This window comes from Anaerolineae bacterium (assembly GCA_011176535.1).
Classification (GTDB): Bacteria; Chloroflexota; Anaerolineae; order Anaerolineales; family DRMV01; genus DUEP01.
This window is the reverse complement of record DUEP01000009.1, coordinates 1-56,926: the sequence shown is the minus strand read 5'-3', so window position 1 is coordinate 56,926 and position 56,926 is coordinate 1. Positions and strand designations below refer to the sequence as shown.

Annotated in this window: 46 protein-coding genes and 2 pseudogenes; 27 read left to right on the top strand and 21 right to left on the bottom strand. The window is 63.0% G+C overall.

Annotated features, from left to right (window positions below; translation table 11 throughout):
- Positions 1-61: 61 nt before the first annotated feature.
- The 5 genes from G4O04_02020 (at position 62) to G4O04_02000 (ending at position 4,890) form a co-directional block, all read left to right on the top strand.
- Positions 62-331 carry a co-chaperone GroES gene (locus G4O04_02020; GenBank protein HEY57314.1) on the top strand — a complete coding sequence of 90 codons (270 nt, stop codon included), beginning with the start codon at positions 62-64 and terminating at the stop codon, positions 329-331.
- Between the two features lie 126 nt (positions 332-457).
- The gene (gene trxB / locus G4O04_02015; GenBank protein HEY57313.1) at positions 458-1,450 is read left to right on the top strand and encodes a thioredoxin-disulfide reductase; all 993 of its coding nucleotides are present in this window, start codon (positions 458-460) and stop codon (positions 1,448-1,450) included.
- A gap of 80 nt (positions 1,451-1,530) precedes the next feature.
- A complete protein-coding gene (gene trxB, locus G4O04_02010) occupies positions 1,531-2,460 on the top strand; it encodes a thioredoxin-disulfide reductase (protein HEY57312.1) in 930 nt (309 codons plus the stop codon).
- 110 nt (positions 2,461-2,570) lie between these two features.
- Positions 2,571-3,521 carry a malate dehydrogenase gene (gene mdh, locus G4O04_02005; GenBank protein ID HEY57311.1) on the top strand — a complete coding sequence of 317 codons (951 nt, stop codon included), beginning with the start codon at positions 2,571-2,573 and terminating at the stop codon, positions 3,519-3,521.
- A 61-nt stretch (positions 3,522-3,582) separates the two neighbouring features.
- Positions 3,583-4,890, top strand: a complete 1,308-nt coding sequence (locus G4O04_02000; protein HEY57310.1) for a citrate (Si)-synthase — start codon at positions 3,583-3,585, stop codon at positions 4,888-4,890.
- Between the two features lie 147 nt (positions 4,891-5,037).
- Here G4O04_02000 and G4O04_01995 read toward each other — a convergent pair whose 3' ends face one another.
- Entirely contained in the window at positions 5,038-6,168 is a 1,131-nt protein-coding gene (locus tag G4O04_01995; protein HEY57309.1) for a LysM peptidoglycan-binding domain-containing protein, read from the bottom strand.
- Positions 6,169-6,255: 87 nt separating this feature from the next.
- On the opposite strand from G4O04_01995, the gene G4O04_01990 reads away from it, so the two are divergent.
- The 5 genes from G4O04_01990 (at position 6,256) to hisS (ending at position 10,478) form a co-directional block, all read left to right on the top strand.
- Positions 6,256-7,029 carry a ParA family protein gene (locus G4O04_01990; protein ID HEY57308.1) on the top strand — a complete coding sequence of 258 codons (774 nt, stop codon included), beginning with the start codon at positions 6,256-6,258 and terminating at the stop codon, positions 7,027-7,029.
- Positions 7,022-8,206 carry a hypothetical protein gene (locus tag G4O04_01985; GenBank protein ID HEY57307.1) on the top strand — a complete coding sequence of 395 codons (1,185 nt, stop codon included), beginning with the start codon at positions 7,022-7,024 and terminating at the stop codon, positions 8,204-8,206. Before G4O04_01990 ends, G4O04_01985 begins: the two co-directional genes overlap by 8 nt.
- Positions 8,207-8,313: 107 nt before the next feature.
- The gene (locus tag G4O04_01980) at positions 8,314-8,892 is read left to right on the top strand and encodes a TIGR00730 family Rossman fold protein (GenBank protein ID HEY57306.1); all 579 of its coding nucleotides are present in this window, start codon (positions 8,314-8,316) and stop codon (positions 8,890-8,892) included.
- A gap of 2 nt (positions 8,893-8,894) precedes the next feature.
- Positions 8,895-9,176: a hypothetical protein gene (locus G4O04_01975; GenBank protein ID HEY57305.1), complete on the top strand. Its 282-nt coding sequence runs from the start codon at positions 8,895-8,897 to the stop codon at positions 9,174-9,176.
- A 27-nt stretch (positions 9,177-9,203) separates the two neighbouring features.
- The gene (gene hisS, locus G4O04_01970) at positions 9,204-10,478 is read left to right on the top strand and encodes a histidine--tRNA ligase (protein ID HEY57304.1); all 1,275 of its coding nucleotides are present in this window, start codon (positions 9,204-9,206) and stop codon (positions 10,476-10,478) included.
- Between the two features lie 74 nt (positions 10,479-10,552).
- Here hisS and G4O04_01965 read toward each other — a convergent pair whose 3' ends face one another.
- On the bottom strand, positions 10,553-11,614 hold the full coding sequence (locus G4O04_01965) for a CehA/McbA family metallohydrolase (GenBank protein HEY57303.1): 1,062 nt from the start codon (positions 11,612-11,614) through the stop codon (positions 10,553-10,555).
- A gap of 115 nt (positions 11,615-11,729) precedes the next feature.
- On the opposite strand from G4O04_01965, the gene secG reads away from it, so the two are divergent.
- Entirely contained in the window at positions 11,730-11,954 is a 225-nt protein-coding gene (gene secG, locus G4O04_01960; GenBank protein HEY57302.1) for a preprotein translocase subunit SecG, read from the top strand.
- 15 nt (positions 11,955-11,969) lie between these two features.
- Positions 11,970-13,709, top strand: coding sequence for a peptide ABC transporter substrate-binding protein (locus G4O04_01955; GenBank protein ID HEY57301.1), 1,740 nt, complete (start codon positions 11,970-11,972; stop codon positions 13,707-13,709).
- A 77-nt stretch (positions 13,710-13,786) separates the two neighbouring features.
- On the opposite strand, the gene G4O04_01950 is transcribed toward G4O04_01955, so the two are convergent.
- The 5 genes from G4O04_01950 to G4O04_01930 form a co-directional block, all read right to left on the bottom strand.
- Positions 13,787-16,222: a tetratricopeptide repeat protein gene (locus G4O04_01950; GenBank protein ID HEY57300.1), complete on the bottom strand. Its 2,436-nt coding sequence runs from the start codon at positions 16,220-16,222 to the stop codon at positions 13,787-13,789.
- A 37-nt stretch (positions 16,223-16,259) separates the two neighbouring features.
- Positions 16,260-17,309, bottom strand: coding sequence for a bis-aminopropyl spermidine synthase family protein (locus G4O04_01945; GenBank protein ID HEY57299.1), 1,050 nt, complete (start codon positions 17,307-17,309; stop codon positions 16,260-16,262).
- A 170-nt stretch (positions 17,310-17,479) separates the two neighbouring features.
- Positions 17,480-18,937, bottom strand: a complete 1,458-nt coding sequence (locus G4O04_01940) for an extracellular solute-binding protein (GenBank protein ID HEY57298.1) — start codon at positions 18,935-18,937, stop codon at positions 17,480-17,482.
- 84 nt (positions 18,938-19,021) lie between these two features.
- Positions 19,022-19,885, bottom strand: a complete 864-nt coding sequence (locus G4O04_01935; protein ID HEY57297.1) for a carbohydrate ABC transporter permease — start codon at positions 19,883-19,885, stop codon at positions 19,022-19,024.
- Positions 19,886-19,898: 13 nt separating this feature from the next.
- Positions 19,899-21,563, bottom strand: coding sequence for a sugar ABC transporter permease (locus G4O04_01930; GenBank protein HEY57296.1), 1,665 nt, complete (start codon positions 21,561-21,563; stop codon positions 19,899-19,901).
- Positions 21,564-21,714: 151 nt separating this feature from the next.
- Between G4O04_01930 and G4O04_01925 the strand changes: the two genes are divergently transcribed.
- Together G4O04_01925 and G4O04_01920 are read left to right on the top strand one after the other, a co-directional pair.
- Positions 21,715-23,007 carry an alkaline phosphatase family protein gene (locus G4O04_01925; GenBank protein HEY57295.1) on the top strand — a complete coding sequence of 431 codons (1,293 nt, stop codon included), beginning with the start codon at positions 21,715-21,717 and terminating at the stop codon, positions 23,005-23,007.
- 103 nt (positions 23,008-23,110) lie between these two features.
- A complete protein-coding gene (locus G4O04_01920) occupies positions 23,111-24,247 on the top strand; it encodes a thiolase family protein (GenBank protein HEY57294.1) in 1,137 nt (378 codons plus the stop codon).
- 41 nt (positions 24,248-24,288) lie between these two features.
- Here the strand turns inward: G4O04_01920 and G4O04_01915 are convergent, their stop codons facing one another.
- The 6 genes from G4O04_01915 to G4O04_01890 form a co-directional block, all read right to left on the bottom strand.
- On the bottom strand, positions 24,289-25,506 hold the full coding sequence (locus G4O04_01915) for an aminotransferase class I/II-fold pyridoxal phosphate-dependent enzyme (GenBank protein HEY57293.1): 1,218 nt from the start codon (positions 25,504-25,506) through the stop codon (positions 24,289-24,291).
- A gap of 72 nt (positions 25,507-25,578) precedes the next feature.
- On the bottom strand, positions 25,579-26,835 hold the full coding sequence (locus G4O04_01910; protein ID HEY57292.1) for an FAD-dependent oxidoreductase: 1,257 nt from the start codon (positions 26,833-26,835) through the stop codon (positions 25,579-25,581).
- A gap of 8 nt (positions 26,836-26,843) precedes the next feature.
- Positions 26,844-27,695, bottom strand: a complete 852-nt coding sequence (locus G4O04_01905) for a hypothetical protein (protein ID HEY57291.1) — start codon at positions 27,693-27,695, stop codon at positions 26,844-26,846.
- Between the two features lie 21 nt (positions 27,696-27,716).
- Positions 27,717-28,868 (bottom strand): deoxyguanosinetriphosphate triphosphohydrolase, encoded by a 1,152-nt coding sequence (locus G4O04_01900; GenBank protein HEY57290.1) that lies wholly within the window; start codon positions 28,866-28,868, stop codon positions 27,717-27,719.
- A gap of 103 nt (positions 28,869-28,971) precedes the next feature.
- A complete protein-coding gene (locus G4O04_01895; protein ID HEY57289.1) occupies positions 28,972-29,886 on the bottom strand; it encodes a hypothetical protein in 915 nt (304 codons plus the stop codon).
- On the bottom strand, positions 29,883-31,103 hold the full coding sequence (locus tag G4O04_01890) for a site-2 protease family protein (protein ID HEY57288.1): 1,221 nt from the start codon (positions 31,101-31,103) through the stop codon (positions 29,883-29,885). Before G4O04_01890 ends, G4O04_01895 begins: the two co-directional genes overlap by 4 nt.
- A gap of 220 nt (positions 31,104-31,323) precedes the next feature.
- On the opposite strand from G4O04_01890, the gene G4O04_01885 reads away from it, so the two are divergent.
- From G4O04_01885 to G4O04_01870, 4 genes are all read left to right on the top strand, one after another.
- Positions 31,324-33,348, top strand: coding sequence for a 4Fe-4S dicluster domain-containing protein (locus G4O04_01885; GenBank protein HEY57287.1), 2,025 nt, complete (start codon positions 31,324-31,326; stop codon positions 33,346-33,348).
- A gap of 116 nt (positions 33,349-33,464) precedes the next feature.
- Entirely contained in the window at positions 33,465-34,856 is a 1,392-nt protein-coding gene (gene sucB, locus G4O04_01880; protein ID HEY57286.1) for a 2-oxoglutarate dehydrogenase, E2 component, dihydrolipoamide succinyltransferase, read from the top strand.
- Between the two features lie 42 nt (positions 34,857-34,898).
- Positions 34,899-36,293, top strand: coding sequence for a dihydrolipoyl dehydrogenase (lpdA, locus tag G4O04_01875; GenBank protein HEY57285.1), 1,395 nt, complete (start codon positions 34,899-34,901; stop codon positions 36,291-36,293).
- Between the two features lie 244 nt (positions 36,294-36,537).
- The gene (locus G4O04_01870; GenBank protein ID HEY57284.1) at positions 36,538-38,970 is read left to right on the top strand and encodes a transketolase; all 2,433 of its coding nucleotides are present in this window, start codon (positions 36,538-36,540) and stop codon (positions 38,968-38,970) included.
- 91 nt (positions 38,971-39,061) lie between these two features.
- On the opposite strand, the gene G4O04_01865 is transcribed toward G4O04_01870, so the two are convergent.
- Both G4O04_01865 and speD read right to left on the bottom strand, forming a co-directional pair.
- Positions 39,062-40,024 (bottom strand): methyltransferase domain-containing protein, encoded by a 963-nt coding sequence (locus tag G4O04_01865; protein HEY57283.1) that lies wholly within the window; start codon positions 40,022-40,024, stop codon positions 39,062-39,064.
- Positions 40,021-40,476, bottom strand: a complete 456-nt coding sequence (gene speD, locus G4O04_01860) for an adenosylmethionine decarboxylase (GenBank protein ID HEY57282.1) — start codon at positions 40,474-40,476, stop codon at positions 40,021-40,023. Before speD ends, G4O04_01865 begins: the two co-directional genes overlap by 4 nt.
- A gap of 370 nt (positions 40,477-40,846) precedes the next feature.
- Between speD and G4O04_01855 the strand changes: the two genes are divergently transcribed.
- The 7 genes from G4O04_01855 to G4O04_01825 all read left to right on the top strand — a co-directional run bounded on the left by G4O04_01855 (position 40,847) and on the right by G4O04_01825 (position 49,883).
- Positions 40,847-41,200: an STAS domain-containing protein gene (locus G4O04_01855; protein ID HEY57281.1), complete on the top strand. Its 354-nt coding sequence runs from the start codon at positions 40,847-40,849 to the stop codon at positions 41,198-41,200.
- Positions 41,201-41,265: 65 nt separating this feature from the next.
- Entirely contained in the window at positions 41,266-43,476 is a 2,211-nt protein-coding gene (locus tag G4O04_01850; protein HEY57280.1) for a cellulose biosynthesis cyclic di-GMP-binding regulatory protein BcsB, read from the top strand.
- 18 nt (positions 43,477-43,494) lie between these two features.
- A complete protein-coding gene (locus tag G4O04_01845; protein ID HEY57279.1) occupies positions 43,495-44,226 on the top strand; it encodes a phosphatase PAP2 family protein in 732 nt (243 codons plus the stop codon).
- A gap of 25 nt (positions 44,227-44,251) precedes the next feature.
- A complete protein-coding gene (locus G4O04_01840; GenBank protein ID HEY57278.1) occupies positions 44,252-44,986 on the top strand; it encodes a phosphatase PAP2 family protein in 735 nt (244 codons plus the stop codon).
- Entirely contained in the window at positions 44,970-47,342 is a 2,373-nt protein-coding gene (locus tag G4O04_01835; protein ID HEY57277.1) for a glycosyltransferase, read from the top strand. Before G4O04_01840 ends, G4O04_01835 begins: the two co-directional genes overlap by 17 nt.
- A 239-nt stretch (positions 47,343-47,581) precedes the next feature.
- Positions 47,582-48,967 carry a UDP-glucose/GDP-mannose dehydrogenase family protein gene (locus G4O04_01830; GenBank protein HEY57276.1) on the top strand — a complete coding sequence of 462 codons (1,386 nt, stop codon included), beginning with the start codon at positions 47,582-47,584 and terminating at the stop codon, positions 48,965-48,967.
- The gene (locus G4O04_01825; protein HEY57275.1) at positions 48,957-49,883 is read left to right on the top strand and encodes a methyltransferase domain-containing protein; all 927 of its coding nucleotides are present in this window, start codon (positions 48,957-48,959) and stop codon (positions 49,881-49,883) included. Before G4O04_01830 ends, G4O04_01825 begins: the two co-directional genes overlap by 11 nt.
- Before the next feature lie 88 nt (positions 49,884-49,971).
- Here the strand turns inward: G4O04_01825 and G4O04_01820 are convergent, their stop codons facing one another.
- From G4O04_01820 to G4O04_01800, 5 genes and pseudogenes are all read right to left on the bottom strand, one after another.
- A complete protein-coding gene (locus G4O04_01820) occupies positions 49,972-50,709 on the bottom strand; it encodes a DsbA family protein (GenBank protein ID HEY57274.1) in 738 nt (245 codons plus the stop codon).
- A 15-nt stretch (positions 50,710-50,724) separates the two neighbouring features.
- Positions 50,725-52,044 carry a hypothetical protein gene (locus G4O04_01815; protein ID HEY57273.1) on the bottom strand — a complete coding sequence of 440 codons (1,320 nt, stop codon included), beginning with the start codon at positions 52,042-52,044 and terminating at the stop codon, positions 50,725-50,727.
- Between the two features lie 213 nt (positions 52,045-52,257).
- A pseudogene (locus tag G4O04_01810) lies at positions 52,258-52,881 on the bottom strand (preprotein translocase subunit SecA).
- A 666-nt stretch (positions 52,882-53,547) separates the two neighbouring features.
- Positions 53,548-54,927: pseudogene (locus tag G4O04_01805) on the bottom strand (preprotein translocase subunit SecA).
- 132 nt (positions 54,928-55,059) lie between these two features.
- A complete protein-coding gene (locus G4O04_01800; protein ID HEY57272.1) occupies positions 55,060-55,413 on the bottom strand; it encodes a hypothetical protein in 354 nt (117 codons plus the stop codon).
- A gap of 649 nt (positions 55,414-56,062) precedes the next feature.
- Between G4O04_01800 and G4O04_01795 the strand changes: the two genes are divergently transcribed.
- Both G4O04_01795 and G4O04_01790 read left to right on the top strand, forming a co-directional pair.
- On the top strand, positions 56,063-56,296 hold the full coding sequence (locus G4O04_01795; protein HEY57271.1) for a hypothetical protein: 234 nt from the start codon (positions 56,063-56,065) through the stop codon (positions 56,294-56,296).
- A gap of 48 nt (positions 56,297-56,344) precedes the next feature.
- On the top strand, positions 56,345-56,719 hold the full coding sequence (locus tag G4O04_01790; GenBank protein ID HEY57270.1) for a hypothetical protein: 375 nt from the start codon (positions 56,345-56,347) through the stop codon (positions 56,717-56,719).
- Positions 56,720-56,753: 34 nt separating this feature from the next.
- Here G4O04_01790 and G4O04_01785 read toward each other — a convergent pair.
- A partial coding sequence (locus G4O04_01785; protein HEY57269.1) for a hypothetical protein occupies positions 56,754-56,926 on the bottom strand: 173 nt, incomplete at its 5' end.

The following is a 56,926-nucleotide window of genomic DNA, read 5'->3' as shown; positions in this document are numbered from 1 at the left end:
TGATCTGCATCTCAATAAAAGGAAACTCTACATCGAGGAGGTACACATGGCTGAGAAGACTTTGAAGGTCAAACCCTTGGGTACTCGCGTATTGGTCCGCCCTGAAGAGGAAGAACTGCGCACCAAGAGCGGTATTCTGCTGCCGGAGACGGCCAAAGAGAAGCCCCAGATGGGCGTGGTCGTCGCCATCGGTGACGAGGAAGAAGATATCAAGGTGAAGGTGGGGCAGAAGGTGCTCTTCCCCAAATACACGGGCACCGAGATCAAGATCGACGGTGAAGAACATTTGATCATGGATTCCGACGATATCCTGGCGATTGTGGAAGAGTAAGGCACAGGATCAGCGGCTCAAGGCGTTTTTGGAACGGGTTGGGGTAAGTCGAGGGGTGGCTGCAGGTAGCCACCCCTCGACCGGCCCGAGGTTCGGGTAAGGCAAGCAGATCACCAGGAGGTGGCTATGTTTCAATTGAATGTCGGTGGAAACACGCAGGCAGATGCCAGCAAGGTGTACGACCTGTTGGTGGTGGGGGCCGGGGCGGCCGGATTGACGGCGGCCATTTATGCCAGCCGTGATGGGTGGCAGACGCTGGTGCTGGAGCGGGAAACCACGGGAGGCCTGGCCGCCACCACGCATTTGATCGAAAACTACCCGGGCTTCCCTGAGGGGATCGACGGCTCGGAGTTGATGGAAAAGTTTGTGGCTCAGGCCAAGCGCTTTGGCGCCGAAATCGTGGAATTCGAAGAGGTGACCGGCCTGCGCAAGCGGGAAGACGGCATCTTCGAGGTCACCACCAGCGACGGGCAGGTGTTCAAAGGTCGCACCGTCGTCCTGGCCACGGGTAGCCGGCCAAAGAAACTGGGCATCCCTGGCGAGGCGGAGTTCACCAACAAAGGCGTTTCCTATTGCGCCACCTGCGACGGCCCGCTGTACAAGGACCAGGATGTGGTGGTCATCGGCTGCGGGAATTCGGGCTTGCAGGAAGCCCAGATTTTGCTGGAATACGCCAAGTCGGTGACCTTTGTGGAATTCCTCGACCACTCCATCGCTGAGAAGGTGCTCCGCGACCGGGTGATGAACCATCCCAAGGTCAAGTGCTACTTCTCCCACATGGCCGTGGAGATCAAGGGAAGCGACTTCGTCGAGGCGGTCGTGATCAAGGACCGCGAGACGGGTGAACTGAAGGAGCTCCCCACCAAGGCGGTGTTCATCTATGTGGGTTACCAGCCCTATACTGACTTCGTCAAGGGCGTGGTGGAACTGGATGAGCGCGGGTACATCGTCACCGACCGGCACATGCGCACCAATGTGGAAGGAGTCTTCGCGGCCGGGGATGTGCGCTCGGGTAACCTAGCCCAGGTGGCGGTGGCCGTGGGCGATGGGGCCAAGGCGGCCATTGCGGTGCGGGAGTACCTGCAGGCCCATCCTGAGTTGATGGCCATCGAGGCCTGACCATGGAGAAAGCACAAAGCGGCGCTTCGGTCAATGAGGCGCCGCTTTATCTTCTTCCGCAGAAGGATTAGGCACTTGTTATGGAAAGGCGACAGGTGGTGATTTTGGGCTCGGGTCCGGCTGGGCTGACGGCGGCGCTCTACGCGGCGCGGGCCGAACTGGCCCCTCTGGTCATCGCCGGGCCGGACTTGGGCGGTCAGGTTTCCCTGACCCACATCGTGGAGAACTACCCGGGCTTTCCCGAGGGGGTGGGGGGGCAAGAGTTGGTGCAGCGGCTGAAGGACCAGGCTGAGCGCTTTGGGGCAGAGATTCGCCTGGATATGGCCACGGCGGTGGGTTTGCGGCGGCGACCGTTTCGTATAGTCGTCCGGGGGGGCGAGGTGGAGGCCCGGGCGTTGATCATCGCCACGGGGGCCGCCCCCCGGCGCCTGGGTGTCCCCGGCGAGGAGGACCTGGTGGGCATGGGCGTGTCCTACTGCGCCACCTGTGACGGTCACTTCTTCAAAGGGATGGAGGTGGTGGTCATCGGCGGGGGCGACAGCGCCCTGGAAGAGGGGCTTTTCCTGACCCGGTACGCCACCCAGGTCACCATCATTCATCGGCGGAAGCAGTTGCGCGCCGGGCCGTTGCTGCAAAAGCGGGCCCGGAACCACCCCAAAATCCGGTTCTTGTTCAACAAGGTGGTCACCGAGATCCTGGGTGAAGATGTGGTCGAAGGGGTGCGACTGCGCGATGTGGTGTCGGGCGAGGAGCAGGTGTACCCTACCGCCGGGGTCTTCATCTTCATCGGTCACGAGCCGAACACCGCGCTTTTCCACGAGCAGTTGGCCCTGGACGAGCGGGGATATGTGAAGGTGGATGCCTACACCCGCACCAGCGTGCCTGGCGTGTTCGCCGCGGGCGAAGTGGCCGATCCGCGCTATCGACAGGTCATCACCTCGGCCGGCATGGGGGCGCAGGCGGCCATGGAGGTGGTGCATTTTCTGAGCGCAGAGGCCGGGGAATCCTGAATCGTCCAGAATTTGTGACAATTGGCACTTGTCAAGAAGCCAAATAGGTATATAATTAGAAATGGGTATTTGCTCTGAGCAGCCTCAGGCGCTCTCAGCGCTATCTTGCGATGGAGGAGGTTTTTATGGCCAAGGTTTCTATTATCGGTGCTGGCATGACGGGCTCGACCACGGCCCATTGGTTGGCCGAGCGCGAGATTGCCGATATCGTCTTGGTGGATATCGTGGAGGGCATGCCTCAGGGGAAGGCGTTGGATTTGCAGGAGGCCATGCCGGTCGTCGGCAAAGATGTCACCATTGTGGGGAGTAATGATTACGCGGCCACCAAAGGTTCGGACATCGTGATCATCACCGCCGGTTTGCCGCGCAAGCCGGGGATGAGCCGCGACGACTTGCTGACCACCAATGCCAAGATCGTGGCCGATGTGGCCCGCAAGACCCTGGAGCAGTCGCCGGACGCCATCTACATCGTGCTCACCAATCCGCTGGATGTGATGACCTACCTCACCTGGAAGGTCACCGGGCTGCCTGCTTACCGGGTCATGGGGCAGGCGGGCATTCTGGACTCGGCCCGTATGCGCGCTTTCGTCGCCATGGAAACCGGCGTCAGCGTGGAGAATATCCACTGCTATGTGCTGGGTGGCCATGGTGATAGCATGGTGCCGCTCACCCGTCACTCCAACATCGCCGGTGTGCCCTTAGAAAAGTATCTCCCCAAGGACAAACTGGACGCTATCGTGGAGCGCACCCGCAAGGGCGGTGGCGAGATCGTCAGCCTGCTCAAGAAAGGGAGCGCCTTCTACGCGCCGGCCGCGGCGCTGGCTCAGATGACCGAGGCCATCTTGAAGGACAAGCACCTCATTGTCCCGGCCACGGTCTATCTGAACGGCGAGTATGGCGAAAAGGACATCTTCATCGGCGTGCCGGCCATGTTGGGCCGCAAGGGCGTGGAGAAGGTGATCGAGTACGACCTCAACGAGGAGGAAACGGCGGCTTTCAAGAAGTCGGTGGCCCATGTGCGCACCAATGTCGCCAAGTTGACCGAGTTTGGCCTGATTTAGCCCTTTGGGGGAAGGAAAAATCCTTCCCCCATCATTTTGCCTCGGATGGAAGGAGGAGTCTATGTTGCTGAAGGAACGGCTTGCTGCCGAGATCCCCGCATGGCGTGAGCGCCAACGGAAGTTGGCCAAGGAGTACGGTGATGTGGTCGTGGACCAGGTGCATGTCCGCCAGATTTTGGGCGGGATGCGCGGCCTGAAGGTGTTGGTCACCGATATTTCCTATGTGGACCCGTATGAGGGCATCCGCTTCCGTGGGCACACTATCCCCGAAGTGTTGGAGAAGTTGCCCAAGCCCTCCGACGGTGATATGCCCTATGTGGGCGGCCTGTACTGGCTGCTGTTGACGGGCGATTTCCCTACCAAGGAAGAGGCCCTGTCGGTGGAGGCAGAGTGGAAGAAGCGGATGGCCCTGCCGCAGCATGTGTTTGATGTGTTGCGGGCCTTCCCCAAAGAGTCCCATCCCATGACCATGTTCTCCGCCGCGGTGCTGGCGCTGCAGCCGGAATCGGTTTTCGCCAAGCGTTACAAAGAGGGCTTGAAGAAGACCGATTTCTGGGACCCCATGCTGGAAGACGCCTTGAGCCTGACGGCCAAGTTGCCCGCCATCGCGGCCTTCATCTACCGGCTGAAGTACAAGGATGGCAAGTTCATCGAGCCGGATCCTGACCTGGATTGGGGGGCCAACTTTGCCCACATGATGGGCGTGGAGGACCCCAAGTACAAGAACCTTAGCCGCCTGTACTTCATCCTGCACTCGGACCACGAGAGCGGCAATGTGAGCGCTCACACCACCTACTTGGTGGCTTCGGCCCTCTCCGACATTTACTACGCCTTCTCCGCGGCGATGGATGGCCTGGCGGGCCCGTTGCACGGCCTGGCCAACCAGAACTGCCTCTACTGGCTGAAGGGCGTGATGGACAAGTTCGGCGGCGTGCCCACCCACGAGCAGATGCGCCAGTACGCCTGGGACACCCTGAACAGCGGTCAGGTGATCCCCGGATACGGCCATGCCGTGTTGCGCCGCACCGACCCCCGCTACAAGGCGCAGTTCGAATTTGCCCTGGAGCACATGCCCGAAGACCCCTTGTTCCAGACGGCCAAGGTGGCCTACGAGGTCATCCCCGAGGTGCTCAAGGAGCACGGCAAGGCCAAGAATCCGTGGCCCAATGTGGACGCCCTCAGCGGTACCCTGCAGCAGCACTACGGGGTCACCGAGTCGGACTTCTACACGGTGATGTTCGGCGTGGGCCGCGCGCTGGGCGTGACGGCCAATGTGGTTTGGGCCCGTGCTCTGGGCCATCCCATCGAGCGCCCCAAGTCGGTCACCACGGCCATGCTGGAAGAGGCCGTCAAGGAGGCCCAGGGCTAATCCGGACCCTGGGAAAAAGGCAGCAGACCACCGGGACGGTGCCGTCCCGGTGGTTTTCTTTTTGGGCCCAACAAGGGACGAAAAAGCGGGCGCAGGATGGTTTGTTTCCTGCGCCCGCCGGGTCTTGATGTCGAATCGAGGGGGGTACTAAGGGGACGGCGTGGGGGTCGCCGCCGGGGCCACGCCGACCCAGGCAAAGGTGCGGGATTCGCTGCGTGCACCGGCCGGCGTCCAGATGGGGTTGCCGTTCTCGTCGGTGCCCGTCTGGCGCACGGTGACCACCCACCAGCGGAAGACATGCGGCTTGCTTTCCGTGGGGCGGAAGTCGTTGGGCACGATATACTTCGTATCGGTGACATAGGCCACCAGCTTGCGCCCCCGGTCGGCGGTCACATCCTCGACGGTGACGGCATACGCTTCGTTGTCCCGCAGTTCGCCCACCGAGGCCCACTGCAGTACCACGGCTTCGTCGGCCAGGGTGAACACCGCGCCGTCCACAGGCAACAGCAGGCTGGGCGCCGGATACGGCGGCGGCGGCGTGGGCGTGGGCGTGGGCCCTGGAGTGGGGTTGCGCTCACATAGTGGAATGATCAACTTTTGTCCGAAGAACACCTGGTCGCCCACCAGACCGTTGTAGCGGCGGATGGCGTCCATGGGCACACCGTAATTCAAAGCGATGCTGCTCAGCGTGTCGTTTTCCTTGACCTCGTAGATGACCCGGTCGCAGGCCTGCTTGGTGGCCTCGGCAGGGCTGAGCGTGCCGGTAGGCTGAGGCGAAGGGGTGGGGGTGGGTTGCGGGATGAGCAACTTCTGCCCAACGAAGAGGGTGTCGCAGGCTGCGGGCAGATTGTTCAGCAACACCAGGCTGCGCACCGAGATGCCGAAAGCCAGCGCGATGCTGGAACAGGTGTCGCCGGCTTTGACTTCATAGATGAACGGCGTTGGCGAGGGCAGGGGCGTGAAAGTGGGAGTGGGGGTCACCGGCGTGGGCGTCAGCGTGGGGCTGGGGGATGGCGTCGCCGAAGGGATGGGGGTGGGTTCGGCGATGCGGTTCATCTGGCTCAGGGCGAAGTACACCATCCCGGCGCCCAGGGCAACGAAGAAAGCCAGCATCGCCAGGGCCAGGGGCAGGCTCAGCGTCACTTCGGGGAAACGCCCCGGCTTGAGTTGCGGCGTGCCTTCACCCGCAGTGAAGGCCGTGCCGCAAACCGGACAACGGGTGGCCGTTGCCGGAATACGCGTACCACAAGTTGGGCAAATTTTTGTGTTTTCACTCATAGGCAAGTTCTCCAGTTTGGCGCGCCGATTATACCATGGGCTTCCCGCTCAGTTGACTTGGGCTCCAATCTCCTCTATACTCAAAGCGTGACGCATGTATGGGTGATCGCCAATCAGAAAGGCGGAGTCGGGAAATCCACCCTGGCGGCCAACCTGGGCGCCGCCCTGGCCGAACGGGGAATCGTGACCCTGTTGGTGGACCTGGACCCTCAGGGCGCGTTGACCAGCACCTTTGGGCTGGACCCTTACCATGGGGACGGTTCTGTGGCCCAGGTTTTGGCGCAGCCCGGGCCGCAAGGGCGCGAAGCGGTGAAAAGGGTGCGACCGGGGTTGTTCCTCCTCCCCGCCCATCGGGATTTGTTGCTGTTGGAGTATCGGTTGCTTTCCCAACCGGATCGGGTGACGCGCCTGAAGCGGCATCTGCCCGGGGTGATGCCGGAGGGCGTGGAAGTGGTGCTTTTGGACACCCCGCCCAATTTGGGGGTGCTGACGGCCAACGCCCTGGTGGCGGGGACCCATCTGCTCATCCCGGTGGCCGCCGAGTATCTGGCCATGCGGGGCGTGCGCCTGCTGTTGGAGGCCGTGCGGCGGGTCCAGGCGCGCCTGAATCCCCATCTGCGCCTGCTGGCTCTGGTGCCCACCAGGGTGCAGCGGGGGTCCGTGTACGCCGAGACCGCGGTGGCCGAGATGCGGCGCGTGTTTGGCGCGCGGGTGACCCGCACCACCATTCCGCTGGATGAGAGCGTGGCCGTGGCCCCGGCGGCCCGCAAAACGGTGTTGGGGTATCGTCCGGAGTCGCCGGCGGCCCGTGCCTTTCGCATGTTGGCCGACGAGTTATGGCAGGAGGTGAGCCGTGTCTGAAGAGAACCCCCTGGAAGGCGCTGGGCGCGAGATGGTGCCTGAGGAGATGCTGGAGGAGGTGCCGGCCGCCAAAGAGCCGACGCCAGCGGCGGAAAAGGAGGCCTTGCCTTCCGCTTTGACCCCCGAAGAAGTGGTGGCCCATGTCGGCGGCGTGGAAGGTGAAGCGTTTCCGGAAGGCCCGCCCCCGGCCGAGGAGGACAAGGGAATGGGGGCCATGGAACCGCTGTTGCCCCCTGAGGTCCTGGGCGAGACGGCCGGCCCACAAGCCGAGGTGCCTTTGCCGCCGCCCGAGGCCATGCGGGGCGCCCCTGTGTTCACCTCGGCGGCCCTGGAGGCGCCGGGACCGGTGGGGCCTTCGCAACCGCCGCCCCTCGGCGAACCGGTGCCCCCTTCTCCGGAAATGGTCAAGCAGTTGGTGCCCTTGCAAAGGGTACAGGAACTCTGGGACCGGGTGGACAACTTGCATCAGAGCGTCAAGAAGGAGATCAGCAGCCTCCCCCTGGCGCGGCGGTTGCTGGACGATTTGCAGGCGGCGCGCAACTATCTGATGGCCGGCCTGGAGTATTACGAGGAGGCCGAGCGCCTGCTCAACGAGGTGGATTATCGGGTCGCCTTAGCTCGCCGTGTCCGGGAATGGTCGTACACCATAGGCGTACGCCTGCTGTTTTACGAGTTGGCGTGGGTGGTGGTGTTGGCTGTGGGGATGTTCTTCCTCCCCTGGGTGATCTATCGAGTGGGACCTTCGTTGGGATATTCCCCGAATGCGATGGCCGGCCCGCAAAGCGTCCTGTGGCTGGTGGTGGCGCTGAAAAGCGTGATTTGGGGAGGCCTGGGAGGCGTCACCGGGGCGTTGTATGCGCTCTGGCGCCATGTGGCCCGCGAGCAGGATTTCGACAAACAATACACCATGTGGTACATCACCAACCCCATCATGGGGCTGGCTTTGGGCGCGTTCGTCTATCTGGTCATCCAGGCCGGATTGTTTTCGTTGACGGCCAGCGCCCAGCAGAACATCACCTCGGCGGCCATGGTGTTCGTGCTGGCCTGGGTTACAGGCTTTCAGCAGAATGTGGCCTACGATATGGTGCGCCGCATTTTGCAGTTGTTCCGTATTGAGGAAAAGCCCCCGGCGGTGGAAACTTCCGGCAGCCCGGCCACGCCATCCCGCTTGCGTTAGGATGAGACGGGGATGGCGGTAAGTTGGGCGAGAAAAGCGTGCCTGACTTGCCGCCATCCCTTGGGGATGGTGGTAGAATTGCGCTCATGGAAAAGGCAGAAACTCCATTGCAGCGCATTTGTGTGTTTTGTGGCTCGGCCGACGAGGTGGACGAAAGGTTCTATCAGGCGGCACGGGCGCTGGGCCGTGCGTTGGCACAGCGCGGCTTTGTTTTGGTTTACGGCGGGGGGAGCACCGGACTGATGGGCGTCGTGGCCGACGGCGCTCTGGAAAAGGGCGGCGAGGTCATCGGGGTGATCCCGGAGCATTTCAACACACCCCGTTTAGCGCACCAGGGGCTTTCCCGCCTGGAGGTGGTGCCCGACATGCACGCCCGCAAGGCCCGCATGGCGGCCTTGAGCGATGCCTTCATTGCTCTCCCCGGGGGTTTTGGCACGATGGAGGAACTTTTTGAGGTGCTCACCTGGGCCCAAATCGGCCTGCACACCAAACCCATTGGGCTGCTCAATGTCCAGAGCTACTTCGACGCCTTGCTGGCGTTCATCCGGCGGGCGCGCGCCGAGGGCTTCCTCTACGACGAGCATGAGCGGTTGTTCGTCGTGGCCGAGGAGCCGCAATCGTTGCTGGACGCCATGGTGGGTTACCGCCATCCCGGTGGAGTGGCGCGTTGGCTCAGGCAGGAGTAGCCATGTCCTGCTGGGAGGATGTGCGGACCGCCGTCTTTTCGTTCATGTTTGGCGCCGCCCTCTCCTGGGTGGCGGTGCCCTATCTCCTGCGACGCCGCCAGAGCATGACGCAGATGCTGGCGCTGGATTTGTACCTGGACCTGGTGGGCCTGACGCCGATTCCCCCCAGCCGACGCCTGTGGCTGTTGCCCTATGTGGTGCCCCAGATCCTTTCCTGGCACCGCCGCTGGCGTTTGTGGGATGACTCGCTGGAGATGGCGAACCCGGGGCACATCGGGCATTAAGTTTGCATGGAGGTCAGGAGCGGGAAGATGAGCAAAAAGGTGATCGCTTCCGTCAAAGGCACCCGGGATTTTTATCCGGAACGGATGGCCGTGCGTTCGTGGCTGTATGCCCAGATGCGTGCTGTATCCGAGGCCTTTGGCTATCAGGAGTACGATGGGCCGGCGTTGGAACCTCTGGCCCTTTACGCCGCCAAGTCGGGCGAGGAACTGGTCCAAGAACAGGCCTTCGTCTTTCCCGATCGTAGCGGGGAACTCATTGCCCTGCGCCCGGAACTGACGCCCACTTTGGCCCGGATGGTGGCCCAAAAGCAGGGGCAGTTGCGGTTTCCGCTGCGTTGGTGGTCTTTTGGCCCCTTTTGGCGCTATGAGCGACCGCAGCGCGGACGGGCCCGCGAATTCTTCCAGTGGAACATCGACATGATTGGCGTAAACTCGCCTGAAGCCGACGCCGAGTTGGCCGCTATTGGGGCCGCGTTTTTCCGTCGGGTGGGGTTGACCCCCGAGGAGGTCCAGATTTTGGTGAACAACCGCCGGTTGATGGATGCTCAACTGGAGAGGCTGGGCATCCCTCCTGAAGGGCGGGGGCAGGTTTTCCGGCTCATCGACCGCAAGGAGAAGATGAAGCCTCCGGCCTGGGAGGCTTATGCGCGGGATTTGGGTCTGGATGGCGAACAAATCCAGGGCCTGTACCGGCTGCTGGAAAACGAAGGGCTGTGGGAGACCTCTGAGGAGTTGGTGCGGTTCTTCCGTGCCTGCGAGGCCCTGGGGGCGCGGGAGTACATCCGCTTTGCGCCGTACATCATTCGCGGGTTGGACTATTACACCGGCACGGTGTTTGAAGCACGGGACACGCAAGGCGAGTTCCGCGCCATTTTGGGGGGCGGGCGCTACGACAATCTGGTGGCCGATGTGGGCGGCGCGCCCTTACCGGGCGTGGGCTTTGCCATGGGCGATATGGTGATCACCCTGGTACTGGAGAAGTACGGACGGCTGCCCGATTTAAGCGCTCACCCCGCGCCGGTGCTGGTCACCGTGTTCGATGAGGCGCATTTGTTGGTCGCCTACCGTTTGGGGGCCGAGTTGCGGGAGGCCGGGTTGAATGTGACGACCTATCCCGAACCGGCCAAATTGGGCAAGCAGTTCAAGTTTGCCGACCGGTTGGGGATGAAGGTGGCCCTGGTGCTCGGCCCCGACGAGTTGGCGCAGGGGGTGGTGACGGTGAAAGATTTGCGCACGGGCGAACAGGTCGCCGTGCCGCGCGCCGAGGTGGCGCAGCGGGTGCAGGCGCTGCTGGCAGGGTGAGCGGCGTCCCAGGAGCACTTGGGCCAAAACGCAAGCCGCCACCAATCCGTCGGTGGCTTTTTCGTGTGCCCTGGTTATTCGACATAAATGGGGTTGCTGATGATCCAGGTACGCCTGCGCCCCCAACGAAAGAGGAACATCTCCAGCCAGTAGGCCCCCGGTCGCGTGGCTGTGTAGGCCATAACTTCGTGATTCTTCCAGGTCTGGATGACCTCGGCGTAGCGTCGGAGACGGATTTCGGCTTTGCGGGGCAGGCGGGCTTTCAGCGTGACGCCGCCGTTGAGCGGCAGGCTCTCGCCGGGGAACGCTTCCTGCCCTTGCCCCTGGCCGGTGAAGCGAAAACCCCGGGCCTCGGCGAGCAGATCGTTGGCCAAAAAAGCGCGCCCCTGACGCAACGCGGCGTAAACCCGTCCCCGGTCGGTGCTCAGGTCGCCGCTCAGGGGCTCGGGCAGCAGCAGGTGGGTGTTGACGGCCCGGAAGTGCCACTCGTAAGGAAAGAGCACTTTGCGCACCGGCCCCAGGCGCTTATGCAGCGCGTGGGCGTCGGACCCGGCCACGGCGACCACCTTTTGGCCGGCGGCCAGCAGGCTGGTCCACCGTTCCAAGGCTTCGGGATACGGCCCCTGGGCGATCTGGTGGAACTGGAAGGTGTAGTACAGAGCGTGGGCCCAACTGCGCAAGTGCCCTTTGAATTCGCTCATGGCGTTCCAGAGTTCGAGGCCGTGGTAGCCGGTCACCTCCCAGTCCACCCAGGAGATGTCGGGCTCGTGGAAGGTGGGCGCGGCGGGGTCGTGAGGATGGGCGATGAAGGCCAGCCCCCCGGCCTGGTTGACAGCGTCCAGTAGACGCTGCGGGTCGTCCGCCAGGGGGGCCATCTCCCGCTGGGCGCCGAAAACCAGCAAGTGGTTCTTTTGGGGCTGCCGGGTGCGGTCGTGAACCTCTTCCCCTACCAGCAGCAGCACTTTGTGGTTGCCGTTGGCATAGTATCCCTCCACGCCATCGACCCACACATTGTGATCCGTGACCAGGAGGACATCGACGCCCGCCTTCCAGGCCGCCCTGGCCAGATCCCGGTGCAGACCGGTGCCGTCAGAGTAGCGGGTGTGCATGTGCAGATTGAGGACAATTTCGTGCATGACGCTTCCCTGGTGGAGTGCCTGTTTGACGATTTACCTGGGCAGCGGTATAATCCGCCGCGTACCTCTCACGGCCCGAAGCCGTGAATTCTTGCGCACGACATGGGAGGTTGCTTTGGAAACTTATTTGAACCTGGCCTTGATTATAACTTCAATTGCCCTGATCGTGAGTGTGGTTTTGCAAAGCAAAGGCGCCGGTTTGGGGGGCTTGACGGGGGGCGACATGGGCACCTTTGCGACCACGCGGCGTGGCCTGGAGAAAACCCTGTTCAACATCACCATTGCCTTGAGCGTGATTTTCTTCTTGCTGGCCATTGCCTCGGTCATCGTGGTCGGGTAGGCGTTTTTGGCTTCTATGGACACTCAAAAGAGTTTGTGGCAGCGCTTTCGGGTGCTGGTGGTGCTGGCTGTGGTCGCGCTGGTGGTCGTGGGGGCGTTGCTCTGGCAGCAACAAAGCCGCGAACAGCCCCTGCCCGGCGGAAACCCGGCCCTGGCCCCGACCCCGGTGAGCGGTGGGCATTACATCGAAGCCCTGGTGGGGCAGCCTGCCCGTTTCAATCCTCTGCTCGACGGCTATAACCGCGTGGATCGGGATGTGGATCGGTTGCTCTACTGCTCCCTGATCCGTTTTGACAGCCGGGGCGTGCCCCAAGGCGCTGTGGCCGAGTCGTGGGGGATTTCTCAAGACGGCACGATCTACAATTTCGCCCTGCGGGATGGCGTGACCTGGCACGATGGTCAGCCTGTCACGGCGGAAGATGTGGTGTTCACCGTGGAGTTGATGCGCAACCCCGCGCTGCCCGTCCCAACCGATGTGCGGGCTTTCTGGTCCGAGGTGGAGGTGGAGCCCTTAGGCGATGGGCGCACCATCCAGTTCCGTTTGCCGGAGGCTTTTGCCCCTTTCCTCGATTACCTGACCTTTGGCCTGGTGCCCAAACATGTGTGGGCCAATGTGCCGCCGGAGCAAATCCCCGATTCCCCGCTGAATCTGCAGCCCCTGGGGTGTGGGCCCTACCAGTTTGACCATTTGCTGGTAGAGCACGAAGCGATTACCGGGGTCGTCCTGCGGGCCAACGAGTACTACTATTTGGGTCGGCCATACATTGACCAGGTGACTTTTCGCTATTACGCCTCGCCTCAAGAAGCCCTGCAGGCCTATCGGGCTGAGGAAGTGCTGGGTATTGATCGGATAACGCCGGACATTCTTGCTGCGACGCTGGCGGAGCCCAATTTGAACTTCTACACCGCCCGGTTGCCCAAACTGAGTTTGATTTTGTTCAATCTGCAGAACTCCGAGGTGCCGTTCTTCCAGGACCCTGTGGTCCGCCGCGCTCTGTATCGAGGGCTGAATCGCCAGTGGATGGTGGATCGCATTCTGCAAGGGCAGGCGATTCTGGCCGACGGCCCGATTTTCCCGGGCACCTGGGCGTATTACGACGGGGTGCCCAGGGTGGCGTATGACCCCCAGGGGGCGGTGAGCCTGCTGCGGGAGGCGAAATACACTTTCCCCGAGGAGGGGGCCAAAGTGCGGGCCAAGGACGACCAGAAGTTGGCCTTTGATCTGGTCTATCCGGACGATGAAAAGCATCAGGCCCTGGCGGAAGCCATTCGGGAAGATTGGGCGGCGTTAGGTGTGGCGGTCAATCTGGTGCCAGTGGGGTACGGCCGGCTCATCAGCGACTACCTGGAGCCGCGCACCTATCAGGCAGCGTTGGTGGACCTGGATCTGAGCCGCACGCCGGATCCGGACCCCTATCCTTTCTGGCATCAGGCGATGATCACCGGGGGGCAGAACTACAGTATGTGGGATGACCGTCGGGCCAGCGAGTATCTGGAACAGGCGCGCACCACCCCCGACATGGCCCAGCGGATGAAGTTGTACCGCAACTTTCAGGTGTACTTCGCCCGTGAATTGCCGGCGTTGCCCCTCTTTTACCCCCTTTACACCTATGCCGTGGATGCCACAGTGCAGGGGATCCGGCTGGGGCCGGTGTTCGACTTGAGCGATCGTTTCAACGGAATTCACAAGTGGCACATGCAGGCCGCGCCGGCGTCCGTGCTCCCGACCCTGGAGGAGGGAACGACGACGCCATAACGGCGTGCGGGCAGCAAAGCAAACGCGCACGGAACACACAACCGCCGACGGACGATCCGTCGGCGGTCTGGTTTTGTTCAGGGGGCATACAGTTGCCGGTAGATGACGAAGGTTTCGTACACCCGCCGGATGTAATTCCGGGTTTGGGTGAAGGACACGGTTTCCAGGAAGATATCCGGGTCGTCGCCAGCGGTCTCCTGCCAGCGGAGGGCGTTGCCAGCGCCGCCGTTGTAAGCGGCCAGGGCGGCGAAGAGATCCCCGCCTAAAAAGTCCCGCTGACGGGCCAAGTAGTAAGCGCCGTAGGTCAGGTTGACTTTGGGGCGTTCCAGGTCTTCCTCGGTGAAGTCGGGAGGCCAGCCCAGTTGTTGGGCGATTTCCTCCCCGGTGCTGGGGATGATTTGCATGAGCCCTCGCGCCCCGGCGGAAGAGGTGACGAAAGGCTCGAACAGGCTTTCCTGACGGATGACGGCCAGGAGAAACAGGGGGTGGAAGTCGTAGGTTTGCGCCAGCGGCGCCACTAGGTCGGCGAAGAAGGGGCCAAAACGGAGGTGGGAGAAGTAATGGGGAGCGGAGAGCAAACGGGTTTCGGGCAGTCCGGCGAGGTCTAGCACCCCCCTGGCGGCAAAAGCGGCCACACGATAGGCCCCCAGGTCCAACGCGAATTTGCTCAGCCGGAGCAGTTGGGCCGGGTCGTCCTGGAGGTCGTTGCGCAGCGCCTCCAGTTCGCTGCGGGCTTCGGCGTATTTCCCTAACCGCCACAATTCGGCGGCGCGGAGGGTGCGCGGGTCGTCGAGTAGCACGCCCGGGGCGCTGAGATCCAGGTCCGCAGGGAGGGCGAAGGCCTCCCGCACCCATTGGGCGGCCTGGGCGTATTCGGCTTCCCAATCGACACCCAGGTTGTAGGTTTGCGGCGGGTCAAAAGGCGGGCGGCGGTGCAGCAGATCGCGGGCTCGTTCGCTGTAATAGGCGGTGGGGGCGGCAGCCGCAGCCCGCTCCCAGGCGGTTTGGGCTTCCAGCGGTTGCTGGCCTGCCTGATACGCCTTGCCGATCCACAGGTACACCGCCGCCAGTTCTTCTGGTCCGGCAGTGTAGCCGGTGGCCCGCTGGAAGGTCTCTAAGGCTGCCTGCCAATCCCCCGTGCGATAGCGGAGCACGCCGGCCCGATAGAGGGCTTTGTAGGCGTAGGGCGTGCCCGGGTAACGAGCAGTTACTTCTTCCAGCAGGGCGATGGCGGCGTCCAGTTTTTTGGCGCGTTCCTGGATGAGGGCAGCATCGAAGAGGAACTCGGCCACGCGGGGGTGATTGGGAACCTGGTTGACGAAGCGCACCAGGGTTTGGCTGGCTTCCTGGTAGCGGTCCAGCCAGGCCCACAGCGTGTAAGCCGTTTGCTCCCAGGCCTCATCCCAGAGGGCGGCGTCGGGGAACTGTTCGATCAGTAGGTTCCAGGCGGCGAGGGCTTGTTCGGGCTTGCCCAGGGCCCGTTGAGCCAGCCCCTGGTAGTAGTAGGCCGCGGCGCGGTGGGAGCCCTGGGGTTGGGTGTTGAGATAGCGTTGCAGCGCCTCCACCGCCGGACCATACTGGTTGGCGTAGTAGTCCACCAGACCGCGCTGAAAGTCATCCACGGGCTGGTCGGCGTCCACCAGGGCGACCAGGCTCAGATAGGCCCCGTAGGCCGAGGGATAGTTGGTCACGGCGTCCTGGAAAGCGGCGTAGGCCTGGGCCGGATCGCCGGAACGAAGGTAGGCATCCCCTATGAGGTAATCCAGGTAGGCCAGCCGGTACACCTGGTGGGTGGAGAGGTAGAGTTGGCGGTAAAGCTCGATGGCTTTCGTGTAGTCCTCCTGCTGGTGATAGGCGCGCGCCATGCCGAGAAGGAGGCCGTACTCGCGCTCTGGAAGATGGGGGGCGTCCAGGGCGGCCTGGTAGGCCTGGACGGCGCCGGCGTAGTCCCCGGCGTTGAACAGGGCATCGCCGCGCCATTCGTGGATGTAGGCGTCGATGAAGCCGGGGCGGTTTTGGAGGTATTCCTGGTAGGCCTGGGCTGCCTCGGCCCAGCGACCCAGGACCGCATAGGTCTGCGCGATAAAGAAGGCGGCGTCGGCGCGGGCATCGTGTTCCTGGGGAAACCGCTGGACGACCTTGCGCAGCGTGGCCAGGGCCTCCACATAACGGCGGGCGTAAAGCAGGGCGCGCCCCTGCCCGACCAGCGCGCGGGCCTGGGTTTTGGGGTCGGCCTGGGCGTAAGCCAGTTGGTAGGCCTGCAGCGCTGCGTCCCAATCGCCGTAGAACAGTTGGCGCTGGGCCTCGCGTAGCCGATCAGGAATGAGGGTGGGTGTCGACGTGGGGGTGGCCGTAGGGGTGGGGGATGGGGTAGGCGTGTAGGTGGCCGTCGGCGTCGGGGTGGCCGTGGCGCTCCAGGGCAGGCTTTGTGCCGGCAGGTTGCAGCCCGCCAACCCAAAGAGGGCCGCCAGGAGGAGGAGCATCCCTGTGCAACGAATTTGGGAAAACGGCATCACGCCACCGTCCTTGCGTGTGGGACCTGCCCTACGCTCATTTGGGGGTAGCCCAACTTTCTTCGTCTTTGTACACCTGCTCGTCGATGATCCGCGGGCCTGTGACCACGGGGCGGGGCGTTTTCACCGCCTCAATACGGTAGAGCGCCGAGGTGTACCAGTTGTAGTCTACCTGGAGGCCCAGTTTCTGCACGATGGGGAGTTTCTCCTGGTAGCGGAAGAAGTTGGTCTCCCCTTCGTCGGGGTACACATTGAACCGGCGGCGGATGTCGGTGATGACGAACCCCATCCGGTGAATCATCTCCTGGATGGCTAGCCATTTCTTTCGGGAGGCTTCCAGGGTGGTCAACCCAAAGTATCCGGCACACCCCAGCCCTTTGAGGGTGGAGACGCCCCGGGAGAGGAATAACTCCAGCCCGGGCAAGGTTTCCACGGGGTCGGTGATGAACAAATCGTAGTGCCCCTGCCAGTGGGCCGGGAAGGCCTGTTGCACATCGTAAACCGCGGCCCCAATGGGCAAGCCCTGCGCCCTGGCGGTTTGATTGATGAAATCCACGATGCGCTGGTCGATGTCCACCACTGTGATGTGCTCGGGCAAACCGGTCAGCGCGGCGGCGAGGCTCAGCAGGTCGTCGTCGCCCACGATGAAAAGCCGGGTGCCGTTGAGGTCGCCCCGCTCGTGAATGAAAGCCAACCGGCGCACCACCCCCTCGGGGTCGATGTAGCCCTGATCGTAGGCCTCTGTCGCCGGGGGACGATGGCGGATCAACGCGCGGTAGCGTTTCAGCACCTCCTGATGGAAGGGGGCGAGCCGATAGCCTGTGCCCGCGCAGTGGGGGCAGCGCACGCCTTCTGCGGGGCGTAGGCCCTCGGCGGTCTGTTCCCCCTGCGGCGTAAGGCTGGCCTTGCCCTGCGCCACCCGGAGCAAGCCTTGTTCCTGAAGCGTCTGCCACACCTGCAGAAATTCGGGCAGGGAGCCATCCTGGGCGTCGATGAGCCGATAGGGGCTTTGTGGCCCCTGGCGCAGGCTTTGCAGGATTTGCTGGGCGATGCGTTGAAGAGCGCGATTCTTGGGGAAGACCTCCATGGTCACCTCGGCAGAGAGAGGGATGAGAAGCAACCGAGCAGGCCCCGCCGGGAACCCGCTCGGTCGCCACTGACGATGGGGAAAATATACCCTAAGGGGGCCATGGTGTCAAACAAAAAGACCTGCCAGGCAAAGCGCCTGGCAGGTCAGGGTTCTCCGCGCCCACGGGGTTAGTGGTATTCGGCGTAGAGGTCGTCGGCGGTCTTCTGGAGTTCTTCGAGCAGCGCAGGGATCTGGTCCTTGGTGAAGTCGTCGGCGAAGACCTGGCTGAGGCTGTCAAAGATGGCGCGGCGCACCGCGTTCCAGGAGGCATCCCGCGGCTCGAACTTCAGTTCGACCTCGCCGCCGAACACGGCGTTGAAGCCCGCGGCGTACTGCGGGTTCTCCTGCAGGTAATCCTTCAGGTATTCCACCGTGCTCTTGCGGGTGGGCAGGTAGCCGCTCACCTTGGCCCAGCGCGCCTGGTTCTCCGGCATGGTGAACCACTTGAGGAAGAGCCAGGAGGCGACCTCCTTCTCCGGGGTGGATTTGACCACGAAGAAGGACGGACCGTAGATGTCCATCACGGGCTTGTCACCCGCGGCGGGGAAGGGGATCAAAGTCCACTCGTCAGTGCTGCCGGCCTCCTGCATGGCCTTGGCCTGGTAGGGGATCCCGGCGATGCTGCTGGTGGTCACCAGGGCCTGGCGGGAAGCAAACTCGGGGTTGGGGTAGCGGTTCACGCCGGGCCAGGCGCAGCCGGCCTGCTTGAGGTCATAGAGGTACTCCAGGGCCTTCTGCATTTCGGGGGTGTTGAGGGTGTACTTGCCCTCGGCGTCCACGATGTCGCCGCCAAAGGCCCACACCCAGCCCGCGATGACCGAAGCACCGGCGTTGTAGATGTAGCCGCCCGTGCCGTCATTGTCGGGGTTGTCGTCGTTGTTGTTGGCCTCGGCCGCGGCGCACACCTGGGCCTGAAATTCTTCAGGGGTCATCGGCGGCTTGTCGAAGCCCAGTTCCTTGGCCCAGCCGGCGTTGTAGAACATGAACTGGCCGGAGCGCTGCGCCGGAATGCCCATGCGCTTGCCGTTGAGCACATCCTGATCCCAGAAAATGGGCAGGAAGTCGGCAACCTCGTCCTGGCTCAGGCCGAACACCGGGTCGTTGATGTAGGGGTTGAGGTCGGCGATGATCTCGCCCGCCTGATCCCAGGCCGCGGCTTGGTTCTGGTAGCCCACGGTGATGTTGGGCAGTTCACCCGATTGAATGGCGGCGTTCATCTTGTCGAACATGTCCCCGTAACCGCCCTGGTTCTCGGCGACGACGGTGATGCCCCACTCGTTGGTGGCGTTGAACTCGTCCACCAACTTTTGCAACTCCTCACCTGTGCCGCGGCTCCACACATGCCAGAAGGTGATGGTGACGCCCTGCAGGTCCTCGGGCTTCACCCCTAAGGTGGACTCGGGAGCCGCTTCGGTGGGGGCTTCTGTGGCCGCAGGGGCCTCGGTGGCGGCAGGGGCCTCGGTGGCGGCAGGGGCTTCCGTGGCCTTCGGGGCCTCAGGCGTCGGCGTGGCGCTCTTGCACCCCGTGAGGGCAAGAGGCAACACCAAGGCCACTAAGGCAAGCACAAAGAACCATTTGCGAGACATTTCGACCACCTCCTTGAGGGTTTGTGGGTTTGCCGGAAACCCGGCGATTACGGAACGGCGGTTTATAGTGTACCACCGAACGCCTCACCCTTTCAAGCCGCTGCGGGCGATGCTCTCGGTGAACTGACGCTGCGTGAGGAAGTAAAGGATCAAAATGGGCAAGATGGTGATCACCGAGCCGGCCATTTGCAGGTTGAGTTCGGAACCGGCTTCGTCGATGAAATTATACAAGCCCACGGCGATGGGGCGCCAATCGGGCGTGTTGGTCACCAGCAGCGGCCAGGCCAGGGCGTTCCACGAGCCGATGAAGGAGAGGACGGTGATCACCAAAATGGGCGCTTTGACCAGGGGCAGGGCCACATGCCAGAGAAATTGCCAGTGTCCGGCCCCGTCGATTTGGGCCGCATCGAACAAATCGTTCGGAATCTGGGCGAAAAACTGACGCAACAGGAAGATGCTGAACACGCTCCCCATGAAAGGGATGGTCAGTGCGGGCCAGTTGTTGACCCATTTGATGGGGCCGACCCGTCCCAGCCAGGTCACCGTCAGGAAGTTGGGGATGACCAACACCATGGCCGGGATCATCATGGTGCTCAGCAGGATGCCGAAGATGATGTCTCGCCCTGGAAAACGAATCCGGGCGAAGGCATAGGCGGCCAGCACGCTGAAGGTCAGTTCACCGGCCAGGGTGATCAGGGTGATTTGCACCGAGTTGACGAAATACTCGGAGAAGTTGGCCTCTTTCCAGGCCACGGCATAGTTGTGCCACTGGGGAACCTCGGGCAACAACCGTCCGTTGATGGCTTCCCCTAAGGTCATGAGAGAGGTGGAGAGCATCCACAAAAAGGGGAGCATGGCAATGACGGCCCCAAGGGCGAGGACGGCGTACATGAGGGTGCGGAGCATGGTGCGTTGAAGGCGATAACGCCACTGGGTTTTGGCAATCATGGGTCAGCCTCCCCTATTGGTAGAACACGCGTGAGCCCTGGATTTTGTTGTTGAAGTAGGTGAGGAGCAAAATGATGGCAAAGAGGATGAAGGCCATCGCCGAGGCGTAGCCGTAGCGCGTATCGGTGAAAAAGGTGTCAAAGATGACCACCGAGAAGGTATCCATGGTGCCCAATGCGGCGGCTTCGCGCATCACATAGATGTGGTTGAAGGCTTTGAAGGTGCCGATGACGGCGATGACCGAGAGGAAATAGGTGGTCGGCGAGAGCAGCGGCAGGGTGACATAGCGGAAGATTTGCCATCTGCTGGCGCCGTCAATGGCCGCCGCCTCGTTGATTTCGCGGTCGATGTTCCCCAGCCCGGCCAGGTAGATCACCGTATCGTAGCCCACGAAAGTCCAGATGGAGTAAATGATGACCACCGTGAGCGCCAGGCTGGGACCGCCCGCCCAGGAAGGCACGGAGATCCCCAACAGGTCGCCGATGACTTGGAACACCCCCCGGGGTTCCCAGAGCCACTTGAGAGAGGGGATGCCCACCAGGCGCAGGATCTGGTTGACCAACCCGGCTGGATGGCCCAGGAAAAGCAGGCGGAAGACGGCGGCGCTGGCCACAGCCGGGGTCACATAGGGTAAAAAGTACACCACCCGGAAGAATTCCCGCCCCCAGACATTCTGGAAAAGAATATAGGCCAGCACCAGCGCGATACTGAGTTGGAAGGGAATGGTTCCCAGCGCGTAATACACGGTGTGCAGCAGTCCTTCCCAGAGGTTCTTATCGCCTTCCTGGATCACCGGGGGCAATTCGCCGATGAGCACCCAGCCAGCCACGATGAGCAGCAAAGCCGCGAATCCCCGCAGGAGAAACACTTTGTCGTTGTCGTGGCGCACGGCGCTTTGCCACAGACGCCAGGAAGCCCACAATAGCAGCAAGCCTGAGGTGATGAGCACCACATGGATGCCCATGGACGGCTCTTTGCCGCTTTCCAGGGCTTTCTGAACGGCCTGCCGCAACTGAGCGTAGGTGAACCAGGCGGTCAGGCCGCCCACGGTGAGGAACAGGCTGCCGCTAAACCATTGGAGCAGGTAGGTGGTCCGCCGAGGCGAGGCAAACCATCGGCGGCTCAACTGGGCCAGGATGACCGCGACCAGCAAGCCCCCCACGCTTTGCCAGAAGGCGTTCCAAATGGGAGGTTCACTGAGGGCTTCGAAAAGCAGGCGGCGGAACAATCCCGGCGTGCGCTCCATGTGCAGGGCTTTGTCGGCGATCCCCAGCACGGCAGGCAGCGCCAGGACACCCCAGCGCAAAAAAAGCAACCCTGCCGCCGTAAAGGCGAGGCCCGGTACAGCCAGGCTCCAGGGTTGCTCGCGGTTGGTTTGCGCGGTCTGGCGTATGTTTTGCAGGGTGCGCCACCCTAAGTAAAGCAAACCCAACGCGGTGGCGAAAAAGAGCACATACGCCAGGGCGTCGATGGCTTTCACATAGTTCCCCAGGCCGAGGAACTTGCCCTGGCGGATGTGCCAGCGGTGCAAGCTGACATAAAGGGCAAAGAAGATGGGGAAAATGCCGAAGGTGAAGATCAGAGCAAGCGCGGGCGCGATCATCAGATATGCGGTAAGATATTCCCGCAATTGACGGCCACGACGGCCTTGCCACAACGAGTGCCAATGGGCTATCATAGCCTTCTCTCCGGCGCGTAGAAGTTGCTGCCATTATACTGCAAAAACGGCTGGCGCGTGATTGGCTGGCCCTGCGCTCAGGAGGGAGAGGTGCCGATGGCCGTCCCGGTCGTGGCCGTCAGGCCGATTCGCTTTCTTGAGGAGATGGCTCATGGACCTGACCGCTGTAGCCGAAGCGCGCCTTCGTGAAGCCCGTTTTGCGCAACTTCTGTTGGCTCCTGAACACCTCCCGCCGCATTACCAAGGATGGGGGTTGCTCAACCTCCCGCCGACGGTGTTTCGCTGGCTGGGTGTGGAGAACCCTCTGCCCCATCGGCCTCTGGCCCCTGACATTTTGCAGGCCCTGCCCGAGCGGTTTCGCAAGGTGATTCTTGTGTTGATCGATGGGTTTGGGATGGAGATGGTGCGGCGGGCCTGCCAGCAGGGCCTGCTGAGCGGGTGGCAGCGGCTGGCATTCTGTGGCGTGTTTACGCCCCTGACCTCTATCACGCCCAGCACCACCTCGGCCGCCCTGACCACCTTGTGGACGGGCCGTTCGCCCACCGAGCACGGCATCGTGGGCTATGAAGTGTGGTTGAAGGAGTACGGGATGGTGGCCAACATGATCTATCACGCGCCCATCTCCTTCACCCGCGATGTGGGCAGCCTGGAAAAGGCAGGCTTTCGGCCGGAGCGTTTTTTGCCTCACCCCACGCTGGGACAACTTTTCCGCCCGCGGGGCGTGAAGGTGTACGCCCTGCAGCCCTATCAGATTTTGGGATCAGGCCTTTCGCGGATGCTGCTCCCCGAAGTGGAGACGGCCGGTTTCACCACGCCGGCGGACCTGTGGATCACCCTGCGCCTGCTGCTGGAGGAGCGCCCTGAGGAACGGGCCTACATCTGGGTGTACTGGTCGCCGGTGGACACGCTGGCGCACCGCCATTCCCCGGACGATCCGCGCGTGCTGGCGGAAGCGCAGACCTTTCTAGCGGCCATGCAGGCCTACTTGCTGCGTACGCTTTCTCCCCAGGCGCGGGAAGGCACGCTCTTGCTCCTCACCGCGGACCATGGGCAGATTGCCACGCCCAGGCATCCGCACTACGAATTGAGCCATCACCCTCGCCTGATGGAGCACTTGCATCTCTTGCCCACCGGGGAAAACCGCCTGATGTTTCTCTACCCCCGACCGGGCCACACCCGCGCGGTGCGGGAATATTTTGTCGAGACCTGGCCGGACGATTTCGCCCTGTGTCGTACTGAGGAGGTGCTGCGCAGCGGCTTGTTGGGCCCGGGAGAACCGCATCCCGCTCTGCGCGACCGCACGGGCGACTGGGTGGCGTTGGCCCGGAACCACGCTTACCTGTGGTGGGCGGCCAAGGAGAACCACCTTTTGGGACGCCACGGGGGCCTCAGCTCGGAGGAGATGCTGATCCCCTTGTTGGCCGTGCCTTTGGCGGTTTGCTGATCCCCTGAAAATGGGGCAGGACCCTGGGGGCTGGCCGCGCCCCTGGGCGCGGGACCGGCCCGTGAGGTCCGGCCGGAAACTTTTTGATGGGAGGCCTTTTCCCATGAGTGGTGATGTGTTTATCCTCAGCGCGGTGCGCCCCCCTATCGGCAGGGGGAAGCCCCATGGCGCGCTGCATCCCATCCATCCGGTGGACCTGAGCGCGCGGGTGTTGCAAGAGGCCGTGCGTCGGGCTGGTGTGAAACCCAAATGGGTGGACGATGTGGTTTGGGGTGTGGTGTCGCCCGTGGGCGATCAGGGGGCCAACCTGGCCCGGCTGGCTGTGCTCAAAGCCGGCTTCCCCGTGGAAGTGCCGGCGGTGAGCCTGAACCGGATGTGCGGTTCCAGTCAGCAGGCGGTGCACTTTGCCGCTCAGGCCATCCTGGCGGGCGATATGGACATCGTCATCGCCGGGGGCACGGAGATGATGTCCCGGGTGCCGCTGGGCAGTGACTACCCGGCCCAGTGGCCCGATTTGCCCTATCGTTTGGTCCACCAAGGCATCAGCGCGGAGTTGATGGCCGAGAAGTGGGGCCTGACCCGCGAGGAGCTGGACGATTTCGGCTACGAGAGCCACCTGCGGGCGGCGCGGGCCATTCGTGAGGGCCGCTGGGAGGGGCAGATTTTGCCCATCGAGCGCCCCGACGGGCAGGTGGTCACGGTGGACGAAGGTGTGCGGATGAACCCCGACCGCGAGGCCATGGCGCAACTCAAGCCCGCTTTCAAGCCCGATGGGGTGATCACCGCGGGCAACGCCAGCCAGATCAGCGACGGCTCGGCGGCGTTGGTGTTGGCTTCGGCCAAAGCGGTGGGACGCTGGAACCTGATGCCCCGCGCGCGCATTGTGGCGCGGGTGGTGGTGGGTACGGACCCGATGTTGATGCTGGATGGACCGATCCCGGCGACGCGCAAGGTGCTCCAGCGGGCGGGGTTGACCCTGGCTGATATGGATGTCATTGAGATCAACGAGGCGTTCGCCAGTGTAGTGCTGGCCTGGATGCGAGAGGTGGAGCCGCCGGATGTGGACAAAGTGAACCCCAACGGCGGTGCCATTGCCCATGGGCATCCCCTGGGCGCCACCGGGGCCATCCTGATGACCAAGATGCTCTACGAGTTGGAGCGTGTGGGGGGGCGCTACGGCCTGCAAACCATGTGTATCGGCCACGGCATGGCCACGGCCACGATTATTGAGCGGATATAACTCTTCTGGCGGGGCTCCAACCCCGCCAGAAGAGGTTGGGTTTACACTTTCGCCAGGGCCTGCTCCAGGTCATTGAGCAGGTCGTCCACATCTTCCACGCCCACGGAGAGGCGCACCAGGCCGTCGGAAATCCCGGCCTTGCGGCGATCTTCGGGGGGGACGACGGCGTGGGTCATGCTGGCCGGGTGCTGGATGAGGGTGTCCACATTGCCCAGGCTGACGGCCAGGGTCATCATCTGCACGCTCTCCATCAACTTGACGCCGGCGTCAAAGCCGCCTTTGAGTTCGAAGGAAAGCATGCCGCCGAAGCAGTGCATTTGCTTCCTGGCTATTTCGTGGCCGGGGTCGTCTTCCAGGCCGGGGTAGAACACCCGTGTCACTTTGGGGTGATCGTGCAGGTAGCGGGCGATGCGCATGGCGTTGCTGCAGTGGCGCTCCATGCGCAGGGCGAAGGTCTTCAACCCGATTGAGGTCAGCCAGGTGTCAAAGGGGCTGGGTGTGCCGCCAAAGGTTTTCAGAATCTTCTTCAGGTCGGTGCGCAGGAAGTCGAGGTGGGGCGTGACCACGGCCCCACCGACGATGAACCCGTGACCGGAGATGTACTTCGTGGTGCTGTGGACGACCACATCGGCGCCTAAGGTCAGCGGGCGCTGGCAGTAGGGCGAGGCGAAGGTGTTGTCCACCATGAGCCAGGCGCCGTGGGCGTGGGCCAACTCGGCCACGGCCTGAAGATCCACGATGGCCATGGTGGGGTTGGCCGGGGTCTCCGCATAGACCAGGGCCACATTCTCGTGGCGCTGCAGTGCGGCTTCCCAGGCGTTGAGCTCGGTGCCGTCCACGAAAACCACCTGCACCCCGTAGTGGGTCAACACATCGTGGAGCAGGTTGAACGAGGAGCCGTAGATGGCCTGCTGGGTGATGATGGTTTGCCCGGCGTGCACCCGGGCCAACACGGCAGCGCTGATGGCGGCCATCCCCGTGGCGAAGACCATACCCCCCACGATGTCGTCGGGGTCGCGGTCGGGGTTGGCTTTAATCAGGTCGTAGCCCTCCAGGGCGGCGATTTTCCTGGCCAGTTGGGTGTGGTTGGGGTTGCCGATCCGGGTGTACACATACCCTGATGCCTCCCCTTTAAACAAAGCGGCTCCCGTGGCAACATCCGGGAACCCAAAAGTGGAGGTTTGGAAGATGGGGGTGATGTGGGCATGGTAAGGATTTTCACCCTCGCCAACATGGATGGCGAGGCTACACATGCCCATCTCGGATAGAGGTTTGCTGCTCGACATCGCTCGCTCCTCGGATAGGATTTGATGTGCGAAAAAGATTATACCTTAGCGGAACCGTGTCACGCGAAGGGGATGCAGATTGAGGGTGGGGGGCGCGCCGGTGACCAACTGCGCCACCAGGTGGCCGGTGATGGCGGCCAGCGAGACGCCCAACATGCAATGCCCGGTGGCGATGAGCAGGTTGCGCACCCCTGGCGCCCAGCCGATCACCGGGAGCCCGTCGGGGGTGCAGGGGCGCAACCCCACCCAGGCGGTCTGGACATCCACCTGGGGGCGTTCCAGGCGCAGGTAGCGGGGCACGGCGTCGAGGATGGCCTCCACGCGGCGGGGATTGAGGCGCACCTCCACCCCGGCCAGTTCCAGCGTTCCGGCCAGGCGCAGGCGGTCCCCCAAGGGGGTGACGGCCACTTTGCTCGTCCCCAGCATCAGGGGCAACGCGCCGACCTGGGGTGGTCGGGGCATGGTTACGCTGTACCCGCGGGCGGCCTGGAGGGGCAAACCCAGGCCCAGGGGGCGCGCCAGGGCGGCGCTCCAGGCGCCGGTCGCCAGGACGACCACCTCGGGCTGCCAGCGCCGCGAGGGGGTGAGCACCTCGCGCACCCGTCCGTCGGCCACCCGGAGCCCGGTCACGGGGGTGTGGGTGTGAATCGCCATGCCCTGTTGCCGGAGACGCCGGGCCAGGCCTTGGAGCAGCGCCGCGGGGTCCAGGTGGCCGTCGTCGGGCGTGTACAGGCTGCCCACCACGGAAGGCTGCACCCAGGGGGCTTTGCTCAGCGTGGCCTCCCTCGTCAGCACCTCGGCGCGAATACCGAATTCGCGCAACAGGGCGGCTTCTTCGTCCGCAGCGCGATGCGCTTCGGGAGTGCGGTGCAGGGTGAGCACGCCCCGGCGCTGGTAGCCGCACTCGATGCCTTCTCGCTCGAGCCAGGTCTCCAGCAGGCGCTGGCTGGCGAAGCCCAGATCACGCAGCACGGCTAGCCCCTGCCGCATGGCGCGGGAACGACTGGCCCAAACGAAGCGCAACAGCCAGCCCAGCAGGGCCGGGCTGGGGCGGGGCCGAATGTAAAAGGGGCTGCGGGGGTCGAGCAACCAGCGCAAGCCGTTCCTCAGGGCGTGGGGGGAGGCCAGCGGAATGCTGTAACTGGGCACGATCCACCCAGCGTTGCCGGTGGAACTCCCCGCACCCAAGTCGTCCCGTTCTACCACGGTGACCCGGGCGCCCTCCTGGCTCAGGGCGTAGGCCGTCGCCAGCCCGATGATCCCCCCGCCGATGATCAGGACCTCGGGGTGGGTTTCCGTCATGTGTCACCTCAAGGGGGCGAATTCGCTACTCTTGGCCGTTGCGCCACCACGGCGATTTGGGTGACGGCGTCGGTGGCCTCGTCGCGGGTCAGAAATTCGGGGCGAATCCGGGCGCGTACCTGGCGAAAGCGCGTCACATCGCGTTCCAGAATGTGAATCTCCACCTCGGCGAAGTGACGCTGGAACAACGCCCGGTAGTCCTTCAACCGCCAGCGGTTGAGGTTGCTGGGCGGGTTGAGCCATCGGCGCCAGACTTTCTCCGAGAAGGTGAGCATCTGGAAGGGGTACTTGAAGAAGTGGTCGCGCAGGTCGATGAAATGCAAATGCAGTCCGGTGGGCGCGGTGTGTTGCGCCAGGGTGCGGGTGGTGCGCTCCAGGGCTTCGGCGGTGATGTGCTCGTACACCGAGGAACTGAGCACCAGGTCCAGGGGAGGGACCGCACGCTCCCTGAGGGCCGCGTCCAGGTCTATGGCGGGCAGCAGAGTCATGAAGGTGGGGTGGGGGAGCACCCGGTCGCCCTGGGGCAACAGGTAGTGGGTGTACTGCGGCAACAGGGTGGCGTTCCGGGCGTGGTCTAAGGGCGCGAAGGGGTCGTAGAGCACCACATGAGCCGCGCCGCGGCGCAGCAACTCCACGGCCACGCCGAGGAAGCCGCCGTAGCCGAGCAGGAAGACGGTGCTTCTCGACCAGTCTCGCCGGGCCGGGTGCAAGAGGCGCTGGTAGCGGTCCACCGCGGCGCTGGGGGCGGAGGTTTCCAGCCCCGGGCGGACGAACCAGCGCTGACGCATGAGAAAGCGCATCACCGGCGCAGGCAGCCACCGGCGGATGAGTCGCAAAGCGAGGTAGTCTATGGGAACCATGGGCGTTCTTCGCAGGGGGCTTTACGGACGGCGCAGAGGGTCGAAGAGTTTGCGGTGTTCTTCGATGGCGAAGCGGTCGGTCATCCCGGCGATGTAGTCGCACACGGCGCGATACAGCCCGCGCTCTTCGACCCATTGGTGGATGTGGCGCGGTAGGGTGGCTGGCTCGGAGGTGTAGGCCTCGAAAAGGTCGCTGATGATGCGCTCGGCTTTGACGGCCATGCGCACCACGCGATAATGGCGGTAGAGGTTGCGGTAGAGAAAGTCCTTCAGTTCCCGATTGCGGCGGGTCATGGTTTCGCTAAAGGCCACCATATTGTAAGGCAGGCGCTGCAATTCCTCGACGGACTGGACGCCGCTTTCGCGTAGCCGTTGCGCCGTGATGTGGACCAGGTCTGTGACTTCCAGACCGATGAGCCGACGGATGAGCCGATGGCGGGTGAGTTCGTCCAGTTCGCCGTTCTTCCAGCCGATGCTCTCTTTGAGCACTTCCCACAGTTCCAGCCCATCGAGCATGAAGGGGGTGATCATGCCCGAACGCAGCCCGTCGTCCAAGTCGTGGGCGGTGTAGGCCAACTCATCGGCCACATTGGCGATTTGGGCTTCCAGATGTCCCCGCAGTTCGGGATTGTAATCTTTGGCGTCTGAGACATCGTACTCGGTTTCGTGTTTGACGATGCCTTCGCGCACTTCCCAGGTCAGGTTCAGCCCGGGGAAGTCAGGATAGCGGCGCTCCAGTTTGGTGACGATGCGCAGGGATTGTTTGTTGTGGTCGAACCCGCCGTGGTCCTTCATCAACCTGTTCAGCACCATCTCGCCAGAGTGCCCGAAAGGCGGGTGCCCCAGATCGTGGGCCAGGCAAATGGTCTCGGTGAGGTCTTCGTTGGCCCCCAAAGCGCGGGCGATGGCGCGGCCAATCTGGGCTACTTCCAGGGTGTGCGTCAGTCGGGTGCGGTAGTAATCCCCCTCGTAGTTGATGAAGACCTGGGTTTTGTACTCCAGCCGCCGAAAGGCCGTGGTGTGCAGGATGCGCTCCCGGTCGCGCTGAAACGCGGTGCGGTACTCCGGCTCGTCCTCGGGGTATTCCCGCCCTTTGGTGTACTTGCTTTTGCAGGCGTAGGGCGCTAAGGTCTGCTCCTCATAGGCTTCCAGTTGTTCGCGGGTGAAAATCATGGCCGTCCTCACAGAGAAGGGGTTGGGGGATTAAAGTGTACAGGAATTTGGCGTGGGGGACAAGCCTGGGAAACACGGATAAGCCCAGAGGCCCGGCGGGACCTCAGGGCTGGTGTTCGCTTTCAGGGGGGTGTTCTTGTTCTGGATCGAGCAAGGCCCACTGGGATCCGGGAGGGAAGGGGGCGACCCCGCGGGGGAAACTGAACCCGGCGGCTCCGGCGTGTCCCCCACCTCCGAACCGCCGGGCAATTTCCGAGACATCGATTTGGTCGGAGTACAGGGTGACGAAGGTGCGCAGTTCTCCGTTTTGCACGCCGTCCACATAGGTGTACGCTATGGTGTACCCCAGGCCCCGGATGATGGCGCCCAGGTCGCCGCTGCCGGGATGGTTGATGGCCAGGGTGCGATGGCCCTCGAAGAGCACCGGAAAGGCGCGGCGCTCCACAGCGCGCTGCAAATCCTGCAGCCGGGCTTCGCGCAGCACACGCCCGCGCTCGATGAGTCGCTGCAGGGCTTCTGGGTCGTCGTCCAGCAAGGGCTGCCAGAGGGCGTCGTTGCAGGGGGAGGTGTCGGGTTCGCGATACAGCCCTTCGTTGAAGGGGCCGGTGTCCTCTTCGGCCCAGCGCCAGATGTCGCGGTCGCCGATGAGCACCACAGCGCGGGGTACCGGCTGGTCCGGAAAGAAGAACCGCCAGGTGAGCACGCAGGCGGCTTCTTCCGTGTTGCGCAGCCCCGGCCAGCCGCGGCGGTCGGCCTCCGGCCCCAGCGTCTCAAGGGAGGATTTGTGGTGGTCGATCCAGATGAACTCCCGCCCTTCGGCCAGACGCTGTGTGTCCTCCAAGGGCAGCGAGAAGTCCACCATCACGACCCGGTCGGCTTGCTGCACTTGCTCCCAGGGGACCGGGTCGCCGTAGTTCATTTCATAGCACAGAGTCTCGGGGCCGTAGAAGCGACGAACGATGGCCGCCGAGGCCCGTCCGTCGGCGTCATTGTGGTGCAGACACAGCGTTTGGCTCATGGCATCACCACCGCCAAAGGTACAGGAGTGAAGACCAGGAGAAAGAGCACCAGGCCGAAAAAGGCCCACCAGCGGCGCTTGGTGTCCAGGGGCGTCACCATGTCCAGCGGCTCGGCATAGGTGCGGCCCAGCCAGAGAAGCAGGAAGGCCCACAGCCACCAGCCGGTCCACACCAGACCCAGCAACGCCAGCCCGCCCAGGATGAAGGGGAAGAAGCGCCGCGCTTTGTCGCCCAAGGCGCTGAAAAGCACATGGCCGCCGTCTAAGGTGCCCGCGGGGATGAGGTTGAGGGCCGTCACCAGTAGCCCGGCCCACCCGGCCCAGGCCACCGGATGCAGCAGCACATCGGTGCCGCCCAGGGGCAAGGGGCGCCCGGTGAAGATGTAGCGCACCCAGTGCCACAACGGCGCGGTTTGATAGACGGCGGGATGGGGGAGCAGTTGACCTTTCACCAGCCACTTCATGAACAGATAGAGCAGCGAGTTGCCTTCCAGCATCAACCCTTCCCCGGCCCGTAGCACGGCGGGAAGGGGGGCGACTTGGGAAAGGCGCAAACCCAGATAAAGCACCGGAAGGGCGACCACCATCCCGGCGACCGGCCCGGCCAGGCCGATGTCCAGCAAAATGCGCCGGTTCTTCGGTGGGGTTTTCAGGCGAATGAAGGCCCCCATGGTGCCGAAGTAACTGAAGGGGAAGGGGATGAAGTAGGGCAGCGTGACCGCCGTGCCATGGTAACGGGCGGCCAGGTAATGCCCGAACTCGTGGGCCAGCAGGATAGCCAGCAGGCTCGCGGTGAAGGCCAGGCTGCCGCCGAGGGCGGTTTTGAGATAGGGGAGGGCCTCCGGCCCCCAGGTGGGCGGCCCTTGGTAGGCGTACATCATCCCGGCAAAGAACACGCTGGCCACGGTGAAGAGGAACATGAGCAGGTTGACCCAGGGGTTGGAAGGGCCGGGACGCAACAGGCCACGCAAGAGGATCACCTCGTGTTGCCCTCCGCGAAAGCGGAACAACGGCGTCATCTCCTGGGGCTCCAGCATCTGGACCAGGCGGTCGTAGGCTTCGGCGGTGTCGCCAAGGATTTCGCCGCGGAAGCGAACAACCACCGGCTCCTGGCCGCCCCAGGTGATGGCTTCGATGCGCATGAAGCGCGCCACCAGGCGCACCAGAGTCTCTGTGGACAGATCCGCCGCAGGGGTCTCGGAAAGGATGGGATACATGGTCGCTCCTATCGGGGTACCTCAACACAGGGTGGTCTAAACATACCACACCTGCACATTTCGCACAACTCCCGGCCGGGGCTCTCCCAGGGGGCCTGTCTCAGATTTGGTATAATGAAACCCTGCAGTGAGCATAAACAGGGACAGGGCAAAACCCCCATTCCGGGGCTTTCGTCAGCCTTTGCTGGCAACACGCCAAATTCAACGACGAGGGAGCGCCATGTTGACTTTGCCCGAAAAGATCCTTTTCATCCTGGCTACGCTGGCGACCATTTACGCAGCCTGGCGAGCCATCCAGCACCTCGTGGGTATCATCTCCCGCGGCCAGGGGAAACCCGATTGGGACCTGGCCCGCAAGCGCCTGATCGAGGCCCTTGTCAAGACCTTTACCCTCCAACCCACCTGGAAATTGCGCCTTTGGCCGACCCTCTTCCACGCTTTTGTGGCTTGGGGGTTCATGTACTATGTGTTGGTCAACCTTGGGGATGTGCTGGAAGGCTTCATCCCCGGTTTTCGCTTTCTGGGGAACGGCATCTTGGGGGACCTTTACCGCCTGGGCGCCGATTTGCTCAGCGTGGGCGTGTTGGTGGGCATGACGGCCCTGCTTATCCGTCGCTTTGTCCTCAAGCCTCAAAATCTGCAAATTCGCGACGACATTTTGCTGCACCCCAAGGTGCGCAAGGGGAAGGTGAATCGCGACTCGCTCATCGTGGGGCTGTTTATCCTTTTCCATGTGGGCTTTCGCTTCTTGGGTGAGAGTTTCAAGATCGCTCAGGAGGCGGCGGAGGCCGGGACCCTCGATGCCTGGCAACCCTTTGCCTCGGCGGTGGCCCATCTCTGGCAAGGTTTCGGCCCCACCGCCCTTACGGTGGCGATTCACCTTTCCTTCTGGATCGCCATTGGCCTGATCATGCTCTTCATTCCTTACTTCCCCTACTCCAAGCACATTCACCTTTTCTTCACCCCGCTCAACTTCTTGCTCAAGCCGGAACGCCGCTCCATTGGCGAACTGGCCCCCCTGGATTTTGAAGATGAGAGCATTGAGCAGTTTGGTGCCACGAAGATGGAGGACCTCCAGTGGTACCAACTGATGGATGCCTACGCGTGCATCATGTGTCTGCGGTGTCAGGAGGTGTGCCCGGCCTACAACACGGGCAAGCCCCTTTCTCCTGCGGCGCTGGAAATTAACAAGCGTTATTACTTCAACGAGCACGGCACCGAATTCGCCCAGGGCGCCGAGACCGAGCAGCCGCTGTGGGAGTATGTGATATCCGAGGAGGCGGTGTTCTCCTGTACCACCTGTGGCGCCTGTGTGGAAGTCTGCCCGGTGGGCAACGAACCCATGCGCGACATCATGGACATCCGCCGCAGCCTGGTGCTCATGGAGAACACCTTCCCCGATCAGTGGCAGCAGGCCTTCCGCGGCATGGAACGGACCATGAACCCGTGGAATGTGCCGCCCAACGAGCGGATGAAGTGGGCCGAAGGGCTGGAAGTGCCCACCATTGAAGACAACCCCGAACCCGAGGTGCTCTGGTGGGTGGGGTGTGCGGCGGCCACCGACGCGCGCGTGCAGAAAGTCGCCCGCGCCTTTGCCAAGATCCTCAACGCAGCAGGCGTGAATTACGCCGTGTTGGGCGAGCAGGAAACCTGCTGCGGCGATTCGGCTCGCCGTGCGGGCAACGAATACCTCTTCTTTGAGTTGGCTTCGGCCAATGTGGAGATGCTCAACGAGATCAACCCCAAGCGCATCGTCACCATCTGCCCCCATGGCCTGCATACCCTGAAGAACGAATATCCTCAATTCGGCGGCCACTATGATGTAGTGCATCACAGCCAGTTCATCGAAGAATTGCTGAAGGATGGTAAAATTCAACTGGACGCTGAGGGCCTGGGCAAGATCACTTTCCACGACCCCTGTTACCTGGGCCGTCATAACGGACAATACGAAGCGCCGCGCTTTGTGTTGCAGCAGGCCGGTGGTGAACTGGTCGAGATGGCGCACAGCAAGGACCTCTCCCTTTGCTGTGGCGCAGGCGGCGCGCAGATGTGGAAGGAAGAGGAAGGCACCAAACGCATCAACCTGATCCGCTACGCCGAGGCCCAGGCCGTCGGTGCCGAAACGGTGGCCGTGGGGTGCCCCTTCTGCATGATCATGCTCAACGACGCCTCGAAGGAAGCCGGGGAAGGCGCCCCGCCGGTCCAGGATATCGCCGAAATCGTGGCAACCCACCTCAAGGAGTAAAGCGCGTGTTGTTCATCGCCCGCATGCTTATTGTGTTGTTTCTTTTGTAGGGCCGCCCTTTAAAGGGGAGCGGAGCCACCGCTCCCCTTTTGTTTACCATCACTCGGAGGGAAGACATGCCGGTCAAAGTCTTGTTGCCCCAGTTAGGTGAAGGCGTCATCGAAGGCACGGTGAATCGCTGGCTGAAGGCTGAAGGCGATGCAGTAGAGGAAAACGAGCCTCTGGTGGAAGTGAGCACCGATAAGGTGGATACCGAGATTCCCGCCCCGGCCAACGGGGTGGTGCTGAAGATTCTGGCGCCGGAAGGCGCGGTAGTTCCGGTGGGTGGTTTGCTGGCCTGGATCGGCGAATCGGGGGAAGCCATCCCCGAAGAAGAAGCGCCAAAACCCCAGACCGCGGCGTCTCCCCCTGAGGTGCAGGCCGGGACCCCACAGGCGGGGGCCGTTCCCCAGGCTGCCCCGGTGCCCTCGGCACCTGAGGCCCCCGCTCCTGCTCCTGAGGCAACTCCGCCTCGGCCGCGCGTGGAGGTGCATTACCAGCCCGGGCGGCATCCTCAACTGGGGTTCATCTCGCCTCTGGTGGCCAAACTGGCCAATGAGCACGGGGTGGACCTGAGTCAGGTGAGAGGAACCGGGCTGGGGGGGCGCATCACCAAGGAGGATGTGTTGGCCTATCTGGCCCAGCGGCAGGCCGCTCCGGCACCGGCACCGGCAGCCCCGCCGGCAGGCGAGGTGGCTCCTGCGGTGGTCACGGTGACCCCGAGCGGGCCGGCGGGCCTCAAAGCCAGGCCTGTGCCCACGCTGCCGGGCGATACCATCGTGCCCCTGGACCGCATCCGCAAGTCCATCGCCGAGCATATGGTGTACTCCAAGTACACGGCGCCCCATGTGCTCACCGTGTTCGAGGCCGACCTGAGCCGTGTTGTGGCCCATCGCAAAGCGCACAAAGAAGCCTTTGCCCAGGCCGGGGTGCGCCTGACCTTCACGCCGTATTTCGTGTACGCCGCCGCTCAGGCGCTGCAGGCCTATCCCATCGTCAACGCTTCCTGGAGCGACCAGGGAATGGTCATGCACCGCCAGATCAACATCGGCATGGCGGTTTCGCTGGGCGAGGAAGGACTTATCGTGCCGGTGATCAAGAACGCAGACGAACTCTCTTTGCTGGGGCTGGCCCGAGCGGTGAACGATCTGGCAGAGCGTGCCCGCAACCGTAAATTGCAGCCTGATGACATCTCCGGGAGCACCTTCTCCATCACCAATCACGGTGTGACCGGTTCGTTGTTTGCTTTCCCCATCATCAACCAGCCCAATGTGGCCATTTTGGGCGTGGGCGCCATCAAAAAGCGCCCCGTGGTGGTCACCGATGACTGGGGCAACGACAGTATCGCCATCCGCCCCATGGTGTACCTTTCGTTGAGCTTCGACCATCGTTTGATCGACGGGGCGATGGCCGATATGTTTGTCGCGAAAATCGTTGAGGTGTTGGAAAACTGGCCCATCGAGGGCTGATCGCCATCCGGCTTTGGCAACTTCATCCACTCGGAGGACACCATGTACGATGTGCTCATCATTGGTGCCGGTCCTGCTGGCTATGTCAGTGCGATTCGTGCCGCGCAGTTGGGGTTGAAAACGGCGATTGTGGACAAGGAATGGTTGGGCGGGGTGTGCCTCAATGTGGGCTGCATCCCTTCCAAGGCGCTGTTGCGCAACGCCGAACTGGCCTTGCTGCTGAAGCGCCACGCCAAGGAATACGGCATCACCTTCAGCGACCTGAAACTGGATTACGCGGCCGCGGTAAAGCGCAGCCGGCGGGTCTCCCAGCGGCTGACCAAGGGGGTGGCCTTCCTCATGCGCAAAAACGGCATTGAGGTCCACATGGGCACGGCGCGCATTGTGGCCCCGGAGACGGTGGAAGTGACCGACAACGATGGTAAGGTGACCACCCTGCAGGCTAGAAACATTGTGGTCGCTACCGGAGCCCGGCCGGCCCTTCTCCCCGGTGTGGAGCCCGACGGCAAGCGGGTGCTGACCTACCGCGAGGCCATTTTGCAATCTCATCTGCCCAAATCGGTGGTCATCATCGGGGCTGGCCCCATTGGGGTGGAGTTCGCCACCGTGTGGAACGCTTACGGCGTCGAGGTGACCCTGGTCGAGATGCTGCCCCGCTTGTTGCCGCTGGAGGACGAGGAAATCGGCAAGGAGTTGGCGAAGGCCTTTGCCAAGCGCGGCATTAAGAGCCTCACCGGCCACAAGGTAGAGAAGGTCGAGGCCGGGGACAAGGGCGTCTGGATCACGGTCAGCGATGAGAAGGGCGAGCAGAAGACGCTGGAAGCGGTGCAGACGCTGCTCGCCATCGGGTTCCGGCCCAACAGCGCCGGCCTGGGCTTGGAGGCGTTGGGCGTGCGGCTGGACCGACGGGGCGCCATTGAGGTGGATGAGCGCATGGCGACCAATGTGCCCGGCATCTGGGCCATCGGCGATGTGACCGGGAAACTCATGCTGGCCCACGTGGGCTCGGCTCAGGGCATCGTGTGCGCCGAGAACATCGCGGGGGCGGAAAGCGTGGCCTTGGACTACGAGATGATGCCGCGCGCGGTCTACAGCATTCCCCAGGTGGCGTCCTTTGGGCTGACCGAGGCCCAGGCCCGGGAACGGGGCTATGAGGTCCGGGTGGGTAAGTTCCCCTTCCAGGCCAACGGTAAGGCGCTGGGGTTGGGTGAATCCCAGGGCTGGGTGAAAATTGTCACCGATGCCAAATACGGCGAGATTTTAGGGGCGCAGATGATTGGCCCCGAAGTGACCGAACTTCTGCCCGAACTCACCTTGGCGCGGATGATGGAACTCACCAGCGCGGAGATCGCCCGCAATGTGCACGCTCACCCCACGCTGAGCGAGGTCCTCATGGAAGCGGCACACGCCGCCGAGGGGCACGCCATTCACATTTGACCTGTGTTCCCCTGAGCGAGGCGGGGCCTGCCTGCCGCCCCGCTTTCGCGTCCCCGTTCCCCGGTGACCAGCCGGGGCATGGCCCTTTGACAACCTCATAGGAAGCCTCCGCTTCCCTGTCCGGGACGGTGAGTCGGGGCACGCACCCTTCCCAGCGCCGGGCCCCGGCTGGTCGGAGCCGCTCGTTAGCATTCCGTACCAGGGCTCAGTCGGAGGCCGACCTTTGCAGAAAGGAGAGAGAACCATGGCCGAAACCGCCCCGTTGCTTGATGAGGTACAAATCGGCGACCTTACCCTCACCCGTGAAGAAATCCTGGCCGACTATCGGCTGGCCTATCGCAGCCGCCAGGCCAGCCTGATCGGCTACCAGGAGGTGATGCTGGGCCACGCCCAGTTCGGTATCTTCGGCGGCGGGAAGGAGATCGCTCAAATCGCCTGGGCCAAAGCCTTCCGTAAGGGGGATTGGCGCACAGGCTACTACCGGGACCAGACTTTCATGATGGCTGTGGGGCTGCTCAGCCTGGAGGGTTTCTTCGCCCAACTCTACGGCCATGCCGACACCTCCTATGACCCGGCCACGGGAGGGCGCAACATGAACAATCACTTTGGCGCGCCCTTCCTCAATCCGGATGGCACCTGGAAGCCGCAAATAGATCGCTACAATGTCGTGGCCGATGTCTCGCCCACCGGCTCCCAGATGCCGCGTTTGGTGGGGCTGGCCTACGCCTCGGTGCTTTACCGTCAACTGGAGGAACTCAAGCGCTTCACCCAGTTCTCGCGCAATGGCAACGAGGTGGCCTGGGCCACCATCGGCAACGCTACCTGTGCCGAGGGCATGTTTTGGGAAACGGTGAACGCCATCGGGGTACTGCAAGCCCCGGCGGTGATCTCCATCTGGGATGACGGGTACGGCATCTCGGTCCCCAACAAGTATCAGATCACCAAAGAGGACCTCTCGGCCATTCTCTCGGGCTTTCGACGGGAAGGGCCGGATCGGCTGGGCTATGAACTGTTCACCGTCAAAGGCTGGGATTATCCCGCTCTAGTGGAGGTTTATCAGCAAGCCGGGCGGTTGGCCCGCGAAGAGCATGTGCCTTCCATCATCCATGTCACCGATTTGGTGCAACCTCAGGGGCATTCCACTTCGGGGACGCACACCCGCTACAAGTCCAAAGAGCGCCTGAAGTGGGAAGAAGAGCACGATGCCCTGCGCAAGTTCCGGGAGTGGATTCTGGCGCAGCATCTGGCCACCGAAGCCGAGTTGGACGCCCTGGAGAAAGAAGAACGGGACTATGTGCGTCGGGTGCAGAAGCAAGCCTATGCCGACTTCCTTGCCCCCATGCGGCGCGAAGCACAGGAATTCGCCGATATTCTGGATGAGGTGGCCGCCACCTCGGCCCACGCCGAGGAATTGCGCCGCATCAAAGAGGAACTGTTGCAAAAGGAGCAACTGCTGCGCAAGGACATTCAAGCCGCCGCCCGCAGGGCGCTGCTGGCCCTCAAGGACGATCCCCACCCCGGAAAGCAGGTGCTCATCGCCTGGCGACAACGCCATGAAGAAGAGAACCGGCAGCGCTACGGCTCCCATCTCTACAACCCCTGGCCCACCTCGGCCTTGTATGTACCCGAAGTCAAGCCCACTTATGCGCCCGACGCCCCCGAACTGCCGGGCTTCCAGCTCCTCAACCGCTTCTTCGACATCGCCCTGGCCCGTGACCCGCGGGTGGTGGCCTTTGGCGAAGATGTGGGCTACCTGGGCGGCGTGAATCAGGCTTTCAAGGGCCTGCAGGCCAAGTACGGTGCGTTGCGTGTCTCGGATACGGGCATCCGCGAGACCACCATCATCGGACAGGCCATTGGATTGGCCGTGCGCGGGCTGCGGCCCATCGCGGAAATCCAGTATCTGGACTATTTGCTGTACGCCCTGCAGATCATGTCCGATGACCTGGCGACCATGCTCTGGCGCTCGGCCGGTGGGCAAATCGCGCCGGTCATCGTGCGCACCCGGGGGCACCGCCTGGTGGGGGTCTGGCACTCCGGCTCGCTGATGGCCGGCTTGATCCACCTGGTGCGGGGGATGCATGTGCTGGTGCCCCGCGACATGACCCGCGCCGCGGGCTTTTACAATACGCTGCTCAAAGCCGAAAGCCCCGATCCCGCCGTGGTGGTCGAGGTGCTCAACGGTTACCGGCTCAAGGAGCGACTGCCTAGCAACTTGGGCGAGTTCACCGTGCCTTTGGGCGTGCCCGAGGTGTTGCGAGAAGGGCGCGATGTGACCATCGTGACCTACGGCGCGATGTGCCGCATCGTGCTACAGGCCGCCGAGGAACTGGCGAAGGTGGAGATTGAGGCCGAGGTGATCGATGTGCAGTCTTTGCTGCCCTTTGATATCCACGGGCGCATCGTGGAGTCGCTGAAGAAGACGAACCGCGTGGTGTTCACCGACGAAGATGTGCCTGGCGGGGCCACGGCGTACATGATGCAGGAAGTGCTGGAGAAACAGGGGGGCTATCAGTGGCTGGATTCGCCGCCGCTGACCATTCCGGCCGAGGAACACCGCCCCGCCTATGGCTTTGACGGGGATTACTTCTCCAAACCCAATGTGGAAGAGATTTTCTTCAAGGTGTATCGCATGATGCACGAGGTGAATCCCCAGAAGTACCCCTTGTTCTTCTGACCCCGAGGGAGCCTGGCAAAACCAACGCGCGGCCATCTGGCCGCGCGTTTTCGTTCGAAGCCCCCGGGTTTTGGGCCGGGGCCGGGTGTGCTCAGGTCTCCTCAGGGGGGCGGAGTGCCGTGAAAAGCCGTTGGGCGGCCCCAGCATGCAACACCCGGGCATGCCAGGCGGGTTCAGGAAGGGTGGTGATGGGACGCTGGCCGAAGCGCCGGATGCGCTCCTCCTCGGCGGAAGGGTGGCGCAGCATAGCGGGCAGGTTTTCGGGGAGGAAGGAGCGCGGGGGGGTGACCAACGCTTTGGCCCGCTCCTGCCACGCGCGGGGTGAAAGCGCGGCCCAAAGAGGTTGGGCCGCGGCAAAGACAAAGGTCCATGGTTCGCCAAAACTGCCCACGAAACCGGTGAACCACGCCGTGGCAGGGAAGCGTTGGCCCAGGAAGGCCACCAGATACAGCCCCGTGAAGTGGGGTGGGCCGGGATCCGGCCCATGGCCCACCACGATGCCTCCGGGTTGCAGCACGCGCGGAAGGTGGTCCAGGATGTCGGCGTAGAGCGCGAGGCTATCCGGAGTAAAGTCCACCAGATCGACCAGCACGACATCGAAGCGTGCCGGGATTTGACGCAGGTAGCGGCGCGCGTCTTTGATGAGCACCTGCACCCGGGGATCATCCAGCGCGCCTTGTTGGAGCGACCCTAGGTGGGTGCGGCAGGCGGTGACTACCTGCTCGTCGATGTCTACCATGGTCACCTGGCGCACCGCGCGGTGCCGCAACGCCTCTCGCACGGCCAGCCCATCCCCGCCGCCCAACACCAGCACCCGTTCGGGATGAGGATGGGCCAGCAGCGCCGGGAGCACCAGGTGTTCGTGGTAAATGTGTTCGTCCGCTTCGGCCAGTTGCAGCCAGCCGTCTAAAAAGAGGCACCGGCCTAAAGGGCCGGCCTCGCCGATGTCGATTTGTTGGAAAGGCGACTTCCCTCGGTACAGCCAGTGCTCGACAAAGGTGAGCACCCAACGGTGAGGGAAGCCGCTTTCCGCCACTGCGCCAGAGAAATTCATATGGCTAAACTGGTGGGTACTTCACTGTGGGGCTCAAAGCGGCAGACGGGCGTTTCGCCTTCCGGCAGGAGGCCCCGGTCCAGATCCACGATTTCCACACGATGGGCCTGTAATTCCTGGGCCAGCACCTCCAGCGCGCGCTCAGGATCTCCCGCACAGGCGAACACATCCACCGCGGCGTAGCCGTGCTCTGGCCAGGTGTGAATGGAGAGGTGGGATTCCATAAGCAACGCGATGAGGGTGGCCCCATGGGGCGCAAACTTATGGGCCAACACATCCACCACCGTCAGGTTGCCTGCACGACAGGCGGTTTTGACGGCGTCCTTCAGGTGTTCCAAATCGTCCAGCAGGTGGGGGTGCTCGGTCCAAATTTCTGCAATCAGGTGACGCCCAAGAGCGTTACGCTCGGCCGTCCCCCGAAGGTCCCCCAGAGAAGCCACAACCTTCTCCATAAAGAACCTCCTTTGCACAGGGTTTGTGCCCCCCAGGGGCAGGGGAAGAGAAGCCAGTCTGCCAGGCAGACGGCCGAGGGGGACCCACCGTCTCCGGCGGTCATCCCCTAAGACGACACCGCACGTGGGCGTTGCAGACCGTGCGGTGGGACGCACGGCTTGTGCCTGCCGCGCGTGGGGCAATTGTAATAGGATACGGGGTGATGTCAAGTGTTTGGGGACAAAGTGGCCTCGCCATCGAACGCCGCCAGGGCCTCGCGCAGGAGCCTCAAGGGGGCGTTCCCACGGGGCAACACTAGGCCGGCGCCGGGTTGCTGGTATAATTTTGGCTACATGGCCGCTTCTTCTCTTGCCTTGGAGGATGGAGGGTATGGCCCAATTCACCATCCGGGTTGAGCGCCCCATGTTGGGGGTGGCCGTGGTGCACCTGAAAGGTAAATGGCACGCGGGTAACCTGGACAAATTGCGCAAAACGCTGGAGCAATTGACCACCGAGCATACACCGCTACTCGTCGTGGATATGGGAGAAGTGACCTTCATCGACTCCACCGTGTTGAGCCTCTTCGTCTCGGGTTTGCGGGCGGCGCGTGAACAAGACGGCACGCTGGTTCTCGCCCGGGTGGGCGGTCAGGTCCGGCGGGCGCTTGAATTGACTTTGTTGGATCGCGTGTTTCGCGTCTATCCTTCGGTGGAAGAAGCCATCGAATCTTTGGTTAAGGCTTGAGGCCTACCAGGGGACAGATGGGGGGAGATCGGCGTGTGCCGCGTCATGCAGAAAGGAGACAACACATGCGCCAGCACTTGTGGGTAAGGAGTGTGCTTGTCGCGCTGTTGGGGTGGCTGGCTCTATTCGGGGGGCTCCCCGATGCCCAGGCCGCCCCAAGGTTGGAGCGCACCCCGGCACCGGGCGAGCAGACGGTGACCCTGGAGCAAGTGGGGTATCGCGAGCCTTTGGCCCTCCGGGGGATGTACGGCACGGTTCGGGTGTGGATCCCCTTTCGAACGGATTGGGCCTTTTCCTCTCCGGCCGAACTCTCGCTGACCTATCGCGCCTCCTCGCTTCTGCGCCCCCGTTCCACCTTGACGGTGATCGCCAACGGGTTGGAGGTGGCCAGCATCTCGCTGGAGGCCGATGAGACCTGGCACACGGTGCAGATTCCCATCCCGGCTAACTGGCTGGGGCGCAAGGGCCTTTCCTTGCGCTTTCAGGGCTACCTGCGGGTGACCGACGAAGTGTGTGAGGAGACGAACAACCCGGCGCAATGGGTGGAAATCGCGCCGAGCACGGCGTTGACCATCACCCCCGCGTTGCGCGAACCCAAACCCGACCTGGGCCAGTTGGCGTTGGATCTGGTGGTGCAGGGGGCCGAGGAGTACGCTCCCGCGCCGCCCCTGGTGTTTGTCTTGCCTGATGAACCGACCGACACAGAGTTGACCACCGCAGGATGGTTGGCCGCCCGTCTGGCCCAGGCGGCCAACACCCAACCGGCCTTCCAGGTTATCCTGGCCTCGGCGTTCGACCCTCAGAATGTGCCGGATGCCCAGGTGATCTTTGTGGGGCCACCGGAGCGATTGCCCTGGCTGCAGGAAAACGGCGCTCGTTTGCCGGCGCCCTGGAAAGGGAGCGGTTTTGTGGACGCGGCCGGGCAGGTGGCGCCGGCCGGGCACGGCGTGATCCAACTCCTGATGGCCCCCTGGAACGCGGCCCGCTATGTGTTGGTGGTCAGTGGCGCTACGCAGGAAGGGGTCAGGCGGGCTGGAGAGGTTTTCGCCCGGTCGCGCACCTTTGCCGCGCTGCAGGGCACTTTCCAGTTTGTGGGCGACCCGCTTCCCGAGGTGGCCCCCGTGCCGCCGCCCTGGTCCACCGATATGACCACTTTTGCCCAGTTGGGCGAGACGGATCGCAAGGTCAAAGGGACGGGGGTGCACAACGAGTACTTTTACTTCTATCGCCCCCCCGGCTGGGTGTGGGATAAGGGAAGCCAACTCATCTTGCGCTACCAGACCAGCCCGGCCCTTACCTCCCGCGAATCGTACATCACGGTGTACATCAACGATGTGCCGGTGGGCAGCGTGCGCACCGGGCCAGATTTTGATCAACATGAGATGGCCTTCGATTTGCCTGTCGCCCGCCTGAACCGCGATTTGCAGGGCCGTGTCCCATCGAGGCTCATCGTGCGCATGGAGGTGGGCAACTATCTCCGGGAACAGGATTGTGAGGTGGTGCATCCCGACGCGGCCTGGACCATTCTCCAGGCGGATACCACCTTTTATGTGCCTCATGTTTACGATTCCCTGCCCGATTTGCAGGCTTTCCCGTATCCCTTTGTGCGCACGGATGCCATAGAACCCACCCTGTTGATTTTGCCGCCCCAACCCGTTGCGCAACAAATCGAACAGGGACTGGCCCTGTCCGCGCTGCTGGGGCTCTATGGTCACCCTGACCTGGGCTTTCGGCTGGTGGCGCAGGTGAAGGCCGACGACCCCCGGCTGGTTGAGGCGCATGTGGTGCTCTTCGGGGCCAAGGAGGAGCACCCCTTGCTGCAGGCGGCTTTGGAGAAAATGGGCGCTGTGCCGGGCTATCGCGGCGAGGAAGGGCTTTATCAGGCCTTGCAAGACCCCGGACAGGGACTGTTGCGCGAAGGTCCCTCGCCCTGGAACAAAGACCGGGTGGCCTTGCTGGCTTTTGGAGCCACCTCGGCGGGTGCCCAACGCGCCCTGGAAGCGCTCCTGAAGCAGGTCCCGCCGGTGGACGAGCCCGGCTCGGTCGCTCTGGTGCGCGACAATGGCCGCACGCAGGTTATCTACCGCGCGGTGGAGCAGTCGCCGGAATTCAAACCGGTGGTTGTGAAACGGGAGCCGTTGCTCCCATTGCCCAAGCCCTGGATGGTGATCACCGCCGCCATCGTGGTTACGGCGCTGGCGGTTTGGGCCATTGTGTTCTTCGGCCGACGCTGGTTTGGACGCAAGGAAGAGGCCGAGGAAGAAGTGTTCGAATGAGGCGAAGGATAAGGCGGCATGGGTTGGGATGAGTCTGCGGTTTTGTGGCTGAATCACCTCATTGCGCTCAAGCCCCAGTACTTCCATGCGGCGCTGTTTCTCTCGGATGTGACCCCCTGGATCCTGGCCAGCGCCATCCTGGTGGCCCTGTGGTTTGCCCAGGGGGAGCAGCAGGCGGAGCAGTGGGACGAAGAAGACGAGGTGTATCGGCATCGTCTGGCGGTGCTGACCACCCTCATCGGTGCCGTGCTGGCCTTCGCGGCGGCGCGTCCTCTGGCGTTTTGGACCGCGCGCCCCGTGCCGTTGACCTGGATGCCCTTGCAGGCGCCTATTGACCCGACGGTCTGGGCGCAGGTGGTGGAGGTGTTCCGTCAGCAACATGGGGCCTTCCCCAGCGACCATGCTGCCTTTTGGGGCGCCCTGACCGCGGGCGTCTGGCTGGTCTCGCGGCGCTGGAGCGGGGTGGTGTTTTTGGGAGTGATGTTCTTCAGCGCCTTGCGGGTGGCCCTGGGCTATCATTACCCCACCGACATGGTGGCCGGTTTCGCTTTGGGGATGATGGGCTTGGCCATCGCCTTTGCCTTGCGCCGTAAGATGAGTTGGTTGTTGAACCCCTTGTTGATGCAGGTGGATGCCCGGCCTCATTGGGCTTATGCCCTGGGCCTGCTGATCCTGCTGGATCTTTCGCAACGCATGGCGTGGTTCTTTGGTCTTCTGGCGACCTGGCTGGGGGTTTATTTTCCTCATTGACGCCCGGCGGCGGTAGAGGGAACCTATGAATTGGATGATGCTCGATGTATGGCTGCTGCAGGTCCTGAACCGCTGGGTAGCGCAAAGCCCCGACCGGTTTTATCATGCGTTGACTGTTTCGGACCGCCTGCCCTGGATGGTCGCGGCCATGGGGCTGACCTGGATGTGGTTTTATGGCGATCCGGGGGTGATCCCCATTTCGGCGCGGGTCACCCGTTTAGAAGCGCGCCGTCGGGTGTTGAGCGTGTTTGGCGCGTTGATCACCAGTTTCTTCGCCGCGTCGGTGCTCCAGGGCATGGTCCCCCGGGTGCGACCTTTTGCCGTTTTCTCTTTGCAAATCCCCATCCCACCGCAAATCTGGCGAAGGGTGACCTCCGGCTTGGCGGTCCAGGGCGCTTTTCCCAGCGACCACGCGGTGATGTTTTTTGCCCTGGCGTTGGGGCTCTGGACGCTTCAGCGACGCGCCGGCTGGTTGATGCTGGCCTTGATGGGATATTTCAGCGCCTTGCATATTGCGCTGGGGTTTCACTGGCCTAGCGATATGCTGGGCGGGGCACTCATCGGCGTTGGAAGCCTGGGGTTGTTCCTGCTGGCCGAGCGCTTTTTGCGCCCCATCTATGACTTTGTGCTTTCTCTGGTGTATCGCTACCCCGGGGCGTTCTACTTTGTGGGGTACCTCTTCCTCTACGACCTTTCCCAGAAGTTCACCTTCCTCTTCGCATTGATGAAATGGATGACGGGCTATGGCATCGTCCACTGAGTTCTTGCGCTACAACCGCTTCCAGCGGATGATCAACCGCTTGCTGGATCCCTGGTTGCCCCACGACCCCTATGTGCGGTTCCGGCTGCGGATGTGGGTCATCCGGTTGGTGGCGGTGAGCACCCTTTTCCTGGGGTTGTATTATTTTTCTTTCCGCTACACCCGCTCCATCAACTGGGAAGCGCCCTGGTTTGCCCTGCCTTTGCTGGCCGCGGAGACCTATTCCTTCATCGGCACCCTGCTTTTTGTGATGACCCTGTGGAAGCCTACTTTCCGCCGCCAGCCTCCGCCCCTGCCAGAAGGGCGCACGGTGGATGTGTTCATCACCACCTACAATGAACCGCTGGATCTTGTTCGCCTCACCGTGGAGGCGGCTTTGCGCATTCGCTACCCTCATCGCACCTATGTGCTGGACGACGGCGACCGCCCCGAATTTCGGGCGCTGTGCGCCACCCTGGGGGTGGGGTACATCACCCGAGGTCCGGAGTGGGAAGGCAAACCCCGGCACGCCAAGGCGGGAAATGTCAACAATGCCCTGCTGCGCACCTCGGGGGAGTTCATCCTTATTCTGGATGCGGATCAGGTGCCTGCGCCTGAAATCCTGGATCGCACCCTGGGGTATTTCCGCGACCCAAAGGTGGCCTTTGTCCAGACCCCTCAGTATTTCTACAATGTGAGCGAGGAAGACCCCTTTGGTAGCCAGGCCCCGCTGTTCTACGGCCCCATTCAGCAAGGAAAGGATGGGTGGAACGCCGCCTTCTTTACTGGCACCAATGCGGTGTTGCGGCGAGAGGCGTTGCTGCATTTGGGGATCTGGCGGTATGTGCGGCAAACCGAGCGCCGCATTCTTCGGGCCATCAGCGAGTTGCCCGTGCGGATGCAAATGGGCCATGTCCGCATCCCGCGCCGTTTTCGCCACTACGCCCGGCGAATCTCCCGCGCTGCTGTTGAGGCTTCGCAGGCCCTCCGTGAGGGAGAAATGACGCTGGAGGCTATCTTGGCGCGCTTCAACGAAGAAGTGGAGGATATCCAGCGGGAAATCATCCTGGAGGATTTGAAGCGCATCGCCGCCGACCTGAAGGCCATGGGTGCCCTGGAGCAGCAGCGGGCCGTGGAGCGGGTGGAAGCCCTGGGCGTGGAGGCGGATACGGTGGAACAGGTGCTGGGGACCCCAGAAGAGGTGGTCGCCCTGCTCGAAGCGCCGTTGTCCGAGGCGAAGCTCGAGGAAGAAATCCGGCGTCAGGACCTCTCGGCGATGAGCGAATTGCAGCAGTTGGTAGGGGTGGCACCGGAGAAAATCTTCCAGGTGTTTACTGAACCCTTCAGTTTGCTGGAGTTCCTGCGCGGGGCCTTGGGCCCCGCAGCCACGTCCACCCGCGTGGTCGCCGTCGAGACGACCCACGAGGTGGGGCAGGCCATCGAGAAAGGGTTGTGGGGGTTGCTGTATGACCTTAGCGAGGTGGCGGCTCCCCCGATGGAGGCGCTGGGCCTGGACGAGACCGTGGCCCAGGCCCTGCGTTTGGAGAGCGGAGAGGCGTTGGACATCCAGGCTTTGGAGACGGTGAGCATCACCGAAGACATGGCCACGGCCCTGCAACTCCACGCTTTGGGTTGGAAGTCTGTTTTCCACCCGGAGATTCTGGCCTACGGCCTGGCGCCGGAGGATTTGGGCAGTGTGTTGCAACAACGCCTGCGCTGGGCGGTGGGCACCTTGCAGGTCTTTTTGCATTACAACCCCCTGACCCTGCCCGGGCTGACCCTTGGGCAGCGCTTGCAGTACTTCATGACCATCTACAGTTATTTTTCTGGTTTCGCCAGTGTGGTCTATCTGCTGGCCCCGGCGATTTATTTGCTTTTTGGCATCGCGCCCGTGGTTTCGTTTGCCGGCGATTTCCTGGTGCGCATTGTGCCTTACCTGCTCATGAACCAGTTGATGTTCATGATTGCCGCCTGGGGCATGAAACCGTTGCGCGGAGAGCAGTACAACCTGGCGTTGTTCCCGTTGTGGATCCAGGCCGTGGTCATCGCCTTCGGGGGGCGGCGGATGGGGTTTCGCGTCACGCCCAAGGAGCGCAGGCAGGGGGTCTACCTCCACCTGGTGGTGCCTCAACTGGCCGTGCTGGTGCTGTTGCTTTTGAGCATTTTGTTTGGCCTGGTGGCCCTGGGGTTGGGCTGGCGCACCGACGCCGTGGGGATCCTGATCAATGTGTTTTGGGCGGCCTATGATGTGTTCATGTTGCAGGCCATCGTGCGCGCGGCGGTTTCCCAGCCTGTCGGGCCGCGTTGGCCGCCAGCGCGGGTGTTGCCCCCGCGTTACCGCGCCATGGCCGCAGCGGAAGGTGAGGCTCAGGGATAGGTGTGGATAGGTGTGGGTGTCTTCAGCGGGCTTGTGGTATCATTTGGCGGCGGTCGTCGCCCGTTGCGTTGGGGAACATCGAGGAGAGGAACGCTGTCAATGGGCCGGGTGGCTACCGCAAGGGGTTTCTTCTCAGCGAGGGATCGGTGCACCGATGGGGCCTCCGCGCACAGCGCACGCCAGTGGCGGGGCCGCTTTTGTGTTGCACAAAACCTCATCTCTAAGCGAAGGAGAGCGAGATGCGCAAGATCACTGTGGTTGGCGTCGGTTATGTCGGTTTGGTCACCGCGGCTGCCTTTGCCGACCTGGGCAATCGCGTGGTGGCTCTGGACATTGACGAAGAGAAAATTGCCATGCTCAAGCGGGGCGAGATGCCCATTTACGAGCCCGGGTTGGAGGAGATGGTGCGCCGCAATGTCCACGCCGGGCGTTTGAGTTTCACCACCTCCTACGCCGAGGCGCTGGAAGGCACCGAGTTTGCCTTTATCGCCGTGGGGACGCCTGAGGGCGTGGATGGCGAGGCCGACCTGCGCTATGTGGAGGCTGCCGCAAAGTCCATCGCCGAAAACATGAGCGGCCCCCTTATCGTGGTCAACAAATCCACCGTGCCCGTGGGCACCGGCGATTGGGTGGCCGACATCATCCGCAAACATCAGCGTGAGACGCATCCCTTTTCCGTGGTCTCGTGCCCTGAATTTCTGCGCGAGGGGGCGGCTCTGCACGATTTCATGAACCCGCATCGCATTGTCTTGGGTTCCACGGACCCCGAGGCGGCCGAAAAGGTGGCCCAGTTGCACTTGCCGCTGCGCGCGCCCATCATTCTCACCGACCTGCGCACCGCCGAGATGATCAAGTATGCCTCCAACGCCTTCCTGGCGACCAAAATCTCCTTCATCAACGAAATCGCCAACATTTGCGAAGCCCTGGGCGCGGATGTGAAAGAGGTGGCCGTGGGCATGGGATACGACCCGCGCATCGGCCCGCTCTTCCTGGAGGCGGGATTGGGTTACGGCGGCTCGTGCTTCCCCAAAGATGTGAAGGCTTTGGCCCACATGGCCGAGGTTCAGGGCCGGCATCCGCAACTGCTCCACGCCGTGATGGAAATCAACGCCGACCGGCGGCGCATGGCTGTGGAGCGCGTCAAAGAAATGCTGGGCGGCAGCCTGGAGGGCAAGACCGTAGGCCTTTTGGGCCTGGCTTTCAAGCCCAACACCGACGACATGCGCGAGGCCCCGGCCATCGACATCGCCCGCGGGTTATTGCGCGAGGGCGCCAAAGTGCGGGCGTACGATCCCATCGCCATGGAAAACGCACGCGCCATCCTCCCCGAAGTGGAGATGTGCTCCGACCCCTACGCGCTGGCCCGGGGCTGCGATGCGCTGGTGGTGGTCACCGATTGGAACGAGTTCAAGCAACTGGATCTGGAGCGGGTGGGCGAAGCAATGAAGCAGCCGGTGATTTTCGATGGGCGCAATATTTACGATCCGGCGACCATGAAGCGATTGGGCTTCTTCTATCGGGGCGTTGGGCGTGGTTACAACGGCGCTAAGCGGGCGGTGGGCGAGGAGGCGGAAGAGGCCGCCCCGTCCGAACCTGCCGCCGGAGGAGAAGGCCATGCCGCCTGAACCTGCGTCCCCGGCGGATTTGCCCCCGGTCTGCGATTACGAAGGCTCGGATTATCAGCGCCGCTTTTGGGAGCAGGCCAACCGGGCCTATGAGGACCGGGTCGAGGCCATCGCCTTGCGCCGCTTGCTCCGGGGCCAGGGGGGTGAGTGGCTGCTGGAAGTAGGGGCCGGGGCCGGGCGCAACACCCCGCGCTACCGGCACTTTCGACGGGTGGTGCTCCTGGATTACTCGCGCACCATGTTGCGCCAGGCGCAGGAGCGTCTGGGGAGCGAGGGACGCTATCTCTATGTGGCCGCCAACGCTTACACCATGCCCTTTATGGACGGCCTGTTCGATGCGGCCGCCATGATCCGCGTGTTGCACCACATGGCCGATGCCCCGCGGGTGCTGGCCGAGGTGCGGCGGGTTTTGCGTCCCCAGGGTACCTTCATCCTGGAGTTCGCCAACAAGCGAAATCTCAAGGCCATCCTGCGCTGGTGGCTGCGCCGCCAGAATTGGAATCCCTTCACCCTCGATCCCGTGGAATTTGCCCCCCTCAACTTCGACTTTCACCCCCGGCAGGTGGAGGCCTGGCTGGCCGAGGTCGGGTTTGCCGTCGAGCGTCGGCTGACCGTCTCGCACTTCCGCCTCGGCCTGCTCAAGCGCCTGGTGCCGCTGGTCGTGCTGGTGAACCTGGACGCCCTGGCCCAATACACCGGCGACTGGTGGCAACTGACCCCCTCGGTGTTCCTACGCGCCCGCGCCGTGGGCGACACCCCGGTTGCCCGTGAGGGCGCGTTCTTCCGCTGCCCGCATTGTGGCCAGCCTCTGCACCAGGAGGGGGACCGTTTGCCCTGCACGGCCTGCGGCGCAATCTGGACCGTGCGGGATGGTCTGTACGACTTCAAGGAACCACTCACCGCTCCCCGGCGGTAAACGCAACCCCCGGAAGGCGACCGCCTCCGGGGGTTGTTCGTTGGGCCGGACTCAGGGGGCCGTTCTCGGCCCATGGGGGGCGCCCCCCTCAAGGGGACTTCTGCAATTCCTGGTCGATGATCTGCTGAAACACTTCAAAGGGCTGGGCACCCACCACCGGGATCCCGTTGATAAAAAAGGTGGGGGTTCCGGTAACGCCCAGTTGGACACCGGCATCCCAGTCGGCCAGCACTTCCTTCTCCTGAGCCGGGTCCTGCAGGCAGGCCTGGAAGGCTTCCATATCCAGCCCCAGTTCCTTAGCGTAAGCCAGGTAGGCCTCGTGGCTCAATCCCTGGGCCTGCTCGAAAAGTTTGTCGTGATAGGCCCAGTACTGCCCCTGTTCCCCGGCGCAGTTGGCGGCAATGGCGGCGTTCACCGCCTCGGGATGGATTTGCGTCAGCGGAAAGTCACGATAGACAAAGCGAATCTGGTCGCCATAGGTTTCGAAAAGGCGGTCAAAGGTTTGCTGGCGGAAGCGGCGGCAGAAGGGACACTGGTAATCCGAGAACTCGATGATGACCACCGGCGCGTCTTCCGACCCGCGGGCGGGGTCGTCGTCGGCCGAGACCTCGAAGCGCTGGGGCTCGTTGTTCGCCGGGACGGCGTTGGCCCGGCTGGGCGGCGGCGTGACCGCAGCGGCTTGCTGTTGCCTGGCGTTGGTGTATCCCCAGTGATACCCGGCGAACAGGCCCACCAGCAGGGCGACCAGGAGGCTGGCCACCCAGCCGGGGGAGAAACGCGTCTGGGGACGCGGCGTGGATACAGGGTGCACCTTTTTGCGAACCATGATCTCTCCTGAAATTTATTTTTTCTTTCGGCGGCGTCGGCGACGCTTTTTCTTGCCACCGGAAGAGGCCGTTGTTGGGGCCGGGGCGCTGCTCCCCTCCGAGGCGGGGGCAGGCTCTTCGGTCTGGGTCGCTTCGCTGGCCGTCTCTCCTCGGCCTGGGGCTTGAATCTGCACCCCGGCGGGGCGGTAGGTGAATAGGTGATTCACCACACCGGCCCGGATTTCGCGGATCAGGCGTTCGTACTCCTCGAACGCTTTGGCCTTGTACTGCACCAGGGGATCCCGCTGGGCGTAGGCTTCCAGACCGATGGAGACGCGCAGGGCCTCCATGCGGGTCAGGAACTCCACCCAGGCGTTGGTGATGCTGTGGAGGAGCAGGGCGCGGTAGATTTCGGTGAGCACCTGACGCCCCAACTCCTGCACCAGGGGCTGGTGCAACGGCTCGGGGAACACGCCCAGGGGGGTGTCCCAGTGGGCTTGCAAGGTGTCGTCGCCCAGGGCCTGGCGTAGCCCACGCTGAGTTTTTGGGGGTAGCAGGCGGGAGGGCACCTCTTTGAGTCGGGCCCATTCCTCGGCCCCCAGCGCCTCCTGGCGAAAGGTTTGGGCCTCCTGCAGGTGTTCCAGCACCTCCTCGGCCACGGCCTCAGCGTCCTGGACATCCAGCAGAGTGGCGGCCAGGTAAAGGTAGCGCAGCCGGGTGGTGGCCACTTTGATGGCCCGATGTGTCTTGCGGTCGAAAGTGGTTTGCCGGCCTTCTTGCAGGCGACCGAGCAGCACCAGGATTTCTGCATCCGTGGCCGGCGTGGCGCTCAGCGGTGGGCGTTCCCGCAGCAGATGCTTCAGTTCCAGGTCCAGATCGGCAGGGATGCTCCCGGCGGGGCCGAAGAGCCGCTCGGCACGCCGCGCCAGGACGGTGTCCAGGGTCTGCAACACCACCTCGCCCCAGGTGAGGTCCTCCTCTTCCATGCGGCGTAAGAGCGTTCCAGCAGGGGCCAGTTCGGTACCGCTTATCCGCTGCAAGGTGGTCAGGGCCCGCTTGAGGTTGCGCTCGACGCCGTAGGCTTCCAGTTCGGCCAACAAGTCCTCTTTGATGCTCCAGGGGTCCTCCTGCAGGGCCTGCCATTCGGCGGGTTTCAGCGCCACAGGGATTTGCAGGATGCTTTGGAGTTCCTGCTGCACCTCTTCCCGGCGCGGGAAGGACTCGCTCAGCGACAACCCCTCGAGGAAGGTGTCCAGCGCCTCCTCCCGTTCGCGCAGCAGGTTGTCCAGGTGTTCGTCCAGAGTGGCGATCAGGTTTTCGGTCCAGGTGCGCAGGTGGCCGTGTTCGGCTTCCATGGCGCGCCGGGCCACATCCAGGAGGGCCTGACGCAAACGCGCCTCGTCCTGGCGGGCCTCCGGTGGGATTTCTTCCAGCAGGAGGTACATGGTGTAGGAGGGGTAGAGGCGCGGCCCGGCTGAAAGGGTGGGCTGGATTTGCTCCAGGTAGGCCAGCAGGCGCCAGGCGCCCTCCGGCTCGGCGACCACCTCGGCCACCCGCTGGCGGATTTCCTCCTCCAGCAAGGCGTTGACATCTTCGGTGAGGTCGTCTTTGAGGAAGACGCGGTCCCGTTGGGCGTAGATTTTGGCCCGCTGCTGGTTGAGCACATCGTCGTATTCCAGCAGGTGTTTGCGCATGTCGAAGTTGGCGCCCTCCACCCGGGTCTGGGCCTGTTCGATGAGGCGGTTGACCAACCCGTGCTCCAGGGGCGTCAGTTCGTCCACCTGCAGGCGGGCCATGACATTTTCCAAAGTCTGACCGCCGAAGAGGCGCACTAGTTCGTCTTCCAGGGAAAGGAAAAAGCGCGAGGAACCGGGGTCCCCCTGGCGGGCGGCGCGACCGCGCAACTGGTTGTCGATACGCCGCGATTCGTGGCGTTCGGAGCCGATGACATGCAGACCGCCGACCTCCCGCACCCGACGCATGTCGTCCATGTACTGCAGAAAATGGCGGACCTCGGCTTCGTAGATGCCGTACTGCTCAGAAGCGAGTTCCTTCAGGGCCTGGTAGCGCTCTTCCAGGCGCATGTCGTACGGGTCGGCGTACCCCGCCCGCTTGAGCACCCGGTTGACCGCGGTGAGCACCTCCTCGGCCAGTTCGCCGCCCAGTTTGATGTCCACACCGCGACCGGCCATGTTGGTGGCGATGGTCACCGCGCCAAAGGCACCGGCGCCCGCGATGATCTGGCTTTCCTCGGCGTGTTTGCGCGCGTTGAGCACATGATGGGAAATGCCCGCGCGGAGCGCCTGAATGAGCCGGGGTTTGACCTCCTCCCAGCGGCTTTGTTCCGTGGGAGTGGGCAGCAGCAGGTCTCGCAGCCGCTCCAGGTTGTCCTCTTTTTCGGGGTTGGCCGAGATGCCCCATTGGCGGGCGTAATTGCGCAGTTCGCCCATGCTCAATTTGTCCAGAGGACGGTACAGCGGTTCCAGTTCGGGATATTGGCGTCCTTCCTCCCGATCCCCCTGCCGCAGGAAGGCGTCGCGCAAGAGCATGATCAAGGCCAGACGGCGCAGGTTTTCCGCGTTGAGCCGTCGGGAGAGACGCTCCGATTTTTCCACCGAGGTGGTGCCCACCAAAATGGGGCGGCCCTGCACATGGAAGCGCAGGATTTCCCAGGCGATGGCGCGAAACTTGGCCTCCTCGGTGCGGTAGATGACATCAGGGTAGTCTTTGCGCTTCCAGTAGAGGGGCTTTTTCTCGGGGTCGTTCTTGTCGGCGTAGTAAGTGTAGCGGTAGCCTTCTTCGTCGGTGGCTTCCAGGGCGATGAGGTCGGTATCCGGCCGGGCGGCCAGGTACTCCAGGTTGGTGGGGATGACCATCACATCCAGGTTGTAGATTTTATGGAATTCTTCCGCCTCCGTGGCGGCCGTACCGGTCATACCGGCCAGTTTTTCGTACATGCGGAAGTAGTTCTGGATGGTGATGGTGGCGTAGGTGATGTTCTCCGGCTGGACGCGCACCCCCTCCTTGGCTTCCACGGCTTGGTGCAGGCCGTCGGACCAGCGTCGGCCGGGCATCAGACGGCCGGTGAACTCGTCCACGATGATGACCTTGCCGCCCTGGACGATATAATCTTTGTTTTTCTTGAAGAGGAACTGGGCCCGGAGGGCTTGCTCCAGATACCCCCAGATTTGCTCCTGCTCGGGGGTGAGGTCTTCCGGTCGTTCGGGATCCCGCAGGGGCATGCCCAGGGCGTCTTCGACCTTGGCCTCGCCGATTTCGGTGAGGGTGACGGTGCGGTCGCGTTCGTTGATTTCCACATCCTCGCCCGGTTTGAGGCGGCGCACGATTTGGGCCATGCGCACATACCACTCGGCGGCTTCCTGGGCAGGGCCGGAGATGATGAGCGGGGTGCGGGCCTCATCGATGAGCACATTGTCCACCTCGTCGATGATGGCGTAATGATGCCCGCGCTGCACCCTGTCCTCCCAGCGCATGGCCATGTTGTCGCGGAGGTAATCGAAGCCGAACTCGCTGTTGGTGCCGTACACGATGTCGGCTTTGTAGGCTTCCTGGCGCGGCACCATGCGCAACTGGTGCTGGTCCTCCTGGGGGGAGGTTTTCGTCAAATCGACGAGGAAGGCCTTCTTGCCGTTTTCGGTGCGCGAGGCCATTTGCAGCACGCCCACGCTGAGGCCCAGCAAATCGTAGATGGGCGCCATCCAGCGAGCGTCGCGGCGGGCCAAATAATCATTCACCGTCACCAGATGCACCCCGCGTCCCACGGGGATGTCGTCCAGCGGTTCGAAGGTCCACTTTTCGGGATCGTCGCCCCACCGCTCGCGGGCCTGTTCGACCCATTCCGGGTTCAGGGTGAGGGCGTTGAGGTACAGAGGCAAGGTGGCCACCAGCGTTTTGCCTTCGCCGGTTTTCATCTCGGCCACTTTGCCCTGATGCAGCACTGCGCCACCGATAATCTGCACATCATAGTGGCGCAACCCAATGGTGCGTTTGGATGCTTCGCGGACCACGGCGAAGGCCTCGGGCAGGAGGTCGTCTAAGGTCTCGCCCTGGGCCAGCCGGCGGCGGAACTCTACTGTTTTGGCCCGCAAGGCTGCGTCGCTGTATTCTTTTTCAAAGGTGGTTTCTAAGGCGTTAATTTGATCGACCAAAGGAAGATAGGCCTGGAGGGTACGTTTGACGGGATCCCCCCCAAAGAGTCTGACCAACCTTTTGAGCATAGAGATTTCCCTCGGGAAGAAACGGAGATTTGATGCCCCCGATTATAGCACAGGGAAAAGGGCTGCCGGGGTGCTGGGCAGCCCTTGGGGGGACAGGTTGATTTGGGAACGGGCGGCTTTCAAAAGAAGCGGTTACGTCCCCTGGCCTCCGGCTGCGGGAGGCGTTTTGCTCCCCTCAATGGCCTGCAAGGCCAGGTAGTTCGCACCGAATTTGGCCAGGTGTTGCATCTCGGTGTCAAACCGGCCGTAGTGGGTTTCTTCTTCGTTGATCAGGGCTTCGAAGATTTGCTTGGTGCCCAAGTCGGCGTTGGCGGCGGCTTCCTGGGCCCAGGTATTGTAGTCACGAATGGCCTGGATTTCCATTTCGCGGGCCTTGGTCAACATTTCCGCCGGGTCGTGGATTTTGCTCACCGGTGCGGAAGCGGTCATCTCGACCTCGCCGCCGAGGAAAAGGATGCGCTCGGCCAGGCGCTCCACATGGAGCATCAGGGCTTTTTCGTGTTCTTACACTCCTGGATGGAGGCCGGCCGGACTGGACATCCCCACCTTTCCCCCCTCGGCCCTTCGCAAGGCTTCGGGGGGAAATTGGGGTAGTGTGGAGGGGATCAACCCTTTCTCGCCGGGAAAAATGTTGGACGAGAGCGTTCGGAAACTGCTCGCCAGAAAAAATTGACCGCTCCGGGGAAATGGGGGATTTGAAGAGAACAACCCTCTACCTTGGAGTGGCCTAATGCGCAAAGCAATTATAGCCCATCTCTTCGCGCATCTCGTGCCGCGCTTTGGTAACAAGGGTGCTTTGCCGGCTGTGGCTCAACGCCAAGGGCGCTTGCGTCTGGGCCCGGCCCGGGGATGGGCTGTCCTTCATGCCCACGAGGTGTGGCCTGGGCCTTGTCCATGGCCCGGCGGTTGCGGCACCGGGCCCCGGGCCCTTCCCCAAGGGCCGGGGGGGCCAACCGCGCCTTTACCACGATACCAGCATCTTGCTGATGGCGGTGGTGCAGGCCCTGGGACGCAAATCGTATCGTCAAATGGTGGACTGGGTTGCCACCGATGCCACCCTGGCCCAGGCCCTGGGGCTGCCCGAACAGCAGGGGCACACCGGACGCGCCGCCAAGCCCTGGGCCTGTGGCCCTTGGTGTTCTTCTTTCTGGGTTTGGCCGCCCAACTCATCCGCTTGGGCGTGCTCACCGGAACGGCCTTGGTGGTGGACTCCACCTTGCTGCAAGCCTGGCGCCGGGACGACCCCGACGCAGCCTGGGTGACCTACGCCCGGCGGCGCGCCGTTTGGGGCTCCAAGGTGCATGGGGGCTTTGCCAGGTCACCCAGCTTCCTCATTTTTGTGGCCGTCACCCCGGCCAATGTCCCATGATAGCGTGGTGGGCTGCTGTGGGTTGGCCTGGTAGCACTCCTGTTTCGCTTGCTGCCCTGGGTAGTCTATGCCGATGCCGCCTCCTTTGACCGGCGCTTTTTCCGCGTGGTCACCCAATGGGTTGGCGCGCATCCGGCCGTAGATTACCACCCTCGGCGACGAGGAAAGCAGCAGTGGACCACGCCTTTCTTCATCGGGCCATGGCGGCGGCCGGTCTTGGGTCCTCGGGGTGCCATAGAACGCCATTTTGCCCGGCTCAAGCGCCACTTTGGGCTGAAGGACTTTCAAGGTTATACCATAGTTTGGGTAACCCAGGATGTCTTGCTGACGCACATTGCGGTTCTGGCGGTGGCCCCGGCGGCCCGGCGCTATCAACGCCCGGATTGGCTCCGCCGTCGCAGTATGGTACTCGCCCATGTTTAGGAGGTTTCCGAACGCTCTCGTCTAATTAAAAACCTCAACCCTGACAAAAAGGGCAACGCCCCGTCGGCGGCGATCCACTGCCGTTGAACTTGCGCGCCAGGTGGACATGGGTGCCGGTGGCGATGCCGCCTTCGCAGGAGGGGTGCCCGATGCGTTCCCCAGGGTAGAGGTGTTGTCCTACGGGCACGCGTTCCCGGGCGGCGATGT

What these genes read in the sequence shown, in the direction of transcription:
- trxB (HEY57313.1), top strand. Translation starts at nt 458, where the DNA reads ATGTTTCAATTGAATGTCGGTGGAAACACGCAGGCAGATGCCAGCAAG.
- trxB (HEY57312.1), top strand. Translation starts at nt 1,531, where the DNA reads ATGGAAAGGCGACAGGTGGTGATTTTGGGCTCGGGTCCGGCTGGGCTG.
- mdh (HEY57311.1), top strand. Translation starts at nt 2,571, where the DNA reads ATGGAGGAGGTTTTTATGGCCAAGGTTTCTATTATCGGTGCTGGCATG.
- G4O04_02000 (HEY57310.1), top strand. Translation starts at nt 3,583, where the DNA reads ATGTTGCTGAAGGAACGGCTTGCTGCCGAGATCCCCGCATGGCGTGAG.
- G4O04_01995 (HEY57309.1), bottom strand. Translation starts at nt 6,168, where the DNA reads ATGAGTGAAAACACAAAAATTTGCCCAACTTGTGGTACGCGTATTCCG.
- G4O04_01975 (HEY57305.1), top strand. Translation starts at nt 8,895, where the DNA reads ATGTCCTGCTGGGAGGATGTGCGGACCGCCGTCTTTTCGTTCATGTTT.
- hisS (HEY57304.1), top strand. Translation starts at nt 9,204, where the DNA reads ATGAGCAAAAAGGTGATCGCTTCCGTCAAAGGCACCCGGGATTTTTAT.
- G4O04_01965 (HEY57303.1), bottom strand. Translation starts at nt 11,614, where the DNA reads ATGCACGAAATTGTCCTCAATCTGCACATGCACACCCGCTACTCTGAC.
- G4O04_01955 (HEY57301.1), top strand. Translation starts at nt 11,970, where the DNA reads ATGGACACTCAAAAGAGTTTGTGGCAGCGCTTTCGGGTGCTGGTGGTG.
- G4O04_01950 (HEY57300.1), bottom strand. Translation starts at nt 16,222, where the DNA reads ATGCCGTTTTCCCAAATTCGTTGCACAGGGATGCTCCTCCTCCTGGCG.
- G4O04_01945 (HEY57299.1), bottom strand. Translation starts at nt 17,309, where the DNA reads ATGGAGGTCTTCCCCAAGAATCGCGCTCTTCAACGCATCGCCCAGCAA.
- G4O04_01940 (HEY57298.1), bottom strand. Translation starts at nt 18,937, where the DNA reads ATGTCTCGCAAATGGTTCTTTGTGCTTGCCTTAGTGGCCTTGGTGTTG.
- G4O04_01935 (HEY57297.1), bottom strand. Translation starts at nt 19,885, where the DNA reads ATGATTGCCAAAACCCAGTGGCGTTATCGCCTTCAACGCACCATGCTC.
- G4O04_01930 (HEY57296.1), bottom strand. Translation starts at nt 21,563, where the DNA reads ATGATAGCCCATTGGCACTCGTTGTGGCAAGGCCGTCGTGGCCGTCAA.
- G4O04_01925 (HEY57295.1), top strand. Translation starts at nt 21,715, where the DNA reads ATGGACCTGACCGCTGTAGCCGAAGCGCGCCTTCGTGAAGCCCGTTTT.
- G4O04_01920 (HEY57294.1), top strand. Translation starts at nt 23,111, where the DNA reads ATGAGTGGTGATGTGTTTATCCTCAGCGCGGTGCGCCCCCCTATCGGC.
- G4O04_01915 (HEY57293.1), bottom strand. Translation starts at nt 25,506, where the DNA reads ATGGGCATGTGTAGCCTCGCCATCCATGTTGGCGAGGGTGAAAATCCT.
- G4O04_01910 (HEY57292.1), bottom strand. Translation starts at nt 26,835, where the DNA reads ATGACGGAAACCCACCCCGAGGTCCTGATCATCGGCGGGGGGATCATC.
- G4O04_01905 (HEY57291.1), bottom strand. Translation starts at nt 27,695, where the DNA reads ATGGTTCCCATAGACTACCTCGCTTTGCGACTCATCCGCCGGTGGCTG.
- G4O04_01900 (HEY57290.1), bottom strand. Translation starts at nt 28,868, where the DNA reads ATGATTTTCACCCGCGAACAACTGGAAGCCTATGAGGAGCAGACCTTA.
- G4O04_01895 (HEY57289.1), bottom strand. Translation starts at nt 29,886, where the DNA reads ATGAGCCAAACGCTGTGTCTGCACCACAATGACGCCGACGGACGGGCC.
- G4O04_01890 (HEY57288.1), bottom strand. Translation starts at nt 31,103, where the DNA reads ATGTATCCCATCCTTTCCGAGACCCCTGCGGCGGATCTGTCCACAGAG.
- G4O04_01885 (HEY57287.1), top strand. Translation starts at nt 31,324, where the DNA reads ATGTTGACTTTGCCCGAAAAGATCCTTTTCATCCTGGCTACGCTGGCG.
- sucB (HEY57286.1), top strand. Translation starts at nt 33,465, where the DNA reads ATGCCGGTCAAAGTCTTGTTGCCCCAGTTAGGTGAAGGCGTCATCGAA.
- lpdA (HEY57285.1), top strand. Translation starts at nt 34,899, where the DNA reads ATGTACGATGTGCTCATCATTGGTGCCGGTCCTGCTGGCTATGTCAGT.
- G4O04_01870 (HEY57284.1), top strand. Translation starts at nt 36,538, where the DNA reads ATGGCCGAAACCGCCCCGTTGCTTGATGAGGTACAAATCGGCGACCTT.
- G4O04_01865 (HEY57283.1), bottom strand. Translation starts at nt 40,024, where the DNA reads ATGAATTTCTCTGGCGCAGTGGCGGAAAGCGGCTTCCCTCACCGTTGG.
- speD (HEY57282.1), bottom strand. Translation starts at nt 40,476, where the DNA reads ATGGAGAAGGTTGTGGCTTCTCTGGGGGACCTTCGGGGGACGGCCGAG.
- G4O04_01855 (HEY57281.1), top strand. Translation starts at nt 40,847, where the DNA reads ATGGCCCAATTCACCATCCGGGTTGAGCGCCCCATGTTGGGGGTGGCC.
- G4O04_01850 (HEY57280.1), top strand. Translation starts at nt 41,266, where the DNA reads ATGCGCCAGCACTTGTGGGTAAGGAGTGTGCTTGTCGCGCTGTTGGGG.
- G4O04_01845 (HEY57279.1), top strand. Translation starts at nt 43,495, where the DNA reads ATGGGTTGGGATGAGTCTGCGGTTTTGTGGCTGAATCACCTCATTGCG.
- G4O04_01840 (HEY57278.1), top strand. Translation starts at nt 44,252, where the DNA reads ATGAATTGGATGATGCTCGATGTATGGCTGCTGCAGGTCCTGAACCGC.
- G4O04_01835 (HEY57277.1), top strand. Translation starts at nt 44,970, where the DNA reads ATGGCATCGTCCACTGAGTTCTTGCGCTACAACCGCTTCCAGCGGATG.
- G4O04_01830 (HEY57276.1), top strand. Translation starts at nt 47,582, where the DNA reads ATGCGCAAGATCACTGTGGTTGGCGTCGGTTATGTCGGTTTGGTCACC.
- G4O04_01825 (HEY57275.1), top strand. Translation starts at nt 48,957, where the DNA reads ATGCCGCCTGAACCTGCGTCCCCGGCGGATTTGCCCCCGGTCTGCGAT.
- G4O04_01820 (HEY57274.1), bottom strand. Translation starts at nt 50,709, where the DNA reads ATGGTTCGCAAAAAGGTGCACCCTGTATCCACGCCGCGTCCCCAGACG.
- G4O04_01815 (HEY57273.1), bottom strand. Translation starts at nt 52,044, where the DNA reads ATGGAAGCCGAACACGGCCACCTGCGCACCTGGACCGAAAACCTGATC.
- G4O04_01800 (HEY57272.1), bottom strand. Translation starts at nt 55,413, where the DNA reads ATGCTCCATGTGGAGCGCCTGGCCGAGCGCATCCTTTTCCTCGGCGGC.